The organism is Streptomyces sp. NPDC042002, assembly GCF_055588305.1.
This window is the reverse complement of record NZ_JBVJCT010000015.1, coordinates 1-57,671: the sequence shown is the minus strand read 5'-3', so window position 1 is coordinate 57,671 and position 57,671 is coordinate 1. Positions and strand designations below refer to the sequence as shown.

At 69.6% G+C, this 57,671-nt stretch carries 41 protein-coding genes, 3 tRNA genes and 2 pseudogenes; 33 read left to right on the top strand and 13 right to left on the bottom strand.

What is annotated here, in order from left to right; genetic code table 11:
• Positions 1 to 78 precede the first annotated feature (78 nt).
• On the bottom strand, positions 79 to 429 hold the full coding sequence (locus ACZ6KY_RS22625) for a GntR family transcriptional regulator (protein WP_469312181.1): 351 nt from the start codon (positions 427 to 429) through the stop codon (positions 79 to 81).
• 443 nt (positions 430 to 872) lie between these two features.
• Between ACZ6KY_RS22625 and ACZ6KY_RS22620 the strand changes: the two genes are divergently transcribed.
• The 16 genes from ACZ6KY_RS22620 to ACZ6KY_RS22545 all read left to right on the top strand — a co-directional run bounded on the left by ACZ6KY_RS22620 (position 873) and on the right by ACZ6KY_RS22545 (position 15,525).
• Complete coding sequence (locus ACZ6KY_RS22620; RefSeq protein WP_469312088.1) at positions 873 to 1,037, top strand: hypothetical protein; 165 nt, start codon at positions 873 to 875, stop codon at positions 1,035 to 1,037.
• A gap of 160 nt (positions 1,038 to 1,197) precedes the next feature.
• Complete coding sequence (locus ACZ6KY_RS22615; RefSeq protein WP_469312180.1) at positions 1,198 to 1,488, top strand: hypothetical protein; 291 nt, start codon at positions 1,198 to 1,200, stop codon at positions 1,486 to 1,488.
• A complete protein-coding gene (locus ACZ6KY_RS22610; RefSeq protein WP_469312087.1) occupies positions 1,485 to 2,600 on the top strand; it encodes a conjugal transfer protein in 1,116 nt (371 codons plus the stop codon). Before ACZ6KY_RS22615 ends, ACZ6KY_RS22610 begins: the two co-directional genes overlap by 4 nt.
• On the top strand, positions 2,597 to 3,211 hold the full coding sequence (locus ACZ6KY_RS22605; RefSeq protein ID WP_469312086.1) for a GGDEF domain-containing protein: 615 nt from the start codon (positions 2,597 to 2,599) through the stop codon (positions 3,209 to 3,211). Before ACZ6KY_RS22610 ends, ACZ6KY_RS22605 begins: the two co-directional genes overlap by 4 nt.
• Positions 3,208 to 3,549 carry an RRQRL motif-containing zinc-binding protein gene (locus ACZ6KY_RS22600; RefSeq protein ID WP_469312085.1) on the top strand — a complete coding sequence of 114 codons (342 nt, stop codon included), beginning with the start codon at positions 3,208 to 3,210 and terminating at the stop codon, positions 3,547 to 3,549. The genes ACZ6KY_RS22605 and ACZ6KY_RS22600 overlap by 4 nt, the downstream gene beginning before the upstream one ends.
• Before the next feature lie 86 nt (positions 3,550 to 3,635).
• Entirely contained in the window at positions 3,636 to 5,867 is a 2,232-nt protein-coding gene (locus tag ACZ6KY_RS22595) for a cell division protein FtsK (protein WP_469312084.1), read from the top strand.
• A 141-nt stretch (positions 5,868 to 6,008) separates the two neighbouring features.
• On the top strand, positions 6,009 to 6,260 hold the full coding sequence (locus ACZ6KY_RS22590; RefSeq protein ID WP_469312083.1) for a hypothetical protein: 252 nt from the start codon (positions 6,009 to 6,011) through the stop codon (positions 6,258 to 6,260).
• A gap of 19 nt (positions 6,261 to 6,279) precedes the next feature.
• The gene (locus tag ACZ6KY_RS22585; protein WP_469312082.1) at positions 6,280 to 6,474 is read left to right on the top strand and encodes a hypothetical protein; all 195 of its coding nucleotides are present in this window, start codon (positions 6,280 to 6,282) and stop codon (positions 6,472 to 6,474) included.
• A gap of 14 nt (positions 6,475 to 6,488) precedes the next feature.
• A complete protein-coding gene (locus ACZ6KY_RS22580; RefSeq protein WP_469312081.1) occupies positions 6,489 to 6,959 on the top strand; it encodes a hypothetical protein in 471 nt (156 codons plus the stop codon).
• Between the two features lie 91 nt (positions 6,960 to 7,050).
• Positions 7,051 to 7,965, top strand: coding sequence for a bifunctional DNA primase/polymerase (locus ACZ6KY_RS22575; protein ID WP_469312080.1), 915 nt, complete (start codon positions 7,051 to 7,053; stop codon positions 7,963 to 7,965).
• Between the two features lie 328 nt (positions 7,966 to 8,293).
• Positions 8,294 to 9,841: a YfjI family protein gene (locus ACZ6KY_RS22570; RefSeq protein ID WP_469312179.1), complete on the top strand. Its 1,548-nt coding sequence runs from the start codon at positions 8,294 to 8,296 to the stop codon at positions 9,839 to 9,841.
• A gap of 367 nt (positions 9,842 to 10,208) precedes the next feature.
• Positions 10,209 to 10,397, top strand: a complete 189-nt coding sequence (locus tag ACZ6KY_RS22565) for a helix-turn-helix domain-containing protein (protein WP_469312079.1) — start codon at positions 10,209 to 10,211, stop codon at positions 10,395 to 10,397.
• 78 nt (positions 10,398 to 10,475) lie between these two features.
• Positions 10,476 to 11,702 carry a tyrosine-type recombinase/integrase gene (locus tag ACZ6KY_RS22560; protein ID WP_469312078.1) on the top strand — a complete coding sequence of 409 codons (1,227 nt, stop codon included), beginning with the start codon at positions 10,476 to 10,478 and terminating at the stop codon, positions 11,700 to 11,702.
• Positions 11,703 to 11,786: 84 nt separating this feature from the next.
• A complete protein-coding gene (locus ACZ6KY_RS22555; RefSeq protein WP_469312077.1) occupies positions 11,787 to 12,227 on the top strand; it encodes a hypothetical protein in 441 nt (146 codons plus the stop codon).
• 410 nt (positions 12,228 to 12,637) lie between these two features.
• Positions 12,638 to 14,242, top strand: coding sequence for a hypothetical protein (locus ACZ6KY_RS22550; protein ID WP_469312076.1), 1,605 nt, complete (start codon positions 12,638 to 12,640; stop codon positions 14,240 to 14,242).
• A gap of 347 nt (positions 14,243 to 14,589) precedes the next feature.
• Positions 14,590 to 15,525: an oxidoreductase gene (locus tag ACZ6KY_RS22545; protein ID WP_469312075.1), complete on the top strand. Its 936-nt coding sequence runs from the start codon at positions 14,590 to 14,592 to the stop codon at positions 15,523 to 15,525.
• Between the two features lie 30 nt (positions 15,526 to 15,555).
• Here the strand turns inward: ACZ6KY_RS22545 and nirD are convergent, their stop codons facing one another.
• Together nirD and nirB are read right to left on the bottom strand one after the other, a co-directional pair.
• Positions 15,556 to 15,918, bottom strand: a complete 363-nt coding sequence (gene nirD / locus ACZ6KY_RS22540) for a nitrite reductase small subunit NirD (protein ID WP_469312074.1) — start codon at positions 15,916 to 15,918, stop codon at positions 15,556 to 15,558.
• Positions 15,915 to 18,458, bottom strand: a complete 2,544-nt coding sequence (gene nirB, locus ACZ6KY_RS22535; protein ID WP_469312178.1) for a nitrite reductase large subunit NirB — start codon at positions 18,456 to 18,458, stop codon at positions 15,915 to 15,917. Before nirB ends, nirD begins: the two co-directional genes overlap by 4 nt.
• 534 nt (positions 18,459 to 18,992) lie before the next feature.
• Between nirB and ACZ6KY_RS22530 the strand changes: the two genes are divergently transcribed.
• From ACZ6KY_RS22530 to ACZ6KY_RS22520, 3 genes are all read left to right on the top strand, one after another.
• Positions 18,993 to 20,270: a sensor histidine kinase gene (locus ACZ6KY_RS22530; RefSeq protein WP_469312073.1), complete on the top strand. Its 1,278-nt coding sequence runs from the start codon at positions 18,993 to 18,995 to the stop codon at positions 20,268 to 20,270.
• Between the two features lie 20 nt (positions 20,271 to 20,290).
• A complete protein-coding gene (locus ACZ6KY_RS22525) occupies positions 20,291 to 20,938 on the top strand; it encodes a response regulator transcription factor (RefSeq protein ID WP_469312072.1) in 648 nt (215 codons plus the stop codon).
• Positions 20,939 to 21,051: 113 nt separating this feature from the next.
• Positions 21,052 to 21,834 carry a sulfite exporter TauE/SafE family protein gene (locus tag ACZ6KY_RS22520; protein WP_469312071.1) on the top strand — a complete coding sequence of 261 codons (783 nt, stop codon included), beginning with the start codon at positions 21,052 to 21,054 and terminating at the stop codon, positions 21,832 to 21,834.
• A 182-nt stretch (positions 21,835 to 22,016) separates the two neighbouring features.
• On the opposite strand, the gene ACZ6KY_RS22515 is transcribed toward ACZ6KY_RS22520, so the two are convergent.
• Positions 22,017 to 22,637 (bottom strand): class F sortase, encoded by a 621-nt coding sequence (locus tag ACZ6KY_RS22515; RefSeq protein ID WP_469312070.1) that lies wholly within the window; start codon positions 22,635 to 22,637, stop codon positions 22,017 to 22,019.
• Between the two features lie 178 nt (positions 22,638 to 22,815).
• Positions 22,816 to 23,334 carry a hypothetical protein gene (locus ACZ6KY_RS22510; protein ID WP_469312069.1) on the bottom strand — a complete coding sequence of 173 codons (519 nt, stop codon included), beginning with the start codon at positions 23,332 to 23,334 and terminating at the stop codon, positions 22,816 to 22,818.
• A 405-nt stretch (positions 23,335 to 23,739) separates the two neighbouring features.
• Here ACZ6KY_RS22510 and ACZ6KY_RS22505 point away from each other — a divergent pair.
• Positions 23,740 to 23,877 (top strand): annotated as a pseudogene (locus tag ACZ6KY_RS22505) (dihydrofolate reductase family protein); the annotation flags it as partial.
• Between the two features lie 265 nt (positions 23,878 to 24,142).
• Here the strand turns inward: ACZ6KY_RS22505 and ACZ6KY_RS22500 are convergent.
• A pseudogene (locus ACZ6KY_RS22500) lies at positions 24,143 to 24,319 on the bottom strand (M4 family metallopeptidase); the annotation flags it as partial.
• 80 nt (positions 24,320 to 24,399) lie between these two features.
• Here ACZ6KY_RS22500 and cutA point away from each other — a divergent pair.
• The 3 genes from cutA (at position 24,400) to ACZ6KY_RS22485 (ending at position 25,501) form a co-directional block, all read left to right on the top strand.
• Positions 24,400 to 24,726, top strand: coding sequence for a divalent-cation tolerance protein CutA (gene cutA, locus ACZ6KY_RS22495; protein WP_469312177.1), 327 nt, complete (start codon positions 24,400 to 24,402; stop codon positions 24,724 to 24,726).
• Positions 24,723 to 25,190, top strand: coding sequence for a gamma-glutamylcyclotransferase family protein (locus tag ACZ6KY_RS22490; protein WP_469312068.1), 468 nt, complete (start codon positions 24,723 to 24,725; stop codon positions 25,188 to 25,190). Before cutA ends, ACZ6KY_RS22490 begins: the two co-directional genes overlap by 4 nt.
• 110 nt (positions 25,191 to 25,300) lie before the next feature.
• Positions 25,301 to 25,501, top strand: coding sequence for a hypothetical protein (locus ACZ6KY_RS22485; protein ID WP_469312067.1), 201 nt, complete (start codon positions 25,301 to 25,303; stop codon positions 25,499 to 25,501).
• A 38-nt stretch (positions 25,502 to 25,539) separates the two neighbouring features.
• On the opposite strand, the gene ACZ6KY_RS22480 is transcribed toward ACZ6KY_RS22485, so the two are convergent.
• Complete coding sequence (locus tag ACZ6KY_RS22480; RefSeq protein ID WP_469312066.1) at positions 25,540 to 26,244, bottom strand: SanA/YdcF family protein; 705 nt, start codon at positions 26,242 to 26,244, stop codon at positions 25,540 to 25,542.
• A 476-nt stretch (positions 26,245 to 26,720) separates the two neighbouring features.
• Here ACZ6KY_RS22480 and ACZ6KY_RS22475 point away from each other — a divergent pair, with 476 nt between their 5' ends.
• The 5 genes from ACZ6KY_RS22475 (at position 26,721) to ACZ6KY_RS22455 (ending at position 34,208) form a co-directional block, all read left to right on the top strand.
• Positions 26,721 to 27,536: a sirohydrochlorin chelatase gene (locus ACZ6KY_RS22475; RefSeq protein ID WP_469312176.1), complete on the top strand. Its 816-nt coding sequence runs from the start codon at positions 26,721 to 26,723 to the stop codon at positions 27,534 to 27,536.
• 82 nt (positions 27,537 to 27,618) lie between these two features.
• Positions 27,619 to 29,064, top strand: coding sequence for a deoxyguanosinetriphosphate triphosphohydrolase (locus ACZ6KY_RS22470; RefSeq protein ID WP_469312065.1), 1,446 nt, complete (start codon positions 27,619 to 27,621; stop codon positions 29,062 to 29,064).
• Positions 29,065 to 29,338: 274 nt separating this feature from the next.
• Positions 29,339 to 30,604: an NAD(P)/FAD-dependent oxidoreductase gene (locus ACZ6KY_RS22465; protein WP_469312064.1), complete on the top strand. Its 1,266-nt coding sequence runs from the start codon at positions 29,339 to 29,341 to the stop codon at positions 30,602 to 30,604.
• A 146-nt stretch (positions 30,605 to 30,750) separates the two neighbouring features.
• The gene (gene dnaG / locus ACZ6KY_RS22460) at positions 30,751 to 32,655 is read left to right on the top strand and encodes a DNA primase (protein WP_469312063.1); all 1,905 of its coding nucleotides are present in this window, start codon (positions 30,751 to 30,753) and stop codon (positions 32,653 to 32,655) included.
• Positions 32,656 to 32,891: 236 nt separating this feature from the next.
• The gene (locus ACZ6KY_RS22455; protein WP_469312062.1) at positions 32,892 to 34,208 is read left to right on the top strand and encodes an RNA polymerase sigma factor; all 1,317 of its coding nucleotides are present in this window, start codon (positions 32,892 to 32,894) and stop codon (positions 34,206 to 34,208) included.
• A 138-nt stretch (positions 34,209 to 34,346) separates the two neighbouring features.
• Here the strand turns inward: ACZ6KY_RS22455 and ACZ6KY_RS22450 are convergent, their stop codons facing one another.
• The 4 genes from ACZ6KY_RS22450 to ACZ6KY_RS22435 all read right to left on the bottom strand — a co-directional run bounded on the left by ACZ6KY_RS22450 (position 34,347) and on the right by ACZ6KY_RS22435 (position 40,075).
• A complete protein-coding gene (locus ACZ6KY_RS22450) occupies positions 34,347 to 36,275 on the bottom strand; it encodes an ABC transporter ATP-binding protein (protein ID WP_469312061.1) in 1,929 nt (642 codons plus the stop codon).
• Positions 36,275 to 38,008, bottom strand: a complete 1,734-nt coding sequence (locus ACZ6KY_RS22445; protein WP_469312060.1) for an ABC transporter ATP-binding protein — start codon at positions 38,006 to 38,008, stop codon at positions 36,275 to 36,277. Before ACZ6KY_RS22445 ends, ACZ6KY_RS22450 begins: the two co-directional genes overlap by 1 nt.
• A gap of 164 nt (positions 38,009 to 38,172) precedes the next feature.
• On the bottom strand, positions 38,173 to 39,627 hold the full coding sequence (locus ACZ6KY_RS22440) for an FGGY family carbohydrate kinase (RefSeq protein ID WP_469312059.1): 1,455 nt from the start codon (positions 39,625 to 39,627) through the stop codon (positions 38,173 to 38,175).
• Positions 39,628 to 39,769: 142 nt separating this feature from the next.
• The gene (locus ACZ6KY_RS22435) at positions 39,770 to 40,075 is read right to left on the bottom strand and encodes a YtxH domain-containing protein (protein ID WP_469312058.1); all 306 of its coding nucleotides are present in this window, start codon (positions 40,073 to 40,075) and stop codon (positions 39,770 to 39,772) included.
• A 144-nt stretch (positions 40,076 to 40,219) separates the two neighbouring features.
• Between ACZ6KY_RS22435 and ACZ6KY_RS22430 the strand changes: the two genes are divergently transcribed.
• From ACZ6KY_RS22430 to ACZ6KY_RS22420, 3 genes are all read left to right on the top strand, one after another.
• Positions 40,220 to 40,292, top strand: a tRNA-Asn gene (locus tag ACZ6KY_RS22430).
• Between the two features lie 5 nt (positions 40,293 to 40,297).
• Positions 40,298 to 40,370 (top strand) — tRNA-Asn (locus ACZ6KY_RS22425).
• A 165-nt stretch (positions 40,371 to 40,535) separates the two neighbouring features.
• Positions 40,536 to 40,609 (top strand) — tRNA-Ile (locus ACZ6KY_RS22420).
• A gap of 1,528 nt (positions 40,610 to 42,137) precedes the next feature.
• Here the strand turns inward: ACZ6KY_RS22420 and ACZ6KY_RS22415 are convergent.
• A complete protein-coding gene (locus tag ACZ6KY_RS22415) occupies positions 42,138 to 48,050 on the bottom strand; it encodes a LamG-like jellyroll fold domain-containing protein (RefSeq protein ID WP_469312057.1) in 5,913 nt (1,970 codons plus the stop codon).
• A gap of 640 nt (positions 48,051 to 48,690) precedes the next feature.
• Here ACZ6KY_RS22415 and ACZ6KY_RS22410 point away from each other — a divergent pair.
• Together ACZ6KY_RS22410 and ACZ6KY_RS22405 are read left to right on the top strand one after the other, a co-directional pair.
• Positions 48,691 to 55,839, top strand: coding sequence for a polymorphic toxin-type HINT domain-containing protein (locus tag ACZ6KY_RS22410; RefSeq protein ID WP_469312056.1), 7,149 nt, complete (start codon positions 48,691 to 48,693; stop codon positions 55,837 to 55,839).
• 93 nt (positions 55,840 to 55,932) lie between these two features.
• On the top strand, positions 55,933 to 56,661 hold the full coding sequence (locus ACZ6KY_RS22405) for a hypothetical protein (protein ID WP_469312055.1): 729 nt from the start codon (positions 55,933 to 55,935) through the stop codon (positions 56,659 to 56,661).
• A 308-nt stretch (positions 56,662 to 56,969) separates the two neighbouring features.
• Here the strand turns inward: ACZ6KY_RS22405 and ACZ6KY_RS22400 are convergent.
• Positions 56,970 to 57,671: IS701 family transposase (locus ACZ6KY_RS22400; protein ID WP_469312054.1), on the bottom strand; the 702-nt coding region annotated here is incomplete at its 5' end.

Below are 57,671 nucleotides of genomic sequence, written 5' to 3'. Positions count from 1 at the left end.
ACTAGTGCACACACCGAACGAGGAGTGCACATGACCCGCGCCACGGCCGCAGAGGCTTCACCCCAGCTTTGTCGAGGTTCAGCTTCCTTCGAGAGTTGCGACCCGTCGGCGCAGCTCTACGACCTCGGTGCGCAGCTTCTTGACTTCCTCGCGCAGTTCCGTCACAGCCCCGGCCGGATCGGCGAGCTGTGCAGTGCGCGCGGCGTCCGGGGTCAGGAATGCTCCCTTGCCCTGGTGGCTCACGGCGAGGCCGTCTGTGGTCAGTTGGCGGATCGCGCCGCGGGCAACGGTCACGGTGACGCTGTAGCGCTCCTGGATCTGAGCCAGAGAGGGAAGCTGTCCGGTCTCGGTGAACTCGTCATCCCCGATTCGTCGCCGTAGGTCGTCGGCCACCTGTTGGTAGGCGAATTTGCCGGTCCACTCGACCATCTGCACCCCAAGCCTCGTCTCTGCCTCTGCCTCATAGTGCCCCTGCCTCAGAGGTAGAACCAGCGCCCCACGCTGCTTGTTCCGTGAGAGCACTTGACGCACTCTGCCTCAGAGTGCACTCTGAGGCAGAGTTGAAGGGATTCGCTCCCTACGGGGAGGTGCGTCTCAGTACCCCGCTTGACCTGCGTAAACAGCGCCCGGATGCACGGCCCGGAGTCAGCGCTGCGAAGAACTCAAGAGAGTGCCGACCCAGCTACCTGAACACGGGTGGTCGATGGGTGCGGGTCACCATCCCGACCGCCCATGTCGGGCCGGGTGACCTGCCCAGATCCGCCCTTTGTGGCGGTGAGTGGCATAGCTCGATCTGAATTCCGCAGCACCTTCGCGGGGGCCAGCCCTTCGCTACACGACCACTCCAATCGCCAAGCACAGAGGAGAAGCACATGGGTGACAGCCAGAGCGGCGCCGTCTTCAACTTCGGCGACGGCGCCATCACGTTCGGCGGCTCCGTGGTCCTCGGTGACCAGGTGGCCGTCGCCGGCGGCATTGTCCACGGCGACGTCGTCATGGGCGCCAGCGCCAACATCCAGGACGACGACAACGAGTAGAGCCACTGCACGACAAACGCCCCGGCCAGCCGCGAGGTGGCGGATCGAATCCGCCCCGGGGCACTGCACATTCCGGTGCGGCGGCACTCCCGGACAAGGACAGCCCGCCGTTTCCGGCCTCCATCCCGACGTACCTGAAATGGAGAGATCCACCATGCGTATGCGCACCTTCGTCGCTGGCCAGGAAGCGCACGGCGACATCGAGTTCGCGGAACTGGCGCTCGGTATCGACATCGACCTGTTCCGGGGCCCGTTGGAGTTCGAGACGGACGGCGAGCGTGCCGCCCGTGAGGACGCGGCCCGTGACGTCCTCGCCGACCTGCGTGCGGAGGCAGAGGCTGGTGACGAGATCGCCGGTTGGGACGCCCTGTACGCGGACGCGCTGACCCGTACGGTGCCGTTCCTGCGCTCCGTTCGCGGTTTCCGGTCGGGGGCGGGGGAAGCGGCATGAACGAGCCCCGCAAGTCTCTGACGAAAGTTCAGATCGGTGTTCTGACGGCCGCGTTCGTGCCGATGCTCGCCACGGGTGTGGTCGGCGGGATCGGTACGTACAGCAACATCGGGCACGCCTACGGCACGGGGACCGCGCTCGGTGCGCTCGGTGCCGGTGAGGGTGCCACGGCCGTGCTCGCCCTGGTTCTGCTGGGGCTGACGATGCTGGGCCAGTCCTCGCCGCGCGTCGTGCGGGTGGGGCTGTGGGCGTTGCCGGCCGCCGCCGCCGTCATGGGCGCCATGGCCGCGCCGGACCCGGGGCGGACCGTGATCTACGCGCTGACCCCGATGGGCATGTCCGTGTCGGCGGAGGGCATGGCGTTTCTCGCTCGCCGGATCGTCGTGCACACCGATGGTCGGGACGCGGAGAACGAGCGGCGTACCGCCGACATCGTGCAGGCTCTCGCCTACCACCGGGCCCGTGCCGCACACCATCAGGTCGACCGGGTCCGGAAGCGCTCCGATCGGGCGTCGTGGCGTCTGGCCCGCAAGGTCGGGGTCGGGGACGCGGCTCTTGGATCGAGGCTGCTGGACGTTCAGCGCGACCGGATCGCGGACGGTGCGGATGCTGCGCTCGCCTCGATGTTCGGCACGAGCACCCCGACCCTTCCTGTAGTCACAAATGCGGAGGAATTTTCCGAAGGTAGTCGAGAACGGTCTACCTCTGACCTGCCCGAATCGGGCACGCCGACGGTCGTTCTGACGCGGCTCACGGTGCCGGACCCGGTGCCGGTCGACCTCGGTAAATCGGCCGGCATGAAGTCGATGTCCGCCGTCGTCCCGGTGGTGAAGCCGGTCCCGATCGCCCCGGCTCCCGCTCGTTCGGTCTCAGCTGCGGCGCACGCGCCGCGTCGGGCGACGGGTCGCGTCCCGGTCGCTGCCAAGTCTCCTCGCACCCGCCGTACTCCCGATCAGCTAATGGCGGAGGCGCGGAAGGCGACGGACGGATGGGCGGACGCTGAGGTGACCGGGGAGGGCATCCGTCGGGCCCTGCGTACCTCGCCGGCGAACGCCCGCATGCTGCGTGACGCCCTGCTCGCTGAGCGCGCCGTCGGGGCGGTGGCGCCGTGAACACTCTCGCCGCCCTCTTACCGGCCGTGCCCGCTCTTGGGTGGGCGGTACATGTCCGGTGGTTGCACGGACGTCTGACGGCTGCTCGCCGTGACCCGCTCACCGGGTTGTGGACGCGGGACGCGTTCACCCGTCGGGGCCGCTGCCTGTTGCGCGACCCGCGCGCCGTGGTCGTGCTGGCGGACGTCGACCGCTTCAAGCGGATCAACGACACCCACGGGCATGCGGCCGGTGACGTGCTGCTGACTACGGTGGCGGCCCGGCTCGCCCACGGCGCCGGCCCCGGTGGTGTCGTGGGTCGGTTGGGCGGGGACGAGTTCGCCGCCGTCGTGATCGACCGAGACGGCACGGTCGCCGATCGGCTGGACATCCTCGCCCGGGTCCTCGCCCGACCGGTCGACACCGCCCCGGACGTTCACACCACGGTGTCCCTTGGGTGGGTGCGGGCCGTTGACCACCCGGGTGAGGACCTGTCGGCGCTGATGCGTCGCGCGGATGAGGCGATGTACGCGGCCAAACGGTCCGGGCGTTCTGGCTCTCGCCGCGCCCGGCTCGGGCGGCTGCTCGGGTCGGTCGCCGGTCGCCGGTCCGGCCGACGTGGCGCGGCGTGAGCACGCTGCCGGTCTTCCGGTGGCACCTCGCCCCGGACGGCTACGCCACCCGCCGCCAACTGCGGGCCCGGAACCTGCGGCCCGGTGGTCAGGACGTCGCCGCTCAGCTCGAACGCCCGCGGCGGCGGGGACGTCCGCCGCTGGTCGCCTACCTGTATCGCGTCGACCTCGCCGAGCCGGTTCGGCCGATGACGGCCGCGCGGTGGCGGGCTCACGCCGCGATGATGCGTGCCCGTCGCACCTGTCCCGAGTGCCACCGGGATGCCGGATACGTCATCCCGCCCTCGCTCGGATCGTGCGTGACCTGCGCCTATCCCGAGGAACAGCGCGCTGCTTGAACCATCCCCGAAATTCCGGGTCCGGCCGCCCGACCTTCCACAGCAAGCCGGCCGGACCCTTCGACTCCCGAAGGAGTGCGTACATCGTGACCGAGACCACCACCTTCACGCCCGCCGGGGACCCGGAGGGCATCGAGAGGCCAGCGACGGCCGACGTGCTGCCGTTCCCGCTGAAGAAGAAGACCGACCCCGACCCGACCGCCCCGAGCGAGGGCGCGGTGAAACCGGGGGAGTGGGAGGCCGAACTCCCTGACACCGACGACCCGGAGGCCGATGGCCTGACCGACGGGGCGCCGGTCGACCCGCCGCGCGAGGTCTACCCGCCCTCGGCCGCGGAATGGATGCAGGAGCGGGACAAGGCCCGTCTGCCGGTCCTGCCGGACTGGGTCAAGCTCCCTGACCAGCGAACGGCCGTCCGCAAGTGGGCGGTTCGGCACTACTCGGCTGTGGTCGGGTATCACGCGGTCCGGCTGCCGCTGGTCTACACGCCGAAGATCTGCCTGTACGCACCGCGCGGTGCGTGGCGTTGGTCGGCCGCGACCGGCCGGTGGGTGTTCGACGCGGAGGGCAAGGCGTTGCGTCTCGCGGCCGTGGCTGCTGAGGACGCGGCGGAGTACCTGAAGCTGTCGCGGCAGCGCAACGACCGCGTCCGGCTGCGCGGCATCGTCGCGGCCATTGCGTCCATGGTCGGCCTCGCCGCCACGCTGACCCTGTACGTTATGGCGCCGTCGTGGCTGCTCCTGCTGGCCGTCGCCACCCTGACCACCACGCTCGGTGCGGTCGGGGCGCCGGCGGACCGGCCGCTGATCGACATGGCCAAGGTGACGTTCCGCAAGCGGCGGCTGTCCTCGGACATCGTGATCCGCGCGCACGAGGTGGCCGGGCTGACCAGCAAGGATCAGACGGTTGCGTTCCCGCGGCCGATCGGCCGGGACGGCGACGGCTGGCGGGTGGTCGTGGACCTGCCGTACGGCAAGACGTTCGAGGACGCGATGAAGGCGCACGGCCGCCTCGCGTCCGGCATGGACATCGCCCCGACTCAACTCTTCCTGGACAAGGACGAGACGAGCGGTCGGCGGGTGTCGTACTGGATCGCCGACCGTGACCCGCTTGCCGTCCCGTCGGGCAAGTCGCCGCTGCTGGGGGCGACGCGGGTGGACTTCTGGAAGCCGTTCCCGTGGGGCGTGGACGAGCGGGGCAACGCGGTCATGGCGACGCTGCTGTGGCTGTCGCTGCTGGTCGGTGCCGTGCCGCGGCAGGGCAAGACGTTCTCCGCCCGGACGATCGCGCTCGCCGCGGCGCTGGACCCGTACGTCAGGTTGTACGTGTTCGACGGGAAGGCGTCGCCGGACTGGCGCAGGTTCGCGCTGGTCGCGCACCGGATCGGGTTCGGGATCGTGCCGAAGAACGGCATCGACCCGGTGGCGCATCTGCTGACGTCGCTGCGGGAGTTGAAGGCGGACGTCGAGGACCGGTACCACCGGCTGTCCGAACTGCCCTTGCATGTCTGCCCGGAGGGCAAGCTGACCCCGGAGATCAGCCGGGACCGGAAGCTGAACATGCCGCTCACGCTGTTTGTGGTGGACGAGGTGCAGGAGTACCTGACCCACCCCGAGCACGGCAAGGAGATCCTGTCCCTGATGGTCTACCTCGCCCGGGTCGCCCCCGCGGTCGGTGTCTCGGTGATGACGGCGACGCAGAAGCCGGACGACAAGGCTTGCCCGTCCGAGCTGCGTGACCAGCATCAGGCACGGTTCGCGCTGAGGGTCGGCGCCTACCAGGTCTCCGACACCATCCTCGGCGCCGGCTCGTACTCGGAGGGTCTGGACGCGTCCAAGCTCCTGAAGTCCCACAAGGGCGTCGGTCTGCTCAAGGGCATGTCCGACGACTCGGGGATCGTGCGGACCTACCTCGCCGACGGCCGCGACGCGGAGCGCATCCTCACCCGGGCCGCGGCGCTGCGCGAGGCCGAGGGCACCCTGTCCGGCGACGCGGTCGGCGAGGCACCGGCCCCGGAGACGTCCGCGACGATCCTGGACGACGTCGCCGCGGTCCTCGGTAAGGGCGAGGCCAAGGTGTGGTCCGAGACGATCGTGGACCGTCTCGCCGGCCTGCGCCCCGAGACCTACGGGCCGTGGGCGGAGTTGGAGGCCAAGCCGAAGGCGGAAGCGCTCACGGCCGCGCTCAAGCCGTTCGGTATCGGTACCGGGCAGATCAGCCGGCGCATCGACGGCGAACAGGTCAACAAGCGCGGCATCAAGCGCGACGACATCGCCAACGCGATTACGCAGCGCAACCAAAACAGGGACGCCGGATAGGTCTCGGAGGGTGCTACCGGTAGCGGCACACGTCGCTACCGGTAGCAACCCTGCTAGCAACCCAAACCGCTCCTGATCAGGCTGCTAGCGGATAGCGGCCGACCTGCGGAAACCCTCGAAAACCCCTCTGAGAGGCCCCTGATGAGCCTTCCGCTCCTTGCTATCGCATGCCTGCTCGCCGTCACGCTCGGTTATGTCGGTAAGTGCTGGCTGAGCCCGTTCGGCGACTGCCGCAAGTGCCACGGCATGGGCCACGCCTTCAAGACCGACCGCAAGGGCCGGACCCGACGCGGCCGGGACTGCCGCCGCTGCCACGCCACCGGCAAGCGCATACGCGTCGGTCGCTGGATCTACAACCGCGCCGCGCGCACCTACCGCGCCGGCACCCGCTGACCCACGCCGGGAGACACCCGTGGTCCTCACCATCCCCCTTGTCCTGCTGCTCGCGGCCGTCCTTGCCCTGCTGCTGCGCTTCCGTGCCCTCGGCGCCGGTGCGGCCGTCGCCGCCGCGCTCTTCGGCTTCTACCTCGCCGACACCGGCGCCGCCGACACCGTCAACCAACTCGTCACCGCCGTGACCGGCGCCTTCGCCGACACCGGCCGCTAGAGAAGGAGACCGCCGTGAACGGACACGCCCCCGCCCCGCGGACCGACGTGACGGCCGCACCGGCGTACGACCCGGCATCACTGACCCTGTACGCGCCTACCCCGGCCGCCGTCGAACTGGCCGCCGAACGCGGGCCGGTGGTGTGGGTGCCGGACGCCTACGGGCGGATGGTGCCGATGCCCAAGCACCTCGCCCCCGCGCCGATGCTCGCGCCCGAGCCGCGCGACTTGACCCCGCTCCCGCTCCTGGACCCGCTCGCGCAGCGCTTCCTGGGCGCCGGTCTCGGGGGTGGCGCCCTCGCGGCCGGTATCGGGTACGGCGTGGGCGAGGTCGTCAGCGCCGCCGCGGGAATCAGCGGCGGAGCGCTCGTGTGGGTCGCCGTCATCGTCCTCGCCCTGCGCGCGCCCGCCCGGGCGATCAGCGGCGGTAAGGGCAACACGGTCAACATCCGCAAGGCCGTGATCAAGCGCAACCACTTCAACTAGCTGCGCCCGAGGGCGGCGGCACTCCCGGACAAGGACAGCCCACCGCCCTCGGTCTCCGTATCCCGACGTAGCAGAACAGGAGACCTACAGCATGACCGAACTGCGCGTTCTCGGCGAGGGCCCCTCGGTCCCCGGCACCGTAACGACAGAAATCTTGCGGGTCGCCCTCGCCTTAGCGGCGGCCGGTGTCCCGGTCCTGCCCTTGCGGGCGGGGAAGGTCCCGTTCGGCAACTGCCGCACGTGCAAGGAAAACGCGTGTGGCCGACGGCCCAACATGAAGGTGGCGGGCCCTTGCCTGTGCCCTCGGCCGTGCCACGCGTGGGCCGCTGCCACCACCGACTTGCACGTGCTCACCTCGCCCGGGTGGGCGCCGGCGTGGTGTGAGGCGGTCGCCGTGGCCTACCACCCCGGCGGGGCCGGGCTGACCGTGGTCGACCTCGACAACGCGGCGGCCGTCGCATGGGCCCGCGAGACCCTGCCCGCCACCCGCACCGTGCCGACTACGCGGGGCGAACACTGGCTCTACCAGGGCGCCATGCCGTCATCGAACGCCGTCCGGCCCGGGGTCGACATCAAATCGCTCATGCAGTACGCCCGTTGGCTCGGACCCGGCACCGGCCGCATGGCCGTCCTCCCGGTTGCCGTGCGCGCGCTGCTGGAGAAGGAAGAGACCAACCCGCCCCGCGAGGGGTTGGCATCTTCCTTCCCCGCCCCGTGGAGCCGGTCGGTGGCCACCGGGTGTCGCCACACCGAGCGCTACGTCCGCGCCGGACTCGAACGCGGTCTCGCCCTGGTGCGGGCCCGCACTGAATCCGGGGCCGGCTCGCAGGCGTTCGGCGTCGCTCGGTTCCTCGCCGCCCACCACGCCGCATGCCCCGGCCCGTGCGGACTCGCGGCAATCGGCGAGGAGATCGTGGCCGCCGCAGTCTCCGTCGGTGTCCCGGAGCCCTACGCCCGCCGCGCGGTCGCCAACGGCCTTGAGGCGGCCGTGGGGCGTGTCGCATGAACGCAGCATCCCAAACCCCTTCGAACGACCCTCGCGACGCCACCCAGGGCCCCTCACGGCAGACCGTGGGCGGACCGAAGAGTGCCGCCCGTCAGGGCGTCCTTTCTGCCGTTGGCTCTGACCCGCACACGGCCACCGTCACCGGCATCACCCCGGGGCTTCAGATTCAGTGCGATGGCATCGCGGTCGCGGACTGGCTCTGTGCCTGTGGGCAGCACGAACGCGGCCGGGGCCGTGCCGCCGTCATCAGGCTGACGGCCCGCGTCATCGCCGGAATCTGCCCCCACACCACCGCCGAAGGGAGGCAAGCCTCATGACCCCACAGCCTGTGGACAGCCCTGACCTGTGGGCCGGCCTGCCCACCCCGGAAGACCCGCCCGGCGAGGATGAGACGGCACCGGACGTGTGGGAGGACCCCATTCCCCTCACCGGCCGGCGCGAGCGTCCGCCCTTCCCCGCTCACGTCTTCCCGGGGTGGCTGGGCGAGTTCGTGACGGCGGTCGCGGAAGAGACACAGACGCCCGTGGACCTCGCCGGCTCTGTCGCTCTCGCCGTGCTCGCCACGGCCGCCGGCGGTCGGTCCGTGGTCCACGTCCGCGGCAACTGGCGCGAGCCCACCAACCTGTACACCGTGGTGGCGCTCCCGCCCGCCAACCGCAAGTCCGCCGTCTTCGCGCTGCTGACCAACCCCCTCTACGAGGCGGAGAAACAGCTCAAGACGGCGATGAAGCCCGTGATCGTGGAAGCGGAGCTGACGGCCCGGTTGGCCAAGGAAGCAGCCGACAAGGCCGCCGCCAAGGCCGCGTCCGCCGACGGCGGCAAACGCGATGAGATGGTCGCCACCGCCGTGGGCCTCGCACAGACCGCGGACACGCTCACCGTCCCGGCCGAACCGGTGCTGTTGGCGGACGACTCGACACCCGAGACGGTCACCTCGCTCATGGCCGAACAGGGCGGCCGACTGTCCGTGATGAGCGCCGAGGGCGGCATCTTCGACATCATCGCCGGCCGCTACTCCGGAGCCCCCAACATGGAAGTCTTCCTCAAGGGGCATGCCGGGGACCGGCTGAGGGTCAACCGGCAGACCCGCCGCGAGTACATCGACGCCCCCGCGCTCACCATCGGCCTCGCCGTACAGCCGGACGTACTGCGCGACATCGGGAAGGTGAAGGGATTCGAGGGACGCGGACTGCTGGCCCGCTTCCTGTACTCCCTGCCGGTCTCCACGGTCGGCGACCGGCAGATCATCACCGACCCGGTCCCCGAACAGACCGCCGCCACCTACACGAGCCGCGTCGTCGACCTCGCCCTGTCCCTCGCGGAGTGGACCGACCCGGCCGTCATCCAACTCACCCCCGAAGCCGACACGGCCCTGATCGCCTACCAAAAGCGCATCGAACCGCAGCTCAAAGCACGCGGCGGCACGCTGGGCCACATCTCCAACTGGGCCGGAAAACTCGCCGGCGCCACCGCCCGCATGGCCGCGCTACTGCACCTCGCCGAACACGGCGGCGATGGCTACGCCCACCCCGTCACCGAGACCACCATGAACGCGGCCATTGAGCTGGGGGACTACTACACCGCCCACGCCCTCGCCGTGTTCGACGCCATGGGCGCCGACCCGGTCCTCGGACGCGCCCGCAGCGTGCTGGACGCGCTGCGGGACAACGGATGGGAGGACGTCAGCCGGCGGGACGTTTTCACCGTCCTGTCCCGCAGCGAGGTCCCCACCGTCGCCGACCTCGAACCCGCCCTCGCGCTCCTGGAAGACCACGGATACCTGCGGTCCTACCAACCCGAGCGCACCGGCAAGCGAGGACGCCCACCGGCACCCCGCCTACTCGCCCACCCCGCGCTGCGACAGCACGGCCCGTGACACCCGGCCGCGCGCCGAACCTCTCCCGCACAAACCGCAAAATCGCAGAAAACCCTGGACACCCCCGCTGACCTGCGACGGGTCCCCGACACGACCTCGGTCGGGGGCCCACCGCGCAATCCCGCGATATTCCGCAAAAAACCGAGCACGGCCCCGCGCGCGAGGGACCGGCCGATGGCCGCCCGTGATTTTTGCGGAATATCGCGGGTTTCTGCGGCGCGCCGTCCATCCCGCCCGCGAACCGCATCACCGCAGGTGAACCGCCCGTCCCGGGTTTCTGCGGATTCTGCGGTTTGTGCGGCCGATCTTCCGCCATTTCCGTCCGGGCGGTGTCCCTACGAGTGGTCGCCCACCACAGGAGGACGTCATGAGGAAGTACCTGACGACTGCGGAAGTGGCCGAGCGCTACCGCACGTCGCCGGCAACCGTCCGCTATTGGCGCTACGCCGGAACCGGCCCGCAGTGCTTCTTCAGACGCGGGCGACACGTGCTGTATGACGCCGAAGCGCTTGACAGGTTCGACGCCGAAGAGATCAGCGGTCGACGCGCGGCGTGACCTGAGACAGCAACGAACCCTCCAGAGGAGGCGCCACGTCATGCCCAGCCTGGCCCGCACCGCTGAAAAGGAGAACTGATGGCTGACGTGTACGACCGCTGGCACCTGTCCCGCCCGCCGGCCGACGCCGAACCCTGCGAGGCACACAGCAGTAAGACGCAGACGGTGTATCCCAGCACCGATCACGGCACGGGGAAGCGCTGGCAGGTGCGCTACCGAGACTTGTCCGGCAAACAGTGCAAGGAGAACTTTGAGAAGAAGACTGCTGCGGACTCCCGGGCCGCCAAGGTAACGACTGAACTCGACGACAGCACGTTCGTGAACCGGGAGTTGGGCAAGCAGAAGTTCAGGGTCATCGCAGAACGCTGGCAGGAGACAGCCGTACACCGCGAGCGGACCGAGACGAACGTGGAGCGAGCCCTGCGACTGCACATCTACCCGACGTTCGGCAATCGGGAGATCGGGCGGATTCAGCGAGTGGACGGACTGAGGTGGATCAAAGAGCGGTCGGCGGTCATCGCCCCGTCGACCTTTGCGACGCCCTGGAACGTCTGCACCAGCATTCTGAAGATGGCCCATCAAGAGGGGATCATTCCGAAGTACCCGTGGGAGGGGCTGAAGCCGCCAGAAGTCTTCTATCCGGAGATTCACCCGCTCCATCCGGAGGCGGTGAAGGCACTCATCATCACCGCGTCTCCCCGGTACCGAGCCCTGGTGAGGCAGGCCGCATCGACGGGCCTCCGGCAGGGTGAGCTGTTCGGGTTGGAGGATGAAGACCCGTCCGAGTCCGTGATGGTCAAGCAACAGATGATCGGTCCCGACAAAGGGGTGCCGTACCTCGGGGAGCCGAAGACGCGACAGAGTTATCGGTCCGTTCCTCAAGGGCGTTCCGTCATGGACGAGATCGAGCGCCATCGTGAGAAGTACCCGCCCCGGGTCGTCCACATCGAGGACCGGACGAACCCGCGGAAGCTTGTGTGGCGTCACGCCCGGTTGCTGTACACCAGCGAGACCGGCGGAGCGATCCGGCGTGCGAGCTGGGCGAAGGTGTGGACCCGGAACGTCAAGCGGGCGAACGCGCACCTGAAGAAGTCAGGCAGCAAGGTCTGCGTCCCCGAGGGCACGACGCTTCACGATCTGCGGCACTTCTACGCCTCAGTCCTGATCAAGAACGGGGCGACGCCGAAGCAGGTACAGATGAGGCTTGGTCACGCCAAGCCATCGATCACGCTGAACGTCTATACCCACTTGTGGGAGGCGGAAGAAGACCGGACAGCCAGCATGATGGAGGCGGCTCTCAACTGAAGCCGGGATCGTCGCCAGATAGCGGACAACGGGGCGGTACGGAGCTGAGTCGGCTCCGTACCGCCCCGTTGTTATGGTGGCCGCGTGCACCGAACCACCCTGAAAATATTCGCCGCCCTGGCACCGTTTCTGCTGCTCACCGCGTGTGTGGGAAGCCAGCCGACCACCAAGGTTGCGGCCGGCCGCATCATTGGGAATTGGGTGGGACCGCACGGCGAGAAGTTCACCTTTGCCGCCGACCGGACGTTTACCGCCAATGGTCTCGATTCGGAGAACCTCGCCCCCGTAAGGTGCCCCGGGAAGCCCTCCAAAGGCGGCTGGGCGTTCTATGTCGCTGTGGACAAGAACACCGAAATCTCGGATGAGGCCGCCAAGTCCGGTTCCTGGATCGGTCTTTCGTTCGACGGCGCGGCCGAGAACTGCCAATTCGACCTGGCGGTGGTGGACGACGGCGAAACGCTGTGCGCGACGGACGACGCGGACTTCTCGTGCGGACTGGACGTGAAGTTCACCAGGGAGCCGTAGCGGTACGGCTCACCTCTTGAGCGCTGCCATGACCCGCCTCAAGTGCTCTGAAAGTGCCCTTGGCTATGAGGGAAGGGCTGACGTCCCAGCTCAGGAAGCCAGCCAGACACCCTGTGCGGGGATGCCGCGCTTTCCGCATGGTCTGCGGGGGCTGTCAAGCTACGTCGCTGACCAGGCAAGTTGATGTTCGCCGGCGTTGGTCGCCGTTGAGCCCGCGGGAAGCCGTCGTGCCTTCGTTGCGCCCTCCCCTGTGATCATCCGTGTCCGGCCTCCTGGGCCACGTCACATCGTGCCCGGCGGCGCAAACACCCGAGCCCGGCCGGCCGCAACCATTTCCGCACCTCGCGGGTCACACCTGTGCAGCACGGCGGGCCGGGACCCTCCCGGCGCACGGGAAAGGTTTCGGTCGGATGGCACGAAGATCACGGATACGCGCGGTCGCGACGGCGGCGGCGGGCGCGCTGGCGCTGATGGCGGGGGTGTTCGGCACGGGTCCGGCCCACGCCGACGCGGCCCACGCCGACACGGCGGACGCCGCACGAGAGATGACGGTCCGGTTCGCCGAGCACGAGCTCTTCATCGGGACGGAGCCGCCGATCGTGAACCTGTCCTACCGGTGGAAGGTGCCCGGCGGGGGCACGGCACACCACGTCCACCTGACCGTCGACCTGTCCGGAGTGGCCGACTTCGCCGAGCCGGCACCGTCGGAGCACTGCGACGGCAACCTCTGCACGCTGGACCTGGCGTCCGCCACCTCGGACTACCACGTCGTCCAGCTGGTGCCGAAGCCCGGAGCGGCCGTCGGCAGCAGCGGCACCGTGACCGTCTCCGGCACGGCGTCGGACGCCACCGTCACCGGCGACCACCTCACCCTGACCAACGGCAAGACGCAGCTGAAGGTGAGCGCGTCCGCCGATGAGTCGGACCACGTGCCGGGCGACATGCTGACCTTTCCGCTCGACGTGTGGAACAACGGCCAGCTCCCGGCGGCCAAGGGGGTGGAGCTGCGGATCCGCACCACCGCCGGACTGCACCTCCAGGGCTCCTGGGCCAACTGCCGCGACGTGCCCCCGAGCGGCCTCAGGCACATCGTGCGCGAGACCCTGTGCGACTTCCCGACCCCGGTGGAGCCCGGCCGGCAGTACGCGTTGTCGTCGCCCCTGCGCGTCAAGGTCGGCGACGAGGCCTGGCGCGACGAGATCCGCTACGAATTCACCCCGCTGACCGGCGCCGCCCCGGCGAACGGCCCCGGGACCCCGCTGACCCTGGTCCCCAACGGCGCGATGCCGTCCGACGGGAACAGCGACCCGTACTTCACCACCTACGTCGACAGCGTCAACCACGTCGACTTCGCCGTCACCGGGGACACCACCACCGGGCGGCGCGGCGGTCACGCCACGCTGCAGGCCACGGTGATCGACCGGGGTCCGGCGGTGGTGGAGGACCTCCTCGACGACGACATCGCCCTCTCGGTCCGCGTCGAGCTGCCGCCGGGCACGAAGGCCACGAAGATCCCGAGGAACTGCCAGCCGACGCCCACGGACGACGGGTCGGACCCCGGCCCCCGGATGGGCCGGTCCTCCTACGAGTGCTACTTCGGCGACCCCGCCCCGGGGGACAAACACGTCCTGTCGTTCACCGTCGCCATCGGCCCCCGTACCCCGGCCGTCTCCACGGGCCAGGTCCGCACGGTGGAGTTCTTCGAGGGGTTCGACCCCGACACCTCCAACGACAGCGCGGCGCTGACCCTGCGGCTGGCGCAGGACGGCTCCGCGGGCGGCTCTGCGGGCGGTGGCACGGCCGGCGGGTTCGGGGGCGGCGGTACGCCCGGCGGGTCCGGCTCCGGCGGCACGACCGGAGCGTCCGGCTCCGTCTCGGGCGGCACTTCCACGGGGTCCGGGCCGCTGGCCGACACCGGATTCGGCGGCGGCTGGATCGCCTGGGCGGCCGGCGCGCTGTTGCTGGCCGGTGGTGTGGCCGTAGCGCTCTCCCGACGGTCCCGCGGCGGGAACTGACACGCCGTCCGGGGGTCCGGAGGGCCCCCGGACGGGTCAGGGACGGAAGCCGTCGGTGATGGTCGCAGCAGCGGCCGCGCCCGCGACGGCATGCTCCACGCCGCTCGATCCTCGCGGTACGCCGTTGTCACGAGGTAGGCGCGGGGCGGACGGCGGACATGACGGAGCCTGCGCCGGGCGATGTGCCCTGAGAGTGCCCTGTGAGATGCGGCAACCCCCGAACCCCCTGGTCAGGGGATTGGTCTTGCACCCTGTGCGGGGGTGCCGCCCCTTCGGGCTCGGTACCGCGTCCGGGGCTGATGGGCCCCCTAGGCTGGGCGCCCGTAGTCACCTGGAAGGAAACCGCCATGTCCGGCTGGAACGCGCAGGACGTCCCCGATCAGAGCGGGCGCACCGCTGTCGTCACGGGGGCCAACAGCGGGCTCGGGTACGTCGGCGCGCGGGAGCTCGCGCGCAAGGGGGCCCGGGTCGTGCTCGCCTGCCGCAGCGAGACGCGGGGCGCCGCGGCCGTGGACCGGCTCGTGGCCGAAGTGCCGGGCGCCGAAGTCGAGTTCATACGCCTGGACCTGGGTGAACTGGACTCCGTGAGGGAGTTCGCGAGCGTCTTCGAGCGGACGTACGGCCGGCTCGATCTCCTCCTCAACAACGCCGGGGTCATGGCGCTGCCCCTCGGCCGTACCGCCGACGGCTTCGAGACCCAGTTCGGCGTCAACCACCTCGGCCACTTCGCGCTCACCGGGCTGCTGTTCCCGGTGATCGCCGAGACCCCCGGCGCGCGGATCGTCACCGTGTCGAGCATGGTCCACGCGCTGTCCGACATCGACCTCGACGACCTCAACAGCGAGAAGGGGTCCTATCGGAAGTGGATCGCCTACGGCCGGTCCAAGACCGCCAACCTCCTCTTCACGCACGAGCTCGCCCGACGGCTGTCCGGCGCCGGGTCCGATGCCGTCGCCGCCGCCGCGCACCCCGGGTACGCCTCCACCAACCTGCAGACCGCCGGGCCCCGTCTTGAGGGGCGCAAGGGTGCCGAGCGGCTGATGGAGATCGGCAACCGCGTCTTCGCGCAGAGCGCCGAGGCCGGGGCCCTGCCGACGCTGTACGCGGCCACCGCCCCCGGCGTGCGGCCCGACACCTTCGTCGGCCCGTCCTTCGCGATGTGGCGCGGCTCGCCCGCGACGTCCTGGCGGGCCCGCTGGACCCGCGACGACACCAGGGCGGAGCGGCTCTGGACCGCCTCGGAGCGGCTGACGGGCGTCACGTACGAGGGACTCAAGGGCTGACCGGCAGGGGGCCCGGTGCGGCGGGCCGTCTCAGGCGGCCCGCACCTCGTACGTCGCCACCCGTACGTCCTCGTCGTCCAGGCAGCGCCCCGACTCCAGGTCGAAGCGCTGCTTGAGCAGCGGCGAGGCCACGAACGGGCGGCCCCGGTGAGTGCCGGTCAGCCCGCGGGAGAGCACCGCCGCCCCGCTGAACGGGTCACGGTTGTCGATGGCGTACGTCCGTCCCGCGCGGTCGGTGAACAGGGCGACCTGGCGGCCGTCAGGGAGGAGGGCCGCGACGCCCCGTCCCGGGGTCAGCAGGGACAGCTCGCAGACCGTGAACCAGTCCTCCCCCAGCAGGAGTTGGAGCGTGAGGACCGTTGTCGTCCGGGTCGTCTCGGGTGCCAGGGTCATCGCTGGGCACTTCCTTCCAGGGGTCGTTGTCCGATGGTCAGCAGCGGCAGGTCGGGCTTGATCTGGTCGCGCTCGGGAACGAAGCCGACGACCGGGTCCGGGGTGTCCGGGGCGTTCACGAAGGACACGAACCGGCCCAGCTTCTCCGGGTCGTTGACGGTCTCGGCCCACTCGTCCCGGTAGTTCGCGACGTGCGCGCTCATCAGCGACTCCAGCTCCTCGCAGATGCCGAGGGAGTCCTCCACCACCACCTCCCGGACGTGGTCCAGGCCGCCCGGAATCCGCTCCAGCCAGGTCGAGGTGCGCTCCAGGCGGTCCGCGGTGCGGATGTAGAACATCAGGAAGCGGTCGATGAGCCGGACCAGTTCGGCGTCGCTCAGATCCTGGGCCAGCAGATCCGCGTGCCGCGGGGTCGCCCCGCCGTTGCCGCCGACGTACAGGTTCCAGCCGTTCGCCGTGGCGATCACGCCGAAGTCCTTGGACTGGGCCTCGGCGCACTCGCGGGCGCACCCGGAGACCGCCGACTTCAGCTTGTGCGGGGAGCGCAGACCCCGGTAACGCAGCTCCAGGTCGATCGCCATCCGGACCGAGTCCTGCACGCCGTACCGGCACCAGGTCCGCCCGACGCAGGACTTCACCGTCCGCAGCGACTTCCCGTACGCGTGCCCGGACTCGAAGCCGGCGTCCACCAATCGCGCCCAGATCATTGGGAGTTGTTCCACCCGCGCGCCGAACAGGTCGATGCGCTGACCGCCCGTGATCTTCGTGTAGAGCCCGAAGTCCCGCGCCACCTCGCCGATCACGATGAGCTTCTCGGGAGTGATCTCGCCGCCGGGGATGCGCGGCACGATCGAGTACGAGCCGTTCTTCTGGAGGTTGGCGAGGAAGTGGTCGTTGGTGTCCTGGAGCGCGGCCTGTTCGCCCGCCAGGACGTAGCCGGCGGCGCCGATCGTCGGGGCGAGGGAGGCGATGACCGACCCGACGGCGGGCTTGCAGACCTCGCAACCGTCGCCGCCCCGGGCGTCCTCGCGGCCGTACCGGTCGAGCAGTGTCCGGTACGAGGTGATCCGGAGGGCGAGGACGATCTCGTACAGCTCCTCGCGGGTCTGCCCGAAGCAGCCGCACAGGCCGTGGTCGACCTCGACACCGCTCGCGGTCAGCTCCTCGTTGACGAGCTGGCCGAGGACCTTGACGCAACTCCCGCAGCCCGTACCGGCCTTGGTGCACTTCTTGACCTCGGGGACGTTCGTGCAGGAGTGCTCGGTGACCGCGCCGCGGATCGTGCCCTTGGTGACGTTGTGGCAGGAGCAGACGACCGCGGAGTCGGGGAGCGCGGAGGGGCCGAGGACCACCGGGGCGCCCGCGCCCGCCGGCAGCACCAGCTGCTCCGGGGCGATCGGCGGCACCGAGCCGGTGAAGGCGCGCAGGGTGCCGTAGGCGTCCGCGTCGCCGACCAGGATGCCGCCGAGGAGCTGCCCGTCGCGGCCGATGACCAGCTTCTTGTAGATGCCCGAGCGCGAGTCCGCGTAGACCACGTCGAGGCAGTCGGCGGTGACCCCGTGCGCGTCGCCGAACGAGGCGACGTCGACACCGAGGAGCTTCAGCTTCGTCGACAGGTCGGCGCCGGTGAAGCTCGCCTCGGCGGCGGCGATCGTGGCGGCGGCCGTCGCGGCCATCTCGTAGCCGGGCGCGACGAGTCCGTACACCCGGCCGTCCACGGCGAGGGCGCACTCGCCGATCGCGAACACGGCCGGATCGGAGGTGCGGCACCGCTCGTCCACCGTGATGCCGCCGCGCTCGCCGACCGTGAGCCCCATGGCGCGGGCGAGCTGGTCGCGTGGACGCACTCCCGCCGAGAACACCACCAGATCCGTGGGGAGTTCGGACCCGTCGGACAGCTTCATGCCGGTCACGGCGCCGTCGTCGCCGGTCACGATCTCCTGGGTGCCCGTGCCGGTGTGCACGCGCAGGCCCATGTCCTCGATGGTGCGCAGCAGCGCGGCACCGCCGCCGTCGTCCACCTGCACCGGCATCAGGCGCGGCGCGAACTCCACGATGTGCGTGGCCAGTCCGAGCCCCTTGAGCGCGCCGGCCGCCTCAAGTCCCAGCAGACCCCCGCCGACCACCGCTCCGGTCGTCGCCCGCGCCTTCGCGTACTCCTCGATGGCGAGCAGGTCCTCGATCGTGCGGTAGACGAAACAGCCCTCGGCGTCCTTGCCGGGGACCGGCGGTACGAAGGGGTAGGAGCCGGTGGCGAGCACGAGGGTGTCGTAGCCGACCGTCAGACCGGACCTGGCCGTCACGGTGCGCGCGGCCCGGTCGACCGACTCGGCCGGGTCGCCGAGGTACAGCTCGATCCCGTGCTCCTTGATGAACTCCGCGTCCGTGAGCGAGAGTTCGTCGGGTGTGCGGCCCGAGAAGTACGAGGTGAGCCGGACCCGGTCGTAGGCCGGTCGGGGCTCCTCGCAGAACACGACCACGCGGTGTGTGGCGGTCGTTCCGCGTTCGGCGAGCGACTCCAGGAAGCGCTGGCCGACCATGCCGTGGCCGACGAGCACGATCGTGTGCGCGTTCCGGGCCGAGGCGTCCGGGGCCGTCGCCGTCCCTGTCGTCGCCCCAGCCGTTGCCGCCGCCGTCATCGTCGTATGCGAGGTCATGACCACACCGTGCGGTGCCGGTGTTACCCGGTGGCATCACACCTGTTTCCCGGGAGGAACGCTGCCCTCAGCGGGAGCGCGGCCGCGGTGTGAGGGCTCCCGGGGGCGGGAGAGGAGGTGGGGGAGGAGGCCGGAGAGGGGGTGGGGTGGGGTCAGCCGTACCCCCGGTTCACGTGCGGGCACGATCGATCGGGGCGTCCTCGGACGGAATCCTTTGAAGGGCCGGACCTCACCCGCACAGAGGGGGCCGGACCTCACCCGCCCACGATCAGGGGAACCCACCTTCGCCGGCGCCCGGGCCTTCCACGCCCTCCTCGGCGGCGTCGGCTTCCTGCTGGTCATGCCGTGGCTCGGACGGGCCATGGCCGCCGTCCAACGCCGCCTCGCGGCGGCGCTCCTCTCCATAGGTTGGGATTCATGAACCGCCTCCGCGCCACGCTGGGCTCCCCCTTCGGGCGGCGGGCCCTCGCGGCCCTCCTCTACGCGCTGATCGCCTTCCCGCTCGCCCTCGTCGGGTTCGTCCTCACGCTCGTGGGCCTGCTGGTCGGCGGCGCGCTGTCCGTGACCACGCTCGGGCTGTGGCTGATCGCCGTCACCGTACGCGGGGCACTCGCCCTCGGCAGGCTCCAACGTGCCCTGGCACGCGGCCTGTTGGGGATGGACATCGAGGAGCCGGGGCGCCGTCCGGGTGCCGGGCCGCTGGGCCGGCGGCGGGCGCTGCTCGCCGACCGGAGCGGATGGCGCGCCGTCGCCTGCGCGCTGGCGACGCCCTTCACCGCCGTCTTCGGGTACGTCGCCGTCGTCATCGGCTACGCCTGGGGTGTCCTGCTCGTCCTCCACCCCGTCCTCGAACACTGGGACTACGACACCCGGCGGGCGAGTGACGGCACGGAGCGCCGGGTGTCGCTGGAGTTCTTCGGCTTCCAGGTCGACTCCTGGCCGCGCTGGCTGATCCCGGTGGCCCTCGGACTGCTGCTCCTCGCGACCGCCGCCTGGCTGCTGCGCCAGGCGCTCGCCCCGCACCGGTCCTGGATCGCCACCCTGCTCGGCCCGGACCCCGCCGACCGCCGTATCCGCACCCTGGAGGAGACCCGCGCCCAGGCCGTGGACGACGCGGCGGCCACCCTGCGCCGTATCGAACGCGACCTGCACGACGGCACACAGGCCCGGCTCGTCGGTCTCGCGATGCACCTCACGATGATCAGGGAGCTGATCGGCGCCGGGGCCCCCGCGGACCGGCTGCTCGCCGTCGTCGACACCGCGCAGGGCAATGCCCGGCAGGCCATCGCCGACCTGCGCCACCTCGTCAAGGGCATCCATCCGCCCGTACTGGACCAGGGCCTGGACACGGCGCTGGCCACCCTCGCCGCCGACAGCGCGCTGTCCGTCGAGGTGAACGCCGACATCGGGGAGCGGCCGATCCCGGCGGTCGAGTCGATCGCCTACTTCTGCGCCGCCGAACTCCTCGCCAACGCCACCAAGCACAGCGGGGCCACGCGGGCCACCGTCACGGTGACCGCCCGGGACGGACTGCTGCGGCTGAGCGTCCGTGACGACGGGCGCGGGGGAGCGGTGATCGGCGCGGGCTCGGGCCTGACCGGTCTGCTGGCCCGCGCGCGGACCGTCGACGGCACGCTGGCCTGCGACAGCCCGCCGGGAGGGCCTACCGTGGTCACCGTCGAACTGCCCTGCTGACCCTGGCGAACGGGAGCCCCATGCGCGTCGTCATCGCCGAGGACTCGGCCCTGCTGCGGGACGGTCTTGCCCAGTTGCTCCAACTGCGCGGTGTGGAGGTGGTCGCGGCCGTGGGCGACGCGGACGCGTTGCTCGCCGGTGTCGCCGAACACGAGCCGGACGTCGCCGTCGTCGACATCCGGCTGCCGCCGACCCAGACCGACGAGGGCATCCGGGCGGCCGTGCGGCTGCGCGAGGAGCACCCCGGCACCGGGGTGCTGGTCTTCTCGCAGTACGTGGAGACGAGGTACGCCACCCAACTGCTCGGCAATCCGGCCGGGTTCGGCTATCTCCTCAAGGAACGCGTCGTCGACATCGGCGAGTTCGTGGACGCCATGGAACGGGTCGCCTCGGGCGGTACGGCCCTCGACCCCGAGGTCGTCTCCCAGTTGTTCGGCGCGAGCCGCCGGGTCCGCGCCCTCGACGCCCTCACGCCCCGCGAGCGCGAGGTCCTCGCCCTGATGGCCGAGGGCCGCACCAACCACGCGATCGCCGCGGCCCTCACCGTCTCCGAACGCGCCGTCGAGAAGCACATCGCCAACATCTTCCTGAAGCTCGACCTGCCCCCGTCGGACACCGGCCACCGGCGCGTCCTCGCGGTCCTGCGCTACCTGGACTCGGTGAACTGAGAAGAAAAGGAGCCCAGGCCGTCCCCGGGACCGGTCGAGGCGAACCTCGGGAGTCACTCAAGCTTCCCGGCCCCGTGCACGACGCATCCATCGCGTCGCTTAGGGTCGCGATCATGCCCGACATATCGCTGACCATGATCCTTGTGCTGTGCGCCGCCGCCCTGGCGGCCGGCTGGATCGACGCCGTGGTCGGCGGCGGAGGGCTGCTTCTGCTGCCCGCCATGCTGCTCGGGCTGCCCGCCGGCACCGCGGCGGCGTACGCGCTCGGCACGAACAAGGCGGTCGCGATCGTCGGCACCACGGGGGCCGCGGTGACGTACGCGCGCAAGACAACCGTCGACGTGCGCCTCGCCGTACGGATCGGACTCGCGGCCCTCGCCGGTTCGACGGCGGGCGCGTTCGTCGCCGCCGGGCTCAGCACCGAGGTGCTCAAGCCGGTCGTGATGGTCGTCCTGCTCGGCGTCGGCGCCTTCGTGATCCTGCGGCCCTCCTTCGGTACGGCGCCGCCGACCACCCCGGCCTCCCCGCGCCGCGTCCTCGCCGCGATCGGGCTGGCGGGCCTCGGTATCGGCTTCTACGACGGGCTCATCGGCCCCGGCACGGGCACGTTCCTCGTGCTCGCCCTCACCGCGCTGCTCCACCTCGACCTGGTGACCGCCTCCGCCACCGCCAAGATCGTCAACTGCTGCACCAACGCGGGCGCCCTCGCGACCTTCGCCTGGAAGGGCACGGTGTTCTGGGAACTCGCCGCCCTGATGGCCGTGTTCAATCTGGCGGGCGGCATGGTGGGCGCGCGGACCGCGCTCAAGCAGGGCAGCGGGTTCGTCCGGGCGGTGCTCCTGACAGTGGTGTTCGCACTGGTGGCGAACCTGGCCTACCAGCAGTGGCTCGCCTGACACCTCAGCGCCTTCCTGAACCCGCCTGAACCGTCAGCGGCTGCCTGAGACCTGCCTGAATCCTCAGCGGCTGTCCGAGACTCGTGTGAACCCTCAGCGGCTGCCCGTTGTCGGCCCGGACTCTCCACGGCAGCCCGCAGCTCGCCCGAACCCTCGGCGGTTCCCGTGGCTCCCGTGAATCCTCAGCGGCTGCCCGTGAGATGGGCGAAGACGACCACGTTCCCCTGGTAGCCGGTCGTGCGCGAGTAGCCGCCGCCGCAGGTGATGACGCGCAGTTCGGGCCGGCGCGCGGCCCCGTACACCTTCGCGTCGGGGAAGGCACGGGAGTCGTACACCTCGACCGCGTCGACGGTGAAGACGGCCGTCCTGCCGTCGAGCCGGTCCACCTCGACCGTGCTGCCCTTGCGGAGGGAGCCCAGGTCGTAGAAGACGGCGGGGCCCTCCGCGTTGTCGACGTGCCCGGCCACGATGGCCGTGCCGCGCTCGCCGGGGCTGGTCCCCGCCTCGTACCAGCCGGCCAGGTTCTTCTTCTCGGCGGGCGGCACGTTCAGGCTGCCCTGCGGGGTGAGGCCGAGGCCCATCAGCGGGGCGTTCACGCCGATCGCGGGGATACGGATGCGGTCCGGCGGGGAGTGCGGCATCGCGGGGGCCACGGACCGCGCCCGGTCCCCGGCGGTCGCCGCCTGCGCCGCGGACGGCTGAGGAGGCGGATGCGCCTCGGCGCCGCTGCGCAGCAGCCAGGCACCGGAACAGAGGGCGACGACCGTGACCGACGCTATGGCGGCATTGCTGACCCGGCGCACGCGAACCTCCTCACGGGTTCCTCTCCGGGGGCGGGACCGGCCGGCGCCCGACGGCTGGGGTGTGCTGATGGGGATGTGCTGATGGGGCCGGTCCCTTCCCCCTCCGGGCCGCGAGGGGCGTCGGGCCACGGAGGGGGAGGGACGGCGGTACCGGCGGACGGACAGCGGAGGGTGTCCGTCAGATCCCGTCGCCTCTCGCCCGGCGATGCAGGAGCCAGGTACCGCCCGCGGCGGCGACGGCCAGCGCCGCCACTCCCGCCGCGGTCTGTACGGGGTCGGGGCCCAGCGCGCCACCGACACCCGTGTTCACATGCCCGCGCGGCTCGACCTGCTCGCGCGTGGAGGCCAGGGTCACCATCAGGTCGCCGGTGACCCGCCGGCCGTGGGAGCACGTCGCGACGATCTCGTACGTCCCCGGCTGCGCGCTCGGCGGCACCCGGAACTGGCCGATCGCGTCCTGCTCGTGCGCGCTGGCGGCGAGCGTGAAGGTACCGCCGCCCACCGCGTCGGCGTCCCCGTTCGCGGTGCCGTCCGAGCCGCACGCGGCCGTGTTGACGGTGACGTCGGCGCCGGGGACGGCGCTGGAGGGGAACACCTCCAGGCTCCCGGTGTCCCCGCCGTACACGGGCGCCGCGCCCAGACCCGCGGCGGCGACGGCGAGCGCGGTACCGGTCAGAAGACGTGCGGTACGTCGCATCGTTGCCAGCTCCTCCGAGGGGGCGCGGCCCGCGACACCCCCAAGTGCCGCAGCGTCGGTCGTGCCCCTGCCCTTCCGAGGTAAGTGGCACACGACCGCGCCCGCTCTCTGATGGAGTGTCAGAAATGATGTGAACGGGTGTCGGGCGGGGCGCCGGGAGAGGTGGGACTCTCGGTATTCCGGCAGGTCACCGGTGTGTGTCCGGTGTACCGCACAAGAGAACCCGAAGGGTGGGGGGCCGGGGGTGTGAACGGGTGACCCGGGCCCGCTCGTCCGCCGTTCGGGGGCGAGCGCGCGGCGCGACCCGGAGGGCCGGCCGGAAGGCGCGCCAGGATGCGCGCCGCGTCGCACCACGGCGTCGGGCGGGCGCGATGACTTCGGAGCGGTGCGCCGGTCTTCACCGATGTAATGCCGGTGCTCCTCGGCGGCGGCAAGACGATCTTCCCCGAGAACGGTACGAAGCGCCCGTTCGAACGCGTTTCCACCGCCACCGCGAAGCCGGGTGTGGACGTCGGTGTGTACAGGCCGGCGGAGGAGGACTAGGACCTGCCCGGGACGGACATGCTCCGGACAAGCCGTGGGCAGGCGAACCTGACGGCGCCTGCCCATGGCGACCTCGGAGCGTCCGCGGCCGGAGAGCTCCCGTGACCGCGGAACATCCGGGAGTCGCCGTCTCGACGCTGTCCCACGCGTCGATATCCGCGCGTGGACCGCGGGCGTCGGTCAGGCCCGCGCGGGCGACCGGGTCGCCGAGCGGGTCCGCCGTCCCCGTGTCGGTGCGCCGGGCGGGCCTCGGAGCCCCGTCCGGGGCCGGATGGACCACGAAGTCGCCGCCGGGCGGCGGGAGTTCGCGGTACGTCCGGTCGTACCGCACGCGCCGGGTGCCGTCCTTGTCGACGACGGCGCCACGGACGGAGGTGTCCTGCGCCGAGGTGCCTGTGGCGGAGGCGCTGAAAGCCGACTCGGATTCAGAGGTGCAGGACACGTCGTGTCCATAGGGACTGTCGGGTACGTCCGGGATGCGGCGAGAATCGTTTCCGTACCCCTCACGAGATGGAGGCGACCATGGAACTGCCGGCCTGCCTGGCCGTCCTGACCACGACGGACGCGGCGGAGAAGGCCGCGGAGCTGGCCCGTGGCGCGGTGGCGGCGCGGGTCGCGGCCTGTGCGCAGATCTCGGGGCCGGTCACCTCCGTCTACCGCTGGGAGGGTGCCGTGGAGACAGCCTCCGAGTGGCAGATCCAGTTCAAGACGACCGTGGCGCGCTACCCGGCGCTGGAGGCGTATCTCCTGGACGCCCACGACTACGACACGCCCGAGATCATCGCGACCCCGGTCGTGGCGGGAAGCCCGGACTATCTGCGCTGGCTGGAGGAGGAAACGGCCCCTTGAGCCGCCCGAGCCCTTTCGGCGAAGCGGAACTGCCCTTCTTCGTCTACGGCACCCTGCGCCCCGGCGAGCACAACCACGACCTGTTCCTGCGTGGCCGGACCCGGTCCGAGGAGCCGGGGCGGATGCGCGGGCTCACGCTGTACGCGGGGCCCGGATACCCGTACGCCGTCGAGGAACCCGGCGGCGTGGTGAGCGGCGAACTCGTGACCGCGCGGCCCGAGGTGTACGAGGAACTCCTCGCGGCGCTCGACGGGCTGGAGGAGTACACGCCGGGTGATCCGCGCAACCTGTACGAGCGGGTCGCGCGAGAGGCCGTACGAGCGGACGGCTTCACGGTCGTACGGGCCTGGGTGTACGTCGCCGCACCCGTGACCGCGTCCCGCCTGCGGGCCGACGGCAAGCTGATCGAGAACGGGGACTGGCGGGGCGACGCGAGAGCCACCCCGACGCATCGGCCGGGGTGAGCCGGGCGTGTGAGCCGGGCGTGCGGGCGGCCCGGAGCAGGTGCACCCGTGCGGGTGGCCGTCCCGTGCGCCCCCGGTGGCACGGGCGTTCGCGCCCCTAGGGTCCGGCCATGACCGACCGCGACTTGACCAGGCGACGTGTTCTCGCGCTCAGCGGGGCGGCCGTCGGCGCCGCCCTGGGCATCGGGCTCAGCTCCTGCTCCGCAGACCCCGCGCCGGGCGGACACTCCGGCTCCGGCTCCGGTTCCGGCTCGACCCGGACCCCCAAGTCCGTTGAGCAGCCCAAGCCGGAGGACCCGAGCGGACACTGACCGGCACCGCGTCCGGCACCCCGCTCGGTACGGCGCCGCTAGCGGGCCGCCGCCAGTGCCCGGGTCACCCCGCGCTCCTTCGGCCCCAGGAAATGCGGATCCGGCTCGAACACCGTGTCCAGCGCGGCCTTGCCGGCCGCGAAGATCTCACGGGTGCCGCCGTAGTACCAGGTGGCGTCGTGCTTGGCGTCGACGCCGATGCCGTACGAGCGGACGCCCGCCGCCTGGCACAGGGCGAGAGCACGGCGGATGTGGAAGCCCTGGCTGATCAGGACGGCCTCGTGGACACCGAAGATCTTGCGGGCGCGGACGCAGGAGTCCCAGGTGTCGAAGCCGGCGTAGTCGCTGACGATCCGCCGGTCGGGCACCCCGTGCGCGGTGAGGTAGGTGCGCATCGCGTCGGGCTCGTCGTAGTCCTCGCGGCTGTTGTCGCCGGTGACGAGGACGACCTCGATCCGGCCGGCCCGGTACAGTTTCGCGGCGGCGTCCAGGCGGTGGGCGAGGTACGCGGACGGCCCGCCGGCCGACAGACCCGCGCCGAACACGATCGCGACCTCGGTGCGCGGGGCGTCCGCCGTCGTCCGCAGCCGGTCGCTCGTCGCCACGTACAGCCAGGTCGCCGGGAGCAGCGCCAGCACGCACAGGATCATCAGCGCCTGTACGGCCCGCCGTTGCCCCTTGCGCGTACGCGGCAGCGGCGGCAGGCGGAGCAGACGTGGTCTGCGGAAGCTCGGGCGCGGCATGATTCGGTGTCCCCCCATGTGTCGTCACTCGCGGCGGCGCTCGGGCCGGCCGTCACGTGCGGCGGTACTCGCGTCGGCCGGGGTCGGCCTCCGCGGCCGATTCCGCTTCGGTTCTCGGCTCGGTTCTCGTGCGGTCGTCGGTCCGGTCGTCGGTGCGGCTCCCGCGCCGGATTCCGCGTTCCCGTTCGTCATATGAGGACGCATCGTAAGGCCGTTCGGTTCGCCGGGGTCCACCGCCCCGGGGCCCACGGCAGGAAGGAGCCGCAGGTGGAAGCCCCTCACACCGGGCCGGCGCCGTTCGGTGAACCGTCGGAAAACACCCGACATACCCACGCAACGGCCCGGCAACCTCGTACCGTCAGGATCGATCCATGACGGCCTCGAACCCCGCCCGCGACGCGTCCTCCCACCGCCTCGGCGGGCCGCCGCCCCGCGGTGCCCACCTCGAAGGCCACCTGGACAGTACGGCGCAGCTCATGAACCGGATCGCCGGCCAGCTCGGCAGCCAGCTCAGCCTCGTCTCGCTCGACGGCACCCGCCGTCCGGCACCGCCCGCGCTCGTCCTGGCCGCCCACGGCAGCCGCGACCCGCGCGCGCTCGCCACCGTGCGCACCCTGATCGAACGCGTCCGTGAGCTGCGCCCCCACCTGTCCGTGCGCCTCGGCCACATCGAGCTGAACGAGCCCCTGCTCCGCGACACGCTCGCCTCCCTGGCCGGCGGGGAGGACGCCGTCCTCGTACCGCTGCTGCTCGGCCGCGGCTACCACGTCCGGCGGGACATCCCCGAGACCGCGGCCGCCGTCCCCGGCCTGAACGCCCGGGTCGCCGCCCCGCTCGGCCCGCACCCGCTGGTCGTGGAAACCCTCTACGCCCGCCTCGTCGAGGCCGGTTGGCGTACCAGGTTGAGCGACTCGGCGCGCCGCGCGAGCGCCGTCGTCCTCGCGTCCGCCGGGTCCCGTGCCCCGGACTCGGCCGCCGACACCCGCCGCACCGCCCAGCTCCTCGCCGAACGCCTCGGCGTCCCGGTCGTCCCGGCGTACGCGTCCGCCGCCGCGCCCACCGTCCCCGCCGCCGTGCGCGCGCTCGCCGCGCGGGGCCGCCACCGGATCGCCGTCGCCTCGTACTTCACCGCACCCGGCCGCTTCGCCACGCAGTGCGCCGAGGCCGCCCCCTGGATCTGCGCCGAACCGCTGGGCGACCACCCGGCGATGGCCCGCCTGGTCCTGCACCGCTACGACCAGGCCCTCGCGGCCCCCGAGTCCACCCCTGAGCGCACCCTGGTCCCGGCCTGACCCCGGCGCCTCAACCCGCGCCCGGCACCGCGCTGCCGGTGGCCGCGTCCCGATTGTCAGTGCCTGCGTCTACTGTCGGTACATGGAAGGCATGGCACCGAAGACCGAAGACACCGCACCAGAGGCACCGCAGACACCACAGGCACCACAGACGTACGAGAACAACACCGCGCACCATGAGTACGACGTGTCGGCCGTCGAGCGCTGGGCCGTCGAGCCCGACAAACGCCCCGGCCGCACCGCCTTCCAGCGCGACCGCGCGCGCGTGCTGCACTCCGCGGCCCTGCGCCGCCTCGCGGGCAAGACCCAGGTCGTCACCCCCGGCACCCTTCCCCAGGTCCTCGGCCCCGCCGGATCGGGCGGGGCGCCCATCCAGGTGTGGGACGCCAGTCCGCGGACGCGGCTGACCCACTCCCTGGAGTGCGCGCAGGTGGGCCGGGAGCTGGGCGCCGCCCTCGGCTGCGACCCGGACCTGGTCGAGGCGGCCTGTCTCTCGCACGACCTGGGCCACCCGCCCTTCGGGCACAACGGCGAGCAGGCGCTCAACGAATTCGCGGAGGACTGCGGCGGATTCGAGGGAAACGCCCAGTCGCTGCGCCTGCTCACCCGGATCGAGCCCAAGCGCTTCGTGCGCAGCGACATGGTGACCTCGGCCTCCGCCGCGGCGGGCGACGACCTCGTCAGCGTCGGCCTCAACCTCACCCGCGCCGCCCTCGACGCCGCCACCAAATACCCCTGGCCGAGAGGCGCCCGTCCCACCGACCCGAAGTCGCCGAAATTCGGGGTCTACGAGGACGACCGGCCGGTCTTCGACTGGATCCGCAAGGGCGCCCCCGGTTCGCGTACGTGCTTCGAGGCCCAGGTGATGGACTGGGCCGACGACGTGGCGTACTCGGTGCACGACGTCGAGGACGGCCTGCACGCCGGCCACATCGACACCGCCAGCCTGCACTCCGAACCGGAACGCCAGGAGATCTTCGCCGTCGCCATCGGGCGGTACGTGCCCGAGGACACCGATCCGGCCGAGCTGGCCGAGGCCCTCGACCGGCTCCTCGGCCAGGAGTGGTGGCCGCACGGGTACGACGGATCGGCCGTCGCGCAGGCCCGGCTGAAGGACGCCACCAGCCAGCTCATCGGCCGTTTCTGCCTGGCCGCGGAGGGCGCCACCCGCGCCCGGTACGGCAGCGGGCGCCTCACCCGGTACGCGGCGGAACTGGTCGTCCCGCGAGACGCCCGGCACGAGTGCGCCGTCCTCAAGGCGGTCGCCGACCGGTACGTGATGCAGCGCGCCGAGCAGGAGCGGCTCCGCGCCGACCAGCGGATCGTCGTCGCCGAGCTCGCCGAGGCGCTCACCGCCCGCGCCCCCGGGATACTGGATCCGCAGTTCCGGGCACTGTTCGACCACGCGGCCGACGACCGCGCCCGCAAGCGCGTGATCGTCGACCAGATCGCGTCCCTCACGGATGCCTCGGCGCGTTCCCTGCATCGCAGGCTCACCACGCGTTCCCGTGACTCCTCCCCCTCGTGAACGAGGGGGCTTCTCAATCGACTCCAAGGAGTTTCATGACGGCCAGGCCCTGACCGCTGCCGAAGGCAGATGCGGAGCCTGACATGCCGCTCCGCGGCTCCGGCACTCAGGACGCTTTTCCCGCCCGGCCCGAAGGCCGGGATTCCCACACAAGGAGAAGGACGGGGGCGGACAAGTGTGACCCTGCGTGGCCCGATCGGGCCACTCCCCCTTCCCCCATCACGCTCCGTGCGGGAGGCTCGCATATGGCGACATCCTTACGAGGAGGCATCAAGTGGTCGACGCGGATCAGACATTCGTCATCGTCGGAGGAGGCCTGGCAGGCGCCAAGGCGGCCGAGACGCTCCGAGCGGAGGGCTTCACCGGCCGCGTGATACTGATCTGCGACGAGCGCGACCACCCCTACGAACGCCCCCCGCTGTCCAAGGGCTACCTCCTCGGCAAGGAGGAGCGCGACAGCGTCTTCGTCCACGAACCCGCCTGGTACGCGCAGAACGACATCGAACTGCATCTCGGCCAGACCGTCGACGCGATCGACCGCACGGCCAAGACGGTCCGTTTCGGTGACGACGGCACCCTCGTCCACTACGACAAACTGCTCATCGTGACCGGTGCCGAGCCGCGCCGCCTCGACATCCCGGGCACCGACCTCGCCGGCGTCCACCACCTGCGCCGCCTCGCCCACGCCGAGCGGCTCAAGGGCGTCCTCGCCGCGCTGGGCCGGGACAACGGACACCTCGTCATCGCCGGCGCCGGGTGGATCGGCCTGGAGGTCGCCGCCGCGGCCCGCGAGTACGGCGCCGAGGTCACCGTCGTCGAACCCGCGGCCACCCCCCTGCACAACGTGCTCGGCCCCGAACTGGGCCAGCTCTTCGCCGAACTGCACCGCGAGCACGGCGTCCGCTTCCACTTCGGGGCCCAGCTCACCGAGATCGTCGGCCAGGACGGCATGGTGCTGGCCGCCCGCACCGACGACGGCGAGGAGCACCCCGCCCACGACGTCCTCGCGGCCATCGGCGCCGCCCCGCGCACCGGCCTCGCCGAGGCCGCCGGCCTGACGTTGGCCGACCGCGCGCACGGCGGCGGCATCGCGGTCGACGACCAGCTGCGCACCTCCGACCCCGATGTCTACGCGGCCGGTGACGTCGCCTCCTTCCACCACGGCCTCCTCGACACCCGGCTGCGCGTCGAGCACTGGGCCAACGCCCTCAACGGCGGACCGGCCGCCGCCCGCTCGATGCTGGGCCGCGGGACGGCGTACGACCGCGTGCCCTATTTCTTCTCCGACCAGTACGACGTGGGTCTGGAGTACTCCGGCTGGGCGCCCCCGGGGTCGTACGACCAGGTGGTGATCCGCGGCGACGCGGGCAAGCGGGAGTTCATCGCCTTCTGGGTGAAGGAGGGCAGGCTGCTGGCCGGGATGAACGTGAATGTGTGGGACGTCACGGAGCCCATCCAGCGGCTCATCCGCTCCCGGGCCGCGGTGGACACCGAAGCGCTCGCCGACCCGCACGTTCCGCTGGAGAGCCTGGCCCCCTGACCGGCGGAGCCGGGCCCCGTGACCCACGCGTGGCCCGGCTCCAGGAGCGCCCCGTGCCGGGGATTCCGGGGGCGCGCCACCGGACCCCGGCCCGGTGGTCGTCCATGTGCCCCGGGAGTGTCGGTGCGGCCCCGTAGAATCACCACGTGGCAGGCAGGATCAATGACGAGGACGTGAAGGCTGTTCGGGACGCGGTCCCGATCGACGCCGTGGTGTCCGAGTACCTCCAGTTGCGCAACGCGGGCGGCGGAAACCTCAAGGGTCTCTGCCCCTTCCACGACGAGAAGTCACCGTCCTTCCAGGTCAGCCCCAGCAAGGGCCTCTTCCACTGCTTCGGCTGCCAGGAGGGCGGCGACACCATCACGTTCGTGATGAAGGTCGACCACCTCACCTTCTCCGAGTCGGTCGAGCGCCTCGCCGCCCAGGCCGGCATCACGCTGCGCTACGAGGAGGGCGGGTACAACCCCGCCCACCAGCGCGGCGAGCGCATCCGCCTGGTCGAGGCGCACAACGCGGCCGCCAAGTTCTACATCGAGCAGCTCGACACCAGCCCCGAGGCCGACACGGGCCGTACGTTCCTCGCCGAGCGCGGCTTCGACCAGGCCGCCGCCGCCCACTTCGGTGTCGGCTACAGCCCCCAGGGCTGGGACCACCTCACCCGCCATCTGCGCGGCAAGGGCTTCACCGACAAGGAACTGGTCCTCTCCGGCCTCGCCCAGGAGGGCCGCCGCGGCCCCATCGACCGCTTCCGCGGCCGCCTCATGTGGCCGATCCGCGACATCGGCGGCGAGGTCGTCGGCTTCGGCGCCCGCAAGCTGTACGAGTCCGACAACGGACCGAAGTACCTGAACACGCCCGACACCGCGATCTACAAGAAGTCCCAGGTCCTGTACGGCATCGACCTCGCCAAGAAGGACATCGCCAAGAGCAGCCGGGCGGTCGTCGTCGAGGGCTACACCGACGTCATGGCCTGCCACCTGGCCGGCATCACCACCGCCATCGCGACCTGCGGCACGGCGTTCGGCGGCGACCACATCAAGATCCTCCGCCGGCTTCTGATGGACAACGGCTCGGCCCGGGTGATCTTCACCTTCGACGGCGACGCGGCCGGCCAGAAGGCCGCCCTGCGCGCCTTCGAGGACGACCAGAAGTTCGCCGCCGAGACCTACATCGCCATCGCGCCCGACGGCATGGACCCCTGCGAGCTGCGCCTAGCCAAGGGCGACGCGGCCGTCGCCGACCTGGTCGAACCCCGCACCCCCCTCTTCGAGTTCGCGCTGCGCCAGATCGTCCTGCGCTACGACCTGGAGACCCCGGCGGGACGCGCGGCAGCCCTCGACGAGGCCGCCCCGATCGTCGCCCGCATCAAGAACAGCGGCGCACAGCACGAGGTCGCCGTGCAGCTCGCCGGCATGCTCGGCATCCTCGACACCCAGTTCGTCGTCAAGAGGGTTTCCCAGCTGGCCCGTTGGGCCCGCGACCGCGGCGGCATGGGCCCCGCGCCGGCCGGCGCCCGCCCCCAGCAGACGTATACCGCCACCCAGGCGCCCACCGGCGGCGGCCCGGCCCTCACCCTGCGCAACCCCGTCTTCGCCACCGAGCGCGAGCTGCTCAAACTCGCCCTCCAACGGCCCGAGTTGGTCGCCCCGGCGTTCGACGCGTACGGCATGGACGAGTTCACCGCCGCGCCCTACGCGGCCGTGCGCCAGGCCGTCATGGACGCGGGCGGCGCCGAGTACGGTGCCCAGGACCCCCAGGAGTATCTGATCCGGGTCCGCGACGCCGCCCCGGACGACGTGGTGCGCGCGATGGTCACCGAGCTGGCCGTCGAGGCGATCATGCGCAAGACCGTCGACGAGACCTACGCGGGCGACCAGCTCGTCATGGTCCGCCGCCGCGCCGTCGACCGCCGCATCCGGGACGTCCAGGGCTCCCTGTCCCGCCTCAGCGCGGGCGGCGACCCGGCCCGGCTGGCCGCCGTACAGAACGAGTTGTGGGTTCTCCAGCAGTACGAGCAGGCGCTCCGTGAGAAGGGCGCCGAAGCCCTCTGAGGCCGGACGACGGCGTTCCGGGGATGTTCCGCGGGTGAACCGGCGGGACCGCCGGGGCGGGGCGGGCGCTCGGAGCGGCCGGCGCACATGCCAATCCCGTACGCGCTTCCGCAGGTTTCGTCTTCGCTGAGCTGCGCACTCGTCCAGGACAGTAACCAGGCGGTCACGGACCGGACGCAAAAAGTCACCGCACGCCCCTCGTGGCAGCGATGTGTCGTACTCCACACTGGGTTCCGGTGCCTGAGTCCTCGGAGCGCGGCCGACCCGCACGCGACGGGTTCGCGATCCCCGCGGTTCCGCCAAACGACTACGGGATGGACAGCGGCGAGGCCGTCGACCCCATCCCCGACGTACCGCTGCCGCACGCCTCAGCAGCGACATTCCTGGAGGTCGCCCCCGTGCAGACCCAGACGCTCGCCCAGACCGACAACACCATCGACACGGACGCGGATACCGACGTCGTCGCGGCGGTTCCCGCGCAGCGCCGTGCCGCGCACCATCCCGAGGCCGAACCGGAGAGCCCCCCCGAGGCTCCTGGGGAGGCCCCCGGGGCGGAGGCGGAGGTGGAGGTGGAGGTGGAGGTGGAGACCGAGGCCCCCGAACCCGTGGAGCCGGCCCGGGTCCGCGCCGCCGACACCGGCGGCCCCTCGTCCGACCTGTTCCGCCAGTATCTGCGGGAGATCGGCCGGATCCCGCTGCTCACGGCGGCCGAGGAGGTCGACCTCGCCCGCCGCGTCGAGGCCGGGCTGTTCGCCGAGGAGAAGCTCCGGCGCGCCCCCGACCTGGACAGTCAGCTAGCCCTGGACCTGGACAAGATCGTCGTCATGGGCCGGATGGCCAAGCGCCGGCTCATCGAGGCGAACCTGCGGCTCGTCGTCTCCGTGGCCAAGCGGTACGTGGGCCGCGGCCTGACCATGCTCGACCTGGTCCAGGAGGGCAACCTCGGCCTGATCAGGGCCGTCGAGAAGTTCGACTACGCCCGCGGCTACAAGTTCTCCACGTACGCCACCTGGTGGATCCGGCAGGCCATGTCGCGCGCCCTCGCCGACCAGGCGCGCACCATTCGCGTCCCGGTGCACGTGGTCGAGCTGATCAACCGGGTGGTCCGCGTACAGCGGCGAATGCTCCAGGAGCGCGGTTACGAGCCCAGTCCCGAAGAGGTCGCGGCCCATCTCGACCTGACCGGCGAACGGGTGAGCGAAGTCCTGCGGCTGGCCCAGGAACCCGTGTCCCTGCACGCCCCCGTGGGCGAGGAGGACGACGTGGCCCTCGGCGATCTCATCGAGGACGGCGACGCGACGTCCCCGGTGGAGTCCGCGGCGTTCCTGCTGCTCAGGCAGCATCTGGAGGCGGTGCTGTCCACGCTGGGCGAGCGGGAGCGCAAGGTCGTCCAGCTCCGGTACGGGCTGGCGGACGGGCGTCCGCGCACCCTGGAGGAGATCGGCCGGATCTTCGGCGTCACACGCGAGCGCATCCGCCAGATCGAGTCCAAGACCCTCAACAAGCTGCGGGACCATGCTTTTGCCGACCAGCTCCGGGGCTATCTGGACTGAGGGGGCTCGCCGGGGCAACGGCTTTCTTCGCCCCCTCCGCCCCTTCCCTTCCCGCATCGGGGGCGCTGCCCCCGGACCCCCGCTCCTCAAACGCCGGAGGGGCTGAATCTCTTCAGCGGGGGTCCAGGGGAGGCGGGGCTAGTCGACCTCGGCGACCGCCTGGGCGAACTGCGCCTGGTACAGGCGGGCGTAGGCCCCGCCGGACTCCAGCAGCTCCGCGTGGGCGCCCTGTTCCACGATGGACCCGTCCTCCATCACGAGGATGGTGTCCGCGTCCCGGATCGTCGACAGACGGTGGGCGATCACGAACGACGTCCGGCCGTGCGCCAGCTTCGCCATCGCCTTCTGGATCAGCACCTCGGTCCGGGTGTCGACGGAGCTGGTCGCCTCGTCGAGCACCAGGATCACCGGGTCCGACAGGAACGCGCGGGCGATCGTGATCAGTTGCTTCTCGCCCGCGCTGACCCCCGATCCCTCGTCGTCGATCACCGTGTCGTAGCCCTCGGGCAGCGTGCGGATGAACCGGTCGGCGTGCGCCGCGCGCGCCGCCTCCTCGATCTCCCCGCGGGTGACGTCCCGCGAGGCCCCGTACGCGATGTTGTCGGCGATCGTGCCCCCGAACAGCCAGGTGTCCTGGAGCACCATCCCTATCCCGGACCTCAGCTCGTCGCGGGACATCGACGCCACATCGACCCCGTCGAGGGTGATCCGGCCGCCCGTGACGTCGTAGAACCGCATGAGCAGGTTCACCAGGGTCGTCTTGCCGGCGCCGGTCGGGCCGACGATGGCCACCGTCTGGCCCGGCTCCACCTTCAGCGAGAGATCCTCGATGAGCGGCTTCTCCGGGTCGTACCGGAAGGACACGTTCTCCAGCGCCACGCGCCCGCGCAGCTCCTCGGGACGGACCGACTCCGCCGGGTCCGCCTCCTGCTCGTCCGCGTCGAGGACCTCGAAGACCCGTTCCGCCGACGCGACGCCCGACTGCACCAGGTTCGCCATCGACGCGACCTGCGTCAGCGGCATCGAGAACTGGCGGGAGTACTGGATGAAGGCCTGCACGTCACCGATCGACAGCGAGCCCGAGGCCACCCGCAGACCGCCGACGACGGCCACCAGCACGTAGTTCAGGTTCGACACGAACATCATCAGCGGCTGCATGACGCCGCTGTTGAACTGCGCCTTGAACCCGGCCTCGTACAGCTTGTCGTTCTGCTCGGCGAACTGCGCCGCCGACTCGTCCGCCCGCCCGAACACCTTCACGAGGTTGTGGCCGGTGTACATCTCCTCGATGTGGGCGTTGAGCTTGCCGGTGGTGCGCCACTGCTGCACGAAGTGCGGCTGCGAGCGCTTGCCGACCCGGGTGGCCACGACGAACGACAGCGGCACCGTGACCAGCGCGACGAGCGCGAGCAGCGGCGACACCCAGAACATCATCGCGAGCACGCCCACGATGGTCAGCAGCGAGTTGACGAGCTGGCCCATCGACTGCTGGAGCGTCTGCTGGATGTTGTCCATGTCGTTCGTCGCGCGGCTGAGGACCTCACCGCGCTGACGCTTGTCGAAGTACGACAGCGGCAGCCGCGACAGCTTCGCCTGCAGGTCCTCGCGCATGCGGTAGACGGTCCTGTTGACGGACCGGTTCACCAGCCGCGTCGCCACCGCCATCAGCAGGCCGGCCAGCAGGAACGTGCAGAGCGCGAGCAGCAGGATGTTCCCGACGGCGCTGAAGTCGATGCCCTTGCCGGGGGTGAAGTCCGTCCCCGAGAGCATGTCGGCGACGGCGCCCTTGCCGTGCGCGCGCAGCGAGTCGAGGGCCTGGGCCTTGGTGGCCCCGGCCGGCATCTGGCGTCCGACGATCCCCGAGAAGACCAGGTCGGTGGCCCTGCCGAGGATCTTCGGGCCGACCACGGAGAGGCCCACGCTCACGACGACCGTGACCAGCATCACGTACAGCGTGGCGCGCTCGGGCTTGAACTGGGTGAGGAGCCGTCGGCCCGACACCTTGAAATCCATCGAGCGCTGGTCAGGGCCGGTCCCGGCCATCATGCGCCCCATAGGCCCGGCCATCAGGCGGCCTCCGCTTCCGTCAGCTGGGAGAGCACGATCTCCCGGTAGGTCTCGTTGTCCGCCATCAGTTCGTGATGCCGTCCGCTGCCGACGACCCGGCCCTCGTCGAGGACCACGATCCGGTCGGCCTCCCTGATGGTCGACACCCGCTGGGCGACGATCACCACGGTCGCCTCCGCGGTCTCCGCGGTGAGGGCCGCGCGCAGCGCCGCGTCGGTCGCGTAGTCGAGGGCGGAGAAGGAGTCGTCGAAGAGATAGATCTCGGGGCGCTGTACGAGGGTGCGGGCGATGGCCAGGCGCTGACGCTGGCCGCCGGACACGTTCGTCCCGCCCTGCGCGATCGGCGAGTCGAGGCCGTTCTCCAGCTGTTCCACGAAGCCCTTGGCCTGCGCCACCTCCAGCGCGTGCCACAGTTCCTCGTCGGTCGCCTCCGGGTTGCCGTAGCGCAGGTTCGTGGCGACGGTCCCCGCGAACAGGTACGGCTTCTGCGGGACCAGTCCGACGGTCCTGGCCAGCAGCTTCGGCTCGATCGTCGCGACGTCCACGCCGTCGACCAGGACCTGGCCGTCGGTGGCGTCGAACAGGCGGGGGATCATGCCGAGCAGGGTCGACTTCCCACTGCCGGTCGACCCGATGACCGCGGTGACCTCACCGGGGCGCGCGACCAGGTCGACGGACCTCAGGACCGGCTCCTCGGCGCCCGGGTAGCGGAACCCGGCCTCGCGGATCTCCAGGTGGCCGTGCCGGCGCAGCTCCAGGACGGGCGCGACGGGCGGGACCACGCTGCTCTCGGTGTCCAGGACCTCCTGGATGCGCTCGGCGCACACCTCCGCGCGCGGCACCATCATGAACATGAAGGTGGCCATCATCACGGACATCACGATCTGCATCAGGTAGGCCAGGAACGCGGTCAGATCACCGATCTGCATCTGGCCGCTGTCGATGCGGTGGGCGCCGAACCAGACGACCGCGATCGACGACAGGTTCACCACCGTCATGACCATCGGGAACATCAGGGCCAGCATCCGGCCGGTGGCCAGCGACGTCTCGGTGAGGTCGGTGTTGGCGCCCTTGAAGCGCTCCTTCTCGTAGCCGTCGCGCACGAACGCGCGGATCACGCGGTTGCCGGTGATCTGCTCGCGCAGCACCCGGTTCACGGTGTCCAGACGCACCTGCATGGTGCGGAACAGCGGGCGCAGCCGGCGCACGATGAGCGTCACGCAGATGCCGAGGGTCGGCACCACGGCGACGAGCACCGCGGACAGCGGCACGTCCAGGCCGAGGGCCAGGATGATGCCGCCCACACACATGATCGGCGCCGACACCAGCAGGGTGAACGTCATCAGGGCGAGCATCTGCACCTGCTGGACGTCATTGGTGGTGCGGGTGATCAGCGACGGCGCGCCGAAGTGGCCCACCTCACGCGCCGAGAAGGACTGGACGCGGTCGAAGACGGCGCCCCGGATGTCCCGGCCGACCGCGGACGCCGTACGGGCGCCGAAGTAGACGGCCCCGATGTTGCAGACGACCTGGGTCAGCGAGATCCCGATCATCAGGGCGCCGAAGGACAGGATGTAGCCCGTGTCCCCCTTCACGACACCGTTGTCGATGATGTGCGCGTTCAGGGTGGGCAGGTAGAGCGTGGCGCAGGTCTGCAGGAACTGCAGCAGCACCAGCAGGGCGATGGGTTTCTTGTACGGACTGAGGTGGGTCCGCAGGAGTCGTATGAGCACGCGGGGTCTCTCGGAATCGTCGATGGCGGGATGATCGGCAGGCGGTGGATGGTGCACCACCCCCTATCGTCGAACACTCCACCCGCGTTACCTCAACCGATTAACCCAAGTGCGGTCCAAAAAAGGAGCCCACCTCCGTCTTCGGACGTACGCCCGCGGAGGGGTTACGACCGGAACGCCCCCGGATGCGTCTGTTCGCGTACGGAGACGTACTGCTGTCGTACGGCCTGTCCCACGGCGAGTTCGTCACCGGGCTCCAGCACCTGGGCGACCGGCCCCTGCCACGCGGGCGGGGTCCGCGGGTCGAGGGTGCCCTGCGAGGCGCCGAGGGCCCAGGCCGCCTGACGGGCCGCGCCGAGCGCCGCGTAGTCGGCGGGCTGCGGCACGACGACCTGCGCGCCGAACAGCGCGGGCGCCACGGCCTGGACGGCGGGCAGCTCGGCGGCCTGGCCGAGCAGGAATATCCGGCGTACGTCGACCCCCCGGCCGCGCAGCACGTCCAGCGCGTCCGCGAGCCCGCACAGCATGCCCTCGAAGGCCGCCCGCGCCAGGTGCTCGGGCCGCATCGACTCCCTGCGCAGTCCGGCCAGCGTCCCGGCCGTGTGCGGCAGGTTCGGGGTGCGCTCGCCCTCCAGGTACGGCAGCAGGACGAGCCCGTGGGAGCCCGGCGTCGACTTCATCGCCAGGTCGGACAGGCCCTCCAGGTCGGACACGCCGAGGAGCTCGGCGGCCCCCCGCAGGGCCCGTACGGCGTTGAGCGTGGTGACGACCGGAAGATGCATGCCGGTCGCGTCCGCCAGGGAGGTGATCATGCCGGTGGAGTCCACCAGTGCCTCGGTGTGGACGGCCATCACGGAGCCGGAGGCGCCCAGCGACACCACCGCGTCGCCGAGCCCGATGCCGAGTCCGAACGCCGCCGCCATGGTCTCGCCGGTCCCGGCGGAGATCAGCAGCCCCTCGGGCGTGGTTCCGGCGGCCTCGGACGGGCCGAGGACGTCGGGCAGCCCGGCCTGGTGGCCGAGCGCCAGTTCGATGAGGTCAGGCCGGTACTGGCCGGTCGCCGCCGACCAGTACCCGGTCCCCGAGGCGCCGCCCCGGTCCGTGGTCCTGCGCACCGGCCGCCCCAGGAGCTGCCATACGAGCCAGTCGTGGGCCTGCAACAGCATGCTGGTGCGTCTCGCGGCCTCGGGCTCGGTCTTGTTCAGCCAGCGCAGTTTGGTCACCGGCTGCGCGGCCTGTGGGACACTGCCCACCGCCTGCGCCCACGCCTCGCGCCCGCCGAACGCGTCGATCAGATCGGCCGCCGCGACCTGCGCCCGCTTGTCACCGCCGACCATCGCGGGGCGCACGGTGTTGCCCTGCGCGTCCAGCGGGACGAGCCCGTTCTGCTGGGCGGACACGCCGATGGCCTGGACGCCTTCGAGGAGCCCGCCTCCCGCGGCCTCGCCCAGGGACAGCAGCCAGGCCTGCGGATCCACGTCGGAAGGACGGCCGCCACCCTCGCCGCTGTCGAGCGGATGTGGCGCATAACCCTGCCTCAGCACGGCACCCGTGTCGGTGTCGCAGACGACGATACGAGTGAAATCGGGCGCACTGTCCAGCCCGGCGACTATCCCCATGGCGGAAATTCTGCCGTACGACGGGGGCGGGCGGCGCCGAGCGGCCACACAGGACCCGGCGCGCCCAACGATCCCTAGGTATTACTGGCGCACCAGCCGTCTCGAACCCCAGGTACTGCTGGTGCCCCAGTCGTCTCGATCTCTAGGTGTTACTGGTGCCCCAGTCGTCCTCGCCCGCGGCGCCCGTGTTCCGCTCCCGCAGGGAGCGCACCCGGTCCGTGACCGAGTCGGGGACGCGGTCGCCCACCTTCTCGCTCACGGTGTGCAGCGCCTTGCCCGCGATCTCGCGGCCCTGCTGGGCGGCGGTCTCCGCGGTGTTGCGCACGGCGGGGTTCTGCGCGACCTGGCGCATGGACTTCTTCAGCTGTTCGTAGCGCTCGCGCCCGGCCCGCGTGCCGAGCACGTAACCCAGGGCCAGTCCGGCGACGAACGTGAGCCGGTAGCGCATGACGGCCACCCTTCCCTTGCGTCGGCATCGGTACGGAGGGAACCGATTGGCGGAGCACCCCCCTGCTTGCGCTAATGTATGTGTCGCAGCGGGAGCACGCTTCCTGGCGAATACCCAGGTAGGTGCGTTCGATGCAAAGATCAATCCTCCGTAGCTCAATTGGCAGAGCAGCCGGCTGTTAACCGGCAGGTTACTGGTTCGAGTCCAGTCGGGGGAGCTCGATCTCCTGTAGCTCAATTGGCAGAGCAGCCGGCTGTTAACCGGCAGGTTACTGGTTCGAGTCCAGTCGGGAGAGCAACGAAAGAGGGCCCCTCGGGGTCCTTTTTCATGTCCGCGGGAGCCGCTCAGGGCATGCCGAAGTCGTCATGGTCGCGCGATGCCGACCATCCGAAGCAGGAGATCGTATGAGCGGCTATGCTGCGGCAGACGGCGCGCACAAATGTGCGCGGCGCGCCGTAACGGGGCGGTAGCTCAGCCGGTTAGAGCAGCGGACTCATAATCCGTCGGCCGTGGGTTCGAGTCCCACCCGCCCCACCTGTGCAGGTCCCTGACCTGCGGAAACGTTCATTTTTGGGTGTCGGAGCGTCAACTTTGCCTGAGCGGACTGGATCTGCTGCTCGCGAGTTCGGCGCCGGGTTCGTCTGCGTCGGCTGGTACCTCTTCTGAGCTGCATGGACGCATGCGGATGTGCAGCCCGTGAGACGGGTTTTGGTCTGCTCTGCTGCGGCAGGGCCATGTATTGAGGCCATCCTGAGGCCGGAGGCACCGGGGAGCGCCTCGGAGGCGTTCCCTGTCGAGTCGTCTGCGTGCGGCTCAGGACGTTTCATGCGGCGACGGTCTGGGGTTGTAGCTCTGTGCTGAGTACGCCTGGCTGGGGTCTTGAGGAGCCAAGGAAACGGTCCCGACAGATGACGGCCCCTGAGGGGCGCTGGACTTCTCGTGTACGGCCACGACGCTGATCTGGGGCGTCAACGGACCTGCTCCTCGCTCGATGATCGCGAGGAGACGAGGTCGATCCGGGCCGGCTGGACCTTCCGACCCCGCAGCTCGGGGAGTAGGTAAAGATGCCCTGGGCCCTCGGCCTGAGTGGGCGCAGAACAGACTTTCGGCCGCACTCTGACGCCACTCTCGCCAGCAACACCGGCGTCACCGTCCGCACGTGTGTCCTGATCGCCCTGGACGGGGCGCCACCGCCGTCGAGTTTGCGACAGTCCCCGGCCTTCTCCCACTTCTGGTGATGATCGCCACCGCCGAGAGCATGGTGCTCGGCAACCTCACCTTGCGCCGGGGCGCCGCGCGAAGCGGGTTCACGCTCAGGTAGCCAGGGGGATCAGGTCAATTCGCTGCCCTCTGGCAGTGTCCGGGTTGCGACTCGGCCCGTATGGGTTTTTCGTGCGGTGTCCGTACAAGGTCGACCGAAGAGGCGGAGGACACTGCACGCGTGTTTCAGCCTGCCTGCGCCGCTGCACTCATGTGCGCGCCCCTCGAAGCTGTCTTAGCGTCACGCCCTTGCCGTACCGCCGCCGACGCGACACAGGAACAGACTGACAAAGGCAGAGGAGCGTCTCATGGATAACCCCATCTGACCTGCGGAAACGTCATGGATGAGCGTTGATCGACAAGGCCCGCCAAGATCCTCGAAGGGCGCATAATCCGTCGCCGCGGGTTCGAGTCCCACCCGCCCCGCCTCAATAGGGCCCTGACCTGCAGAAACATCTCTTCGGAGGTGTTAGAACAGCTCACTCGCCCCAGCAGAGCTTCGCATCATCGCCGTCGCAGTGTGCCGGTGCTGCCGCGCCACGGCGACGGTGTGTCATCTTTCCGCCAGTGGCCACACCGCCGAGCACCTGGAGACCGTGGCCGCCGAACTCGACAGCCGCCCACGCAAAACGCTCGGCTGGGAAACCCCAGCCGAGCGCCTCACTCAGCTACTTGACCCAGCCAGCTGACCAGCGGTATTGCAATCCTCCCTCGAATTCGCCCCGCGGCGGGGGCCTTCGACCTCTTGGGAACACCTGGCTTACCGAGCCGTGATGAACCGGCAGGGGCCCGGCTGTGCGGGTCAGCGCAGTGCACTGACCTCGGTCGCCGACAGTGTCCGCGGGTAGACGTGGACGTCGGCGACGGAGCCGGGGAAGGCCAGGTACGGGGTGGTGGCGGAGGCGCTGTTGACGCAGCCGCCGATGGTCAGAGGGAGGGAGGAGTCGTACTGGGGGCTGAGGTTGGTGGCGGTCCCTGCCAGGGAGCCGTTCTGGTAGAGGGCCATGTTTCCGGTCGTGGAGTCCCCCGGGACCGGTGCCCGGAAGGTGGCGACCAGGTGGGTCCAGGTGCCGACCGGGCCGGAGTTGGTGTCTCCTTCCGCGGTGGGGAAGTCGGAGTTTTCGTCGTTGGTGGTGGTGGTCTGGAACATCCAGGCGGCGCTGGGTTTGTCGTAGGAGAGGTAGAAGGACTGGTGCTGGGTGGTGCCCTGGCAGACGGCGGTGGTCCCGAGGGCCGAGTTGATCTTCACCCAGGCGGAGACGGTGTAGTCGCCGAGGGTGTTGACCGCGCTCTGCTTGCTCTTGAGGAGGCCGGTGCTGCCGTCGAAGGCGACGCTGCCGGACAGCCCGCTCGGCGCGTCGCTGCCGTAGGTGGTGCCGCCGGTGGCGGTGACCGGGTTGAGGGAGGCGGTGTCGGTGCCGTTCGATCCGAGCTTCCACTCGTCCTCGGGCATGCCCTTGTCCCAGCCGGCCGGCACGATCACGCTGGCCGCGTCGGCCTGGCTCGCCGGCATCGCGTACGGGTAGACCTGCACGTCCGAGACGGAGCCGGGGAACGCGTTGTACGGCGAGGTCGCGGCGGGGTCGTTGATGCAGCCGCCGACGGTCAGGGGCATCGACGAGTCGTACTGCGGGGTGAGGTTGGTGGCGGTTCCCATCAGGGTGCCGTTCTGGTAGATGGACATCCCGCCGCTGCTGTCGTCGCCGTCCACGGGTGCGGTGTAGGTGACCAGGAGGTGGGTCCAGGTGCCCACGGCCCCGGTGTTGTTGTCTCCTTCCGCGGTGGGGAAGTCTGAGTTGTCGTCGTTGGTGGTCGTGGTCTGGAACATCCAACCCTTGTTGCCCCGGTCGTAGCCGATGTAGAACGCCTGGTGCTGGCTGGTTCCCTCGCAGATGGCGGTGGCCGGGTTGTCTGTGGAGTCGAGCTTCACCCAGGCGGAGACGGTGTAGTCGGCGAGGGTGTTGACGACGGTGTGGTCGCTCTCCAGGAAGCCGGTGCTGCCGTCGAAGGAGGTGGCGGTGGCCGGGGCGTTGACCGCGTCGGGTCCGGTCGAGCCGAAGGTCGCCCCGCCGACCGCGGTGAGCGGGTTGTCCCCGCGTGCGTCGGTGCCGTCGGCGGCCAGCTCCCACTCGTTGTCGGGGGTGTCGCTGCCGGTGGCCTCCGGGACGATCAGGTTCGGCGCGATGCCGACGACCTGGGTGTTGGTGTCGCTGAGGTAGAGGGCGGCGAGGTCGTCGTAGTACGTGTTCGACGGGTTGCCGCTCGAGAGGTCCGCCGCCTTCACGGTCGACGAGATGGCCGTGCCGTCCGTGGAGACCGCCGCGGCGAAGTCGATGACCTGGGTGGGGAAGTTGTCGAGCAGGTACTGATTCACCACCTCACGTGCGGATTCCTGGGTCGCCGTGCCCGGGTGGGCGGCGGTGAACGGCGCGATGGTGGTGAGGTAGACGGTGATGTTGGAGTTCTCGGTGACCGGCTGCCCGTTGATATAGGCCTGTCCGTCGTCGGTGGAGTACGAGTTCAGCTCGCTGTTGATCGCGGCGAGTCCCTGCTCGACACCGGTGGCGCAGGCGTCGGCGGTGCCGGTGCAGTTGAGCAGGTCGGCGGCACCGGTGGAGACGAGCACGGTACGCACGTTTCCCTGCGCCAGTACGTTGCGGTCCAGCGGGTTGAGCGCATTGATCGGGGTGTCGCTGTACGTGCCCTGTGGCAGCAGGTTGTTGCTCAGGCTGGTGCTGTTGGTGCCTGCGTTGAGCACGCCGTAGTCCACCGAGGAGTCCCCGTTGGGGTCGCCCACGATGGCGCCGGTGATGGCGTCGCTGAGGTGGTGCTGACCGTCGCCGCTCGCGGTGTCGCCGTTGACGCTCTGGTCGCCGTAGAGGACCAGCGAGCCGGTGGGCGCGGAGACGGGCGTGGTGACGTCGATGCCGGCCAGGTACGGCAGACCGGTGTACGTGGTCTGCGTGAACTTGGTGGCCGCGGTGTCGCCGGTGCGGTTGGCCGCGTCGCTGACCCACACAGGCGTCTGGGCCGCCGCGTGGCCCGGCAGCGCGGACACCGAGCCGTGCACCTGCAGGCTGACCAGGACCGTCGCCTGCTGGTCGACGTGCACGGTCACCGGGTCGCTGGTGACGTCGCCGCCCGCCGGGATCGTGACGGTGACGGCGCCGCCGAAGGCCAGCGGTACCGGTGCCCCGGTCGCCGTGGCACCGCCCGCCGTGCTGTCCTGGAGGGCGACGGAGGCCGCGTCGAAGGTCACCGGGCTGCTGCCCATGGCGTTGGACAGGTGGACGCGGACGCCGTTGCCGTCGTCGCTACCGATGCTGACGTGGGCCGGCATGCGCAGCGTCTGTCCGTTGACGGTGGCTGCGCTGCCGCCGGACTGCGTCACCTTGGCGGTGTCCTGGACGGAGGACCAGGTGCCGACCCAGTGCTGGGTGCCGTTGCCTGTGACGGTCAGCGGCCGTACGCCCATGCCCAGGATGTGCAGGGTCGGCTGGCCGGCCTGGACGCCGTTGGTGAACAGCGGCATGGAGACGCTGCTGATGACCGAGCCGGGGCAGGTCAGCGGGACGCTGACGGCGTAGACCTTCGGTCCGGGGCTGGGGCTGGTCTGGGTGTTGTTGCTGTGGTTCTGGTGGACGAGGGTCAGCGTGGCCGCGGAGGCGGGGCCGCTCAGCCAGTCGGGCACGGTGTCCAGGGTGTACGACTGGTCGGCGGGGGCGCCGGTCGGGTCCAGGCAGTTGTTCTTGGCATAGGTGATGGTGCCGGTGGCGCCCTTGGCCGCACCGCCGGTGGCGAAGGCCAGGAAGACCACGGCGTCACCGGTGTTCACCACACCGCTGCCCGGCACGGTGACGGTCTGCCCGGAGGCCAGCATGTTGTCGTAGGTGCCGGTGCCGAACTTCGGCAGCGCGATGCCCGTACCGTCGACGGTCACCGACTTGCCGCTCTGCCAGCCGGAAGTGCCGGTCAGGTCGGCGGAGTTGATGCTGTTGCCGGAGCCGTCGGCGTCGGCCGTGCTGGTCGTCGTGGTGAAGGTGCTGGTCGCGGTGTTGTTCAGGCAGCTGCCGGTGCTGTTCATCGCGCAGGTCAGCGCGGGTGCGAGGCGCAGCACGTCGAGTCCGGCCTGATAGCCGCTGGAGCTGGGATTCTTGCCGGTCAGGGTGAGGGTCAGGGTGTGCGCGCCCTGTTTGAGGGTGAGCAGTTGACCGTTCGAGTCCTTGGGGATGCCGAGGTTGACGAACCGGGTGGTGGTGTACGAGTTGTAGGCGTCCAAGCCGCTGAGCAGGGTGGCCTGGGTGGGCTTGCCCGCGTCCAGGACCAGGTTGTAGATGCCGTAGTCCTTGGCCCGGGTCAGATTGGCCCCGAAGCTCCAGGGACCGTCCTTGGGGATGTCGAAGCCGAACGTCGCGCTGTCACCGCTGACCACCTTCGAGGTGGTGCTCTTGTTGGCCAGCATGGCTTGGTAGCCGTCGGCGAACTCGTAGCCGCTGAAAGCCGCCTGGCTGATCAGCTGACCGCCCTTGGACGTGGTGGTCGCCTTGGGCACGGCGGTGGTCGTGCCGTCGGTGTTGGTCGCCGTCCAGCCGGCGATCATCTTGTCGCCGTAGGCGTAGGTCGGGGTGCTGGTACCGGCGTAGAAGGCGTAGCTCGTCTGGGAGATGGACGTCGAGCCTGCCTGGTCCACGGACTTGGCGTAGAGCGTGTGCGGTCCCGCCTTGGCCGGGGCGAAAGCCGGGGAGGCGCTGCCGTTGAGGACCGCGGTGCCGGTGCCGGGGCCGTTGTCCGAAGTGGCGTAGTAGATGTGGCCCGGCACGAGCGTCGTGCTCGTGGTCCAGTGGGTGGTGCTGGTGGTGTAGACCGTGTTGCCGAGGGTGGCGTCCAGGGCGAACAGATAGCCGGTGATGTTGTTGGTGTGGTTGTTGCTGAGCGTGAAGGTGCCCTTGTCACCGAAGGCGGCACCGATCTGCTTGGCCGGGAACTGACTTGACGTCGCCGTGGGCGCGGGGGGCGCGCTGGTGTCCACCGTGAACGTCTGCGTCTTGGTCCAGATGCCCGAGCCAGGGCCCACCCAGTAGCCGGCCGCGTTCTGTGCGGTGGCCTTCCAGGTGTAGGTGCCGTCCGGCAGGCTCGACGTGGTCCAGTCGCTGCCGTTGGTGTTGTACCGGGCGCGCTTCTTCGAGTCCGTGCTGGGGCCGAAGCCTTGGTGGATCAGGGTGCCGGAGGAGTTGTAGACGTCGTACTCGATGCGCACCAGTTCGCTGCCGCCCGCCAGGTCGGGGTCGACCGCTCGCGCGGACAGCGTCGGCGTGTGGGTGGTGGTCATCGTCTTGCCCATGCTCACGATGGACGGCTTGATGGCCGGGGTGCCGGTGCCCTTCTTGAGCCTGGGGCGGTAGCTGTAGGTGACTGACATGGTGGCGCCGCCGCCGTAGGCGAGCTGCTTCCACTGGGTCGCGTCGTTCATGTCGGGCGACTGGACCATCAGCGTCATGCTCTTCCAGCCGCCGGCCGCCGCGCTCTGGGCCCGGGAGGTCACGTCGAACTCCAGTGACGGCGGGCTGACCCAGGAGTTGGCACCGTCGGTGACCGGGCAGGTGCCGGCCTCGTGGCTCTTGGGGTTGGTGCCCAGCGAGCCAGTGCGTCCGCCGGGCTCATGGCCCCAGTACAGCGACGACGAACTCCAGCCTGCGGGGCGGTCGGTGCCGTAGACGGCGGCCGGGGTGTCCGAGCAGGAGGCGGCGGAGAGCTGCTTCACGTACAGCGAGGCATGCGTGACTACGGCGCCTTTGATGCCGCTCGTGTTCATCTGGTAGTAGGTGCGGGCCCGTTCACCGTTGCCGGGGGAGGAGTTGTCCCACCCCTCACGAGCGTTGGTCGCCCCCGAGGTGGACGTCGAGTTGTAGACGTTCCAACCGTTGTCGGAGATCCGCGCCCAGTCCAGCTGGGAGGGCCTGCCGCTCCACTCCGGGTCCACGTAGACCGGGTAGGTGGTGCTCTTGGCGGTGAGCAACTTCTGGTCCAGGCCCAGCAGCTGCTTGCCGTGCTTGAAGGTCACATGGACGCGGGAACGGTGCCGGCCGACCTTGGCCGCCGCGGCGTGCTCGGCTCGTGCGGCGGAGACGGTTGCTGTCCGGGCACGGCCAGTGCCACCTGTCTTCTGGCCGGTGCTGTCCCACATCAGCGCGGTGTCGCTGTGGAACAGCGTCTTGCCGGTGCGGTTGTCGAGGGCCTGCGCGCCGCCGTCTGAGGTGGCGGCCAGCTTGAGGTTGGTCGAAGTGGTGTTCCACGCGAGGCGTTGCAGTCGCGGATCGGCTGCGGCCTTGGAGGTCTTGACCACCAGGATCGAGGAGTAGCCGGAGGCGTCCGCGGTCAGCTGGAGGTCGACTCCTGGCAGCACCTCGGGGTAGGTGGCGGTGTCTTTGGAGATCACCGGTCTGGGGAGTGCGCCCGGCCAGGAGAATCCCAGCTTGTCAATTCCGTCACGCATTGTGACCAGCGCGCCGGAGCCGCCGTTGGAGAAGGCCACGTGCGTGACGGCGGCTTTCGGTGCCCAGGTCCCGTCTGCGTGCCGCACCAGAGTGGTGTCGATGGGGACCCATTTCCCTTGTTGCTGCACACGCTGCGGCATGGAGGAATCGGTCTGGGTGAAGGTGCCGTCCGGGTTGGCCACCACTTCCGTTGCGCTGCCGGTGAGCGAGTCGACGGTCACTGGCTTGCCGGTAGCCTTCGCCTGCGCGGACGCCGACTCCGTAGGGTTGAGGCGCCCGGCGGCGGATGTCGGACGGTCGCTCGGGGACGCGGCCTGTTGAGATGCGGCCGGTGTGCTCGATAAGGCGTGAGCCGGTGCCGCAGCGGCCAGCGAACCGGCAGCCATGGCCGCGATGACGGCAGCGGCGATCGGTCTCGACGCACACGTAGGTATGCGGGAAGCGGACATTGAAGTTGGGGTCCTTCGCAGGTTCATGCGGTTCCCCCCGTGGGCCCCGCGCCGCCGTGCATTCTCTGGGGCCGGTGTGAGCCGGGTCCAGCGCCAGTTGGTCGCCAAGTGACCATGTTGAGTCCATTTTTGACGCATAGATGTGAACTTGTGTTCGAGTCTGTGCGCCCCCTTTGCCTTACCCCGGAGAATCCTTTGCCTGGACATGCGGCCTCAGGTCCTAGCGTGATTCCTTGCGGGGGGCTTGATCGACGTGTGCCTCCGTTTTGGCGTGCACTCAAATCGCTGAAGTCGAAAGGGACTTGGGCGGTTCGGGGCCGGGGAGGGGAGACACGGCATGGCGCGGATTTCGGGGTGGAGACGCGGTCGGGCGGCTTGGGCTGCTCGGAGGGTTCGTCGTACGGCGGTAGTGATGGCGGGCGCCTTGGTGGTGAGCCTGTTGCCCGTCGGTGTAGCCGCGGCGGCCACGCCGGTGAAGCGGAACATGGCGGCTCCCGCCGCTCCGCACACCAAGCGGGTCCCCTTGGCCCGCCCCTGGCCCAAGCGGGGCTTATCTTCCAAGAAATTCAAACATTTCGACCCCGGCGGGCAGACGAAGCTGCCCGCCCCGGGCAGCGCCGTGGTGACTCTTCCCAACGCGCCTGCCTTCGCGAGCCTGATCGCCAAGACGCCGCAGGTACGGGCCGGAAACACACCCGTTCTGCTCGGTGCCGCCACGGGTTCGCGGCTCCCGTCGGTCACCGGTTCGCAGCGAGTGCGCGTGACGATGCTGGACCAGAAAGCCGCGCGAGCCGCCGGTGTCCACGGTGTCCTGTTCACGCTGCACCGCACCGGCCCCGGCAGCGGAAAGATCCCGTTGCAGGTGGACGACTCCTCGTTCCGCTATGCCTTCGGCGGCGATTTCGCCTCGCGCCTGCACCTGGTCCAGCTGCCCGCCTGCGCGCTGACCACGCCGAAGCTGGCCAGGTGCCAGACGCAGACCGCGGTGCGCACCGCCCCGGGAACACCGCTGTCCGCGCAGGTCACCGTTCCGGGCCCGGGCGCTGCCTCGGCCGCGCTTGTCCATTCACACTCGGCCGCGAGTGCACTCAACGCGACGTTTGTCATGGCCGCGACCGCAGGTGCTTCCGGCTCATCCGGTGACTACTCGGCAACCGCTCTGTCACCGGGCGGCTCCTGGTCGACCTCGGGGAACACGGGCGCGTTCACCTACAGCTACCCGATCACGGTGCCTTCGGCAATCGGTGGGGCAGCGCCTCAAGTGGGCCTGTCGTACAGCTCCGCAGGTCAGGACGCGCTCACCGAGGGGACGAACAATCAGTCGTCGTGGTTGGGTGACGGCTGGACGTCGACTGAGAACTACGTCGAGCGTACCTACAAGTCGTGCAGCGACGACTCTTCATCCGGTGCTCCGAAAGACGACGGCGATCAGTGCTGGGCGGGACAGATCCTGACCCTGTCGCTGAACGGTGCGTCCACCGACATCGTCTATGACGACGCCACCAAGAACTTCCGTCCCGCCGACGACAACTCCACGATCAAGATCGAGGACCTGTCCGGCGGCACGAACGGCACCAAGAACGGTGAGTACTTCAAGGTCACCGAGGGGGGCCTGCAGTACTTCTTCGGCCTCAACCGCCTGCCCGGCTGGACCAGTGGCAAGGGCGAGACCAAGTCCGTGTGGAGCGAGCCGGTCTACCACGCACATGCCGGCGTATCCGACTGCCCGGACAGCACGGACTTCGCCGCCACCTCCTGCACGCTCGGGTACCGGTTCAACCTGGACTACGCGGTGGACCTGCACGACAACGCCACCGCCTGGTACTACGCGCCTGAGACCGGCTACTACGGTGCGGACCTGAAGGACACCGCGGTGTCCTACACCCGCGGCGGCACTCTGTCGCGCATCGACTACGGCATGACCTCCACGAGCATCTACTCGGGTACGGCGCCGGAGCAGATCCTCTTCGACACCACGGGAGAGCGGTGCATCCCCGGCACTCCGTCGGGCAACACCTGTGCGGACAGCCAGTTCACCCCCGCCAACGCCGCGTACTGGCCGGATGTGCCGATCGACTTGAACTGCACCTCCGGGGCGAGTTGTACGAACCACGGTCCGAGCTTTTGGTCGCGCAAGCGCCTGACGTCGATCACCACGCAGATCCAGACGGGCGGAGCGACCCAGCAGGTCGACAAGTACACCTTCACCCAGTCCTTCCCCGACGGCGGCGACCACGCCCCCACCCTGTGGCTGGACTCCATCAAACGAACTGGCCTGGACACCCTGGGCGGCGCGTCGGGCAGCACCTCCACACCGGCAGTGAGCTTCGATCCGCCCCTGCAACTTCCCAACCGTGTGGGCACCATCCCGCAGATGCCGCTGATGTACCACGACCGCATCCAGACGGTCACCAGCGAGACCGGCGCACAGACCACTGTCACCTACGACCGGCCCAACTGCTCCAGCGCCCCGGCCAGTGACCCCACGGACCCGACGGACGCAGCCGCCCAGACGTTCGCGTCGACCAACACGCTGTCGTGCTTCCCGGTGTACTGGACCCCGTACGGGCAGCCGGCACCGATGATGGACTGGTTCTACAAGTACAAGGTCACGTCGATCGTCACCGATGACCCGCACAACTCCTACCAGGACGGCACCCAGCCGAAGCTCGAAACGGACTACGCCTACAAGGGCAATCCGGGATGGCATCACGACGACAACGAGGTCGTCAAGGCCAAAAATCGGACCTGGGGTCAGTTCCGTGGCTACCCGGAGGTGGACGTCACCACCGGTGATCCCAGTGTTTTCCACCTGACCGACGGCGCCAAGGTCTTCGACCAGAAGACGCTGAGCAAGACGTACTACTTCCTGGGCATGAACGGCGACACGTTGCCCGGCAGCAAGACCCGCTCGGTGCCCGCGCTCACCAGCCAGGACGGCGCCACGTCCGTAGCGGACAGCAACGCGCTGGCCGGACAAGTCTTCGAGACCGACACGTACACCAGCGCCACCGGAAGCCTGGACAAAGCCACCGTCACCGTGCCCACGATCATCGGCCCCACGGCCAGCCGCAACCGCAGCGGCCTGCCGGGCCTGACGGCGCAGATGGTCCGCACCGCCAAGAGCCTCAGCCGGCAGAAGGTCTCCTACGGCTGGCGCAAGACCGAGACCGACACCTTCTACAACACCACCTTGGGCAAGTCGACGACCGGGATGCCCGCGCAGATCGACGACCGCGGCGAGACCGCCGACAGCGACAACGCCGCCAAGTGTGCCTACACCCATTACCTCACTGGTGCGGTGGACACCTTGGTTGTGCCCGCCGAGATCATTGCCACCGACCAGGACTGTTCCGCCGCCGGAGCGACTCCCGGCGGCACCCTGATCTCCGACGTCCGTACCTCCTACGACAAGAACGCCTTCGCCTACGACGGAGACGGCCAGCAGAACCCGGCGCTCCCCAAGACCGGAGACGTCACCCTCGTCCAGAAGGCGTCCGCCGCCACCGGCGCCACGGCGACCGCGTTCGTCGACGAGGCGGCGACCACCTATGACGGCTACGGACGCAGCACGCTGATCGTCCGTACGCCCCACTCCACCGCCCCCGACGGCACCAGCCTGTCCCAGAGCACCGTTACCGGCTATAGCCCCGCAACGGGAGAACTCCCGACCAGCGTCGTCACCGCCACCCAGGTCACCCCCGGGGCTGCCTGCACCACCAGTACGGCCAGCTCCAAGGACTGCCACGTCACCAGCAGCACCATGGACCCGGCTCGAGCCCTGCCCACAGCCAACATCAGCACGGCCAGCCTTCTCACCTCGCTAACCTATGACGCGCTCGGCCGTCGCACGGCCGTCTGGCTGCCAAACGAGAGCAAGGCCAACAGCGCACCGGCGAACACGACCTACACCTACAACCTGTCCCAGACGGGCCCCTCGGTCGTCGCCACCAACACCCTGTTGGACAACGGCAGCTACTCGACCAGCGAAACGCTGTACGACGCCATGCTGCGCCCCCTGCAGACGCAGGCGACCGCGGAGAACACGAGCACCACGGTCAGCGACATCGAGTACGACTCGCATGGCTGGACCGTTGACACCAACAACGCCTACAGCGTCGCGGGCAACCCCGTCAGTACGCTCGTTCCAGTCTCCCAGGTGACCATCCCCGACACCACCGTCACCGACCACGACGGACTCGGCCGCGCCGGCCTGGTCACCGAAGAGCACAACGGCTCCAAGACCTGGACCACGACCACCGCCTATACAGGGGACAAGACCACCATCCTGCCTCCCAAGGGCGGTGTCGCCACCACAACAGTCGTCAACGCACGCGGTCAGACCACCGAACTGGACCAGTACACAGCCGCTCCCACCGTTTCCGGTACTGCGGCCACCGGATTCACCACCACCGGCGGCACCACCTCACCCACGACCTACGCCTACACCGCCGCAGGCCAGCAGCACCAGGTCACCGGACCCGACCACACGGCGTGGACATCCGACTACGACCTGCTCGGACGCAAGAAGTCCCAGAACGACCCGGACGCGGGCAAGAGCAGTTACGGCTACGACGACGCAGGCAACCTCGTGTCGAGCACCGACGACGCGAAGCAGATCGAACTCGACTACACCTACGACCTCCTGGGCCGCAAACTCACCGGTAGCGACAAGTCGAAGTCCAACTTCCAGTTCGCCTCCTGGCTGTACGACACGAAGCGCATCGGCCTGCCGACCTCCTCCACCCGCTATGTCCAGGGTGTGACGGGCGGTTACACGGTCGCCGCCACCGGCTACACCACTCTCGGCAAGCCGACCGGCACGACGATCACCCTGCCGGCTTCCGAGACGCCGCTGCCGTCGACCTACACGACGACGTACACCTACACCGTCAGGGACCAGCTGCCGGCGACACAGAGCGACCCGCGCGCCCAAGGGCTGAACAACGAGACCATCGCCTATGAGCACGACGTGCTGGGCAACCCTACGAGAACCAGCAGTAGCGCCAACATCTACGTCGACGGGACCGTCTACACGGACTACGGGGCGCTGTCCCAGGTCACCCAGGGCGCCTCGACCAACCCGGCCACGACCACCTACCACTACGACGACCAGACCCTCCGGCTGACCGAGCGCCTCATCAGCCGGACCCAGGCACCCGGTCCGACGGTCGATGACACCAAGTACGCCTACGACGCCTCCGGCAATCCGACCTCCATCACCGACCAGCAGTCGGAGACCGGCAACACCGTCACCGACCAGCAGTGCTACAGCTACGACGCCCTGAACCGACTCACCGACGCCTGGACCGGCAAAGACAACTGCACCGCCAACCCGCCCACGGCCGGCACCCTCACCACAACGCCCGGCTCCTACTGGCAGTCCTTCAGCTACGACGCCATCGGAAACCGCCAACAGGGCGTCGACCACGCCATCGGCAGCTCTGGCACCTCCGTCACCACCACCTACGCCAACGGTTGCACCGCCAACTGCAACTCCACCGGCGCCCAGCCCCACACCCTGACCGCCACCACCGGCGGCACCAACCCCACGACGTTTGGTTACGACGAAAACGGCAACCTGCACACCCGCACCCCCACCAGCGGCCCCGGCCAGACCCTGACCTGGGACGACGAGGGCCACCTGGCCCAGGTGGACACCAGCGGCTCCAGCCCCACGACCACCAAGTACCTGTACGACGCCGACGGCAACCAGCTCATCCGCCGAGACCCCGGCCAGACCACCCTCTTCGCCGGCGACACCCAGATCATCGTCAACACCGGCGTCACCCCCAACGTCCTCCTCGGCGCCGTTCGCACCTACTCCCACGGCGGCAACGGGACCCCCATGGCCGTCCGTTCCAGCCTCACCGGCGGGGGTCTGAAGTACCTGTTCAACGACCCGCACGGCACCGCGACCCTCTCGATGGACACCACCACCCAGCAGGTCGCCCGCCAGCAGTACACCCCCTACGGCCAGCCACGCACCAGCGCCAACGCCACCAACTGGCCCGACCCCACCCACTCGTACCTCGGCAAACCCCAGGACACCACCACCGGCTACACCGACGTCGGCGCACGCAAGTACGACCCCACCCTGGGCCGCTTCATCAGCGTCGACTCCATATTGGAAGCCACCAACCCGCAGGAACTGGGCGGCTACACCTATGCCGCCGACAACCCCATCACCAACAGTGACCCGACCGGCCTCGAATCGTGCTACCCGAGCTCCTACTGCTCCGGCAGTAATGGAACCTACGGGACCTACAAGTCGCACAACGACCCTCAGTCGCCCGACTACGACGGAAGCAGTCACGACACATCCGGTGGCGGTGGCGGTGGCGGTGGCGGTGGCGGCGGCGGTGGCGGCGGTGGGTGCTATTTCGTCCTGCTCAACCCGTGCGGTGGGATCACGGTCCCGATGCAGTCCCACGGACATCCCAGCGTGACGACGATCATCGCGGGTGAGCTCGCCGGCGTAGCCAACGGGCTTGATAAGATAAGCGACTTCGCAAATCCGGCGTGCTGGATCTTCTCGGGTGCCTGCAGTAGCTCTGACTCGTCGAGCGCAGCGTACGACAAATTGGCGAAGAAAGCGGGAGCGGATACCGACTCGAATGCCTACAAGGCGGCAGTGAATAACGGATTCACCGCGCCGTTCTTGGCCCTCGGTGGTGGCAGATTTCCCGAGGATGATGTCCCATTCCTCGGAGTGGCGTGCAGCTTCACGCCCACGACCCTGGTTTTGATGGCCCACGGCAAGACCAAAGCCATAGCAAAGATCAAAAATGGTGACCAAGTCGAGGCAGCTGACCCCCGGACAGGAAAGCATCGGGGTCCACGTGTGGTCCTTGCGCGCTTCGTCAACCATGACCACGACTTGATCGACCTGTCGATCGAAACAGCACTACATCACTCCGCCATCGTCCACACCACCTCGCGCCACCCCTTCTGGGACGATACCGACCACAGATGGGTGGCAGCGGGTCGCCTTAAGCCGGGCCACGTCCTGAACACGGCAACCAAGCGGCATGTCTCCGTCCTTGCTGTCCGGGTCCGCTCGGCGGCAGCGGATATGTACAACCTCACGGTTCAACAGCTCCATACGTACTATGTGCTGGCAGGGACCACGCCGGTCCTTGTTCATAACACCTGTGGTGGAGACAAAGTTTGGGAGCCGTTCCGCGAGGGCGTCGACCACACCGACCAGGGAACCCTACCGGCGGATGCAGGGATTTCGGCCGGAGCCTCGTTGGATGAGGGTTCATATCACTTCATTGTTCGCCGGGATGGTTCCTTGCGCGCAATGGAGGACTATTCGATGTGGGATCTCAACCCGGATGCCGGTCACACCGCCCTGGGTGACCGTCAAGGGGTGCTCATGGCAGGCACGTTCGAGGTCGATGGAGATGGTGTGATCAGTGAAGTCCGAAATTTCTCCGGACACTATCGCCCGACGGATTCTCCAGGGCACACACCGTTGCTTGATGTAACCCGTAGAGCCTTTCAAGGGCACGGGTGGGACTTCGCGGACGATGTCTGGAACTACACAGACCGCTGAACTAGCGAACGCTTGTGGGGGCAGTCTCGTTGAGGCTGCCCCCATTGGGCTTGAAAACCCCGTAGGACTACCTATCTCCATGTGGCGGTAACAATGGAACTTCCGGCATACCCCAGCCCCGACGTACTCCTTGCGCGCCTCGCTCATTTTCAGGGGGTCGGTCCCGCAGGCGACATCGAACGCACCAACGGCGGGCCGTCACCAATTCATACTGGAGAACCCTCTCGCGAGGAATTTCTCAGTCGACTGGCGGGCCAGGTCGGCATGCAGGGCCATGACCTCTTCCTCGTTGCGGGTCTAGCTCTTCCGGACGATGCATTGCACTTCGACGAGGCGGCCAGTCGTGCGCTCCCCGCACTGGTGCAGCGCGCACTCACCTTGCCCGCTTCCAGCCGCCGGCGATTGCGGGACTACGCCCGATCTCTGGCCGAGGTACCGCATACTGCCCCCCCCAGGAAGATGCGCTCATTTGAGCAGTACCCTCCGGGTTTCGGGTCGCTTTTTGTGCGAATGCTCGCCCTCCGAAATCTGGGATGGTCTTCGGCGGCCAAGGTGATGTATTTGATGTCTGATGTTTATCTATCGGCTGCAACCATTGGGGCAATAGGGCGTGGTGTCAAGGAACTTGACCCTGAGCTTCTCGAAGGGTTCGCGGCCGTGCTTGGCGTTCCAGTCACTGTTCTGACTTCTTTGACGGGAATGCCGCAAATTTCGGCAAGCCGCAGGCATCCTGAGGAAGTTATCGACACTGCCGCGCTGCTTTGGGACGTGCGGCACCTGAGCGCGGAGCAGGTGCGGCAAATCTCGCATCTGGCAGGTTGACCCTGGGTGGTCATCGCTGCTAGCGCGACGATAGTCCCAATTGTAGCTGGTTGGGGAATTGGCAACCCATAAGCATTTCTCTCATTCGATTTACTCTGATGAGGTTGCTGCATCTCAAGTGCCAACATGGACTCAAGATGGCATTCGACCCTTCCTGGGGATCGTGGGCATCTCAATGCGCTGCCCAGCTGAGGGTATGTAAGTAACGGTCCTAATAGGACTCCGTTAGGTCTGTCTCGATCTTGGCTTTGAGTGGGACCCGCTGGGCAGGGGTTGGTGGCAGGTGGTGCAGACGCCGGTCCAGCACCTCAGGACGTCCTGGAGGGCGTCGAGGATCTGGTAGAGGGTGAGGCCGGTCCGGGCGCTTTTGGGGCCAGGCGCTGTTCGGTGAGGAAGGCGTGGGCGGCGGTCACGAGGGTGACGTGGTGGTGCCAGCCCGGCCAGGAACGCCCCTCGAAGTGGTCCAGGCCCAGGCCGTGCTTGAGTTCGCGGTAGTCGTGCTCGATGCGCCAGCGGACCTTGGCCAGACGGACCAGGTCGGCGACCGGGGTGTCGGCCGGCAGATTGGACAGCCAGTACTCGGTCGGTGCCTCGGCACCCGCGGGCCATTCGACCAGCAGCCAGCAGTCGGGCAGGATCCCGTCCCACCAGCCCTGTTCTGCCGAGGCCGTGGCCTTGATCGGACGCTCGACCGCTTTGCCTGCCGGGCGCACCCGCACGGCGGCGAAGCGGGAGCGTAACTCTCCTCGCGAGCCGTTCCGCCAGGTGAGCGGGGTGAATGCCTCCTGTCCGAGGCCGGCGGCCAGGGTTGCCACAGACGGTGCCTTCTGTCGGTAGCGGGGCTGGGGCCAGCAGCCGACGGGCCCGTTGCGGGCCGGAGCGACGGGCTTGGTCTCGAAGGAGTGGGCGCTCACATCCGAGCGGATGGCCAGGACGTAGGAAAGTCCGCGCTCGGACAGCGCGGACCGCAGGTGAGCGTTGGTGCCGTAGGCGGCGTCGGCCACCACGAC

Excerpts from the sequence above, each read along its gene's own strand:
- ACZ6KY_RS22625 (WP_469312181.1), bottom strand. The coding sequence starts at position 429 with ATGGTCGAGTGGACCGGCAAATTCGCCTACCAACAGGTGGCCGACGAC.
- ACZ6KY_RS22620 (WP_469312088.1), top strand. The coding sequence starts at position 873 with ATGGGTGACAGCCAGAGCGGCGCCGTCTTCAACTTCGGCGACGGCGCC.
- ACZ6KY_RS22615 (WP_469312180.1), top strand. The coding sequence starts at position 1,198 with ATGCGCACCTTCGTCGCTGGCCAGGAAGCGCACGGCGACATCGAGTTC.
- ACZ6KY_RS22610 (WP_469312087.1), top strand. The coding sequence starts at position 1,485 with ATGAACGAGCCCCGCAAGTCTCTGACGAAAGTTCAGATCGGTGTTCTG.
- ACZ6KY_RS22590 (WP_469312083.1), top strand. The coding sequence starts at position 6,009 with ATGAGCCTTCCGCTCCTTGCTATCGCATGCCTGCTCGCCGTCACGCTC.
- ACZ6KY_RS22575 (WP_469312080.1), top strand. The coding sequence starts at position 7,051 with ATGACCGAACTGCGCGTTCTCGGCGAGGGCCCCTCGGTCCCCGGCACC.
- ACZ6KY_RS22565 (WP_469312079.1), top strand. The coding sequence starts at position 10,209 with ATGAGGAAGTACCTGACGACTGCGGAAGTGGCCGAGCGCTACCGCACG.
- ACZ6KY_RS22560 (WP_469312078.1), top strand. The coding sequence starts at position 10,476 with ATGGCTGACGTGTACGACCGCTGGCACCTGTCCCGCCCGCCGGCCGAC.
- ACZ6KY_RS22550 (WP_469312076.1), top strand. The coding sequence starts at position 12,638 with ATGGCACGAAGATCACGGATACGCGCGGTCGCGACGGCGGCGGCGGGC.
- ACZ6KY_RS22545 (WP_469312075.1), top strand. The coding sequence starts at position 14,590 with ATGTCCGGCTGGAACGCGCAGGACGTCCCCGATCAGAGCGGGCGCACC.
- nirD (WP_469312074.1), bottom strand. The coding sequence starts at position 15,918 with ATGACCCTGGCACCCGAGACGACCCGGACGACAACGGTCCTCACGCTC.
- nirB (WP_469312178.1), bottom strand. The coding sequence starts at position 18,458 with ATGGTCGGCCAGCGCTTCCTGGAGTCGCTCGCCGAACGCGGAACGACC.
- ACZ6KY_RS22530 (WP_469312073.1), top strand. The coding sequence starts at position 18,993 with ATGAACCGCCTCCGCGCCACGCTGGGCTCCCCCTTCGGGCGGCGGGCC.
- ACZ6KY_RS22525 (WP_469312072.1), top strand. The coding sequence starts at position 20,291 with ATGCGCGTCGTCATCGCCGAGGACTCGGCCCTGCTGCGGGACGGTCTT.
- ACZ6KY_RS22520 (WP_469312071.1), top strand. The coding sequence starts at position 21,052 with ATGCCCGACATATCGCTGACCATGATCCTTGTGCTGTGCGCCGCCGCC.
- ACZ6KY_RS22510 (WP_469312069.1), bottom strand. The coding sequence starts at position 23,334 with ATGCGACGTACCGCACGTCTTCTGACCGGTACCGCGCTCGCCGTCGCC.
- cutA (WP_469312177.1), top strand. The coding sequence starts at position 24,400 with ATGGAACTGCCGGCCTGCCTGGCCGTCCTGACCACGACGGACGCGGCG.
- ACZ6KY_RS22485 (WP_469312067.1), top strand. The coding sequence starts at position 25,301 with ATGACCGACCGCGACTTGACCAGGCGACGTGTTCTCGCGCTCAGCGGG.
- ACZ6KY_RS22480 (WP_469312066.1), bottom strand. The coding sequence starts at position 26,244 with ATGCCGCGCCCGAGCTTCCGCAGACCACGTCTGCTCCGCCTGCCGCCG.
- ACZ6KY_RS22475 (WP_469312176.1), top strand. The coding sequence starts at position 26,721 with ATGAACCGGATCGCCGGCCAGCTCGGCAGCCAGCTCAGCCTCGTCTCG.
- ACZ6KY_RS22470 (WP_469312065.1), top strand. The coding sequence starts at position 27,619 with ATGGAAGGCATGGCACCGAAGACCGAAGACACCGCACCAGAGGCACCG.
- ACZ6KY_RS22450 (WP_469312061.1), bottom strand. The coding sequence starts at position 36,275 with ATGGCCGGGCCTATGGGGCGCATGATGGCCGGGACCGGCCCTGACCAG.
- ACZ6KY_RS22440 (WP_469312059.1), bottom strand. The coding sequence starts at position 39,627 with ATGGGGATAGTCGCCGGGCTGGACAGTGCGCCCGATTTCACTCGTATC.
- ACZ6KY_RS22435 (WP_469312058.1), bottom strand. The coding sequence starts at position 40,075 with ATGCGCTACCGGCTCACGTTCGTCGCCGGACTGGCCCTGGGTTACGTG.
- ACZ6KY_RS22410 (WP_469312056.1), top strand. The coding sequence starts at position 48,691 with ATGGCGGGCGCCTTGGTGGTGAGCCTGTTGCCCGTCGGTGTAGCCGCG.
- ACZ6KY_RS22405 (WP_469312055.1), top strand. The coding sequence starts at position 55,933 with ATGGAACTTCCGGCATACCCCAGCCCCGACGTACTCCTTGCGCGCCTC.